A 54,142-nucleotide genomic window follows, 5' to 3' on the forward strand; every position below is an offset into this window, starting at 1 on the left:
TTCAAGCTCGGCGTCGACGAGCGCTTCGCGAAATACTCGCCCGGTGTCCAGCTGACGCTTGACCTGACGCGGCACCTTTGCGCGGATCCGAGGATCAACGCCGCCGACTCCACCGCCGGTCCCGACCATCCCATGATCAACCCGATATGGCGCGAACGCCTCGCCATCGGCGACGTGATGATCCCGCTCTATGCGCGCGATCCGGTCGTCGAGCTTATTCACGGCGCGTTGACTGCGCGACGCGAAGGCCTGACCATCGCACGCCGCGCGGTGCACGGGATCCGCGCCCTCCGAAAGCGCCGGCCGGCTACTCAGCCGCCTCGGCGTTGACCTCCGCCGACACCTGCCGGATGGCGCGCGCCAGCATCTGCGGATCCTGCGCGCCGGAGACGGCGTATTTCTGCGCGAAGACGTAGGTCGGCACTCCGGAGATGCCCTTCTCTGCGGCCTCCTGCGCCTGGGCCGAGACCAGCGCCACATCCTCGTCCGTCGCCAGCATCTTGCGGACCACCTCGGCATCGAGCCCGCAATCCGCTGCGGCCTGTACCAGCACCTCGACGTCGGTCAGATCGCCGCCGTCGCGGAAGTACAACTCCATCAGCCGCTGCTTCATCTCCGGCGCCTTGCCGATCTCGCCGGCCCAGCGGATCAGGCGATGACAATCGATCGTGTTGGGCTGACGGGCGACACGATCGGGATGATAGCTCAGCCCCTCCTGCTCCGCGGCCGCGACCACGCGGCCTGCGATTCCCTTGTAGGCTTCGACCGATCCGAACTTGGTCGTGAGGTACTGCTCGCGGCTGATGCCCTCGCGCGGCACCCAGGGATTGAGGAAGAACGGCCGGAAGTTCACCTCGACCGGCACGTCAGGCACGAGCTTCAGCGCCTCCTCGATGCGCTTCTTGCCGATGTAGCACCAGGGACAGACGACATCGGAGACGACATCGATGATCAGCGGCTTCAAGGTGCTCATGCGCGTGCCTCCAAGTTCCCATGGCTGCGCCCAACATAAGCCCACGCGCGGCCAACACAAGCGGGGTCACGGCGAGGTAACCATCTCCTTCAGCCTGAGCGCAGTGAGCTCATCGGCGGGAAAGAAGGTCTCCAACGCCAGCTCCGACAGCGTGATGTCGACCGGCGTGCCGAACACCATCGTCGTCGAGAAGAAGCTCAGCACGTCATCGCCGACCCGAAGCCGCAATGGGATCGCGACGCTGTCGGCCGCGAGCGGCGCCGATCGCGCGGGGAATGGATAGGACTTCAGCTCCTCATAGAGCTTCAGCAGATCCGCATCCGCGGTGGCCTCGCATTGCCGGTGCAATCGCTCCAGCAGATGGCCGGCCCATTCGGCGAGGTTCACCGTCCGCGCCGCGAGCCCCTCCGGATGCAGCGCCACCCGCAGCACGTTGAGCGGCGGCGCAAGCAGCCGCTCGGAGACCCCTGTCAGCAGCGGCGCGATCATGCGGTTCGCCGCGACCAGGTTCCAGTGCCGGTCGATCGCCAGCGCAGGGTTGGGCTCGTGCGCCTTGAGCACGAGGTTCATCGCCTCGCGCGCGGGCTTGAGCGCCGGATCATCCAGCGGGCGCTGCTGGAAGGCGGGCGCGTAGCCGGCCGCCACCAGCAAAACGTTGCGTTCGCGCAATGGCACGTCCAGTCGCTCCGCCAGTTTGAGGACCATGTCGCGCGACGGCGCGGAGCGGCCGGTTTCCACGAAGCTCAGATGTCGTGCCGAGATCTCGGCATCGAGTGCGAGATCGAGCTGGGACAGATGCCGGCGCTGCCGCCATTGCCGCAAGTGCTCGCCGACATGAGCGGGTCTGGCGCGGTCGGCGCGCGCCGAAGCAAGCTGTGCATTCATGATCCGAGACCTATCACGCTGACGTCAGCGCCTCCATGATCTGCCAGGTAATCGAAATGCCTCCCGGCGCAGGTCATCGTCCTCACCACAGGAGATGACGATGAGCAGGCAGCGCGATCCCGAGACCCTTTCCTTCCCCTTCACCGCCGCCAGCCAATGGCTGGCGGGTCTCGCGACATCGCTGCTGGCGCGCTCGCTCAACATGCCGGAGTCGCTGCTGCACGTCACGGGCAGCCTCGTCTTCGCACAGGTGTACGCGATCGAGACGAGAGCCGCGCGCTCGCTGCGCCCGGCGCGGCTGCGGCGTCAGCTCCTGGCCTTGTTCCGTTGAACCGCCCCCAACCGAAGGAGACCCGACATGATCACCTCGTCCGCCCTGCTCCGCCGCGCCCTGCTCGCCGATGCCGCCTTCGGCGGCGTTGCCGGACTCGCGCTCACCTTCGGCGCTTCGCCGCTGGCGACGCTGCTGCAACTGCCTGACGCGCTGCTGCTCGAGACCGGGCTGTTCCTGATCGTCTACGCGGGCTTCGTCGGCTGGCTGGGCTGGCGGCAGATGGCTCCAAGGCCGCTGATCCTTCTGGTCATCGCCGGCAATGCGGCGTGGACGGTCGGCAGCATCGCGTTGCTGTTCTCGGGCGTCGTCACACCGAACGTGCTCGGGGAGATATTCGTCGCGGTGCAGGCGGTGGGCACCGGCGTCTTCGCCGAATTGCAGTATATGGGCTTGCGCCGGAGCACCGTCGCGGTCACGGCCTGACCGGCGGTGAGCGCCGGGCTTCATGATCGAGCGGCCCGGCGCTCGCGACCGAACCGAGATTGACATGCGCGGCGAATGCATCTTCTGCATAATCTGAGATCGACAGGGGATCGCAGCGATGCAGCCGCAGGTGATCGGAACGGAAGGCTACGCCACCGAGGCCGACAGTCTCTTCGTGCGCTACGAGAGCATTCCGTCGGAACAGGTCCATGGCGCCGTGCTTCACCTGCTGCCCGCCGCGCCAGCGCGCGTGCTCGACATCGGTGCGGGCACGGGCCGCGACGCCGCCTGGTTTGCGAGCCTTGGACATCAGGTGGTGGCCGTCGAGCCGACCGAGGCACTACGCGTCGGCGCCATGCAACTGCATCCCTCCCCCGCCATCACCTGGATCGACGACAGCCTTCCCGATCTGGCCGCACTGGCCGCTCGGGACGAGCAGTTCGACCTGGTGATGCTGACCGCCGTTCTGATGCATCTCGACGAGGCGCAGCGGCGACGCGCGCTGCCCAACATCGCGGCACGGGTCGCCCCCGGCGGACTGCTGATCATGACGCTGCGGCATGGGCCGGTGCCGCCGGGCAGGCGGATGTTCGAGGTCGCGGCCGAAACGATCATCGAGCCGGCGCGCCAGCTCGGGCTGACGCTCCGGCTCAACCGCCTCGGCGAGTCACTCGGCGCCGAGAACCGGGCGGCCGGAATCACCTGGACGACGCTGGCCTTCGGCAAGCCGTCCTGAGAGATCCCGGAAACGGGCCCGCCAGATCAGGCCGCCTTGGCGCGGCTGGTCAGCGTCTTTGCGGGGGTGGATTTGGTCTTGCCGCGACTGCCGGCAGCCGCCCGCCGGGACTTGGCTTTGCCGCGAGCCGCCGCGCCCGATTGGGCTTTTGCCTTGGACCGCTGCTTGGCCTTGTCCTTGACCAGCTTCTCGGCCTTTTTCTTCGCCTTCTTCTCGGCCTTGCGCGCGTCCTTCGCCTTCACCCGCGCCCGCTCGGCGCGCGCCTCGGCCTTCTTCTTCGCCCGCTTCTTCTCGCAGGCATCGCATTTGCAGCCGATCGGCTTCAGATAGGCTTTGAAGTAGTCCGTGCCGTAGTCGTAGTTGATCTCCTCGCCGGGCTCGATGTTCTTGATGGCCCGGATGAAGATCTTCTTCTTGCGCGGCTTGACGTCGGACTCGGCGTTCGGCTTGCAGGAATGATTGATGTAGCGGGCGACGTTCTCGCGGATCGAGCCGTCGATGGTCCAGCGCTTGTCGAGCTCGAACAGATATTTGTTCTCGATCGCATCCTCCTCCGCCTTCTTCGAATCCAGGAGCGGTCCGAAATAGCGGATGATCTTGGTGCCCTTCTTGATCGGCTGGGTGGCAAACAGGCCGAGCCCCGTCTTGGAGCGGCCGATGCGATAGGGTTTGGATTGCGGGATGACAGGCATGAGTGATGAGAAGACTTGGACCTCGCGAGGCCGCCGTTCTAGGATAAATTCGCGACGCTGTCAGGTGTTTCCCGCCGCCGTTTCGCGCCGTCCCCAGCTTGCAGCGTCCTGCGCAGGACGAGTTCCGGTCATCAGGGGCCCTGCCGCTCGAAATCCTTCGGCATCGCGACGTGGCGCGAATCAGCGCCGCGCTTATGCTCTAGGCTGCGTCCGTCGGCCGGGCGGCCGCAGCGAACGTCACTTCGCGGTCTTGCGCACGGCGGATGTGCGCCTGCTCGCTGGCTTCGATGCGCTCTTCCCGGTCTTCGATTTCGCCGCCCGCTTGCGGCCGCTGGTCTTGGTCTTTGCCGCCTTCTTGGCCAAGACGCGCATGTTGTCGACCAGATTGGGATAGCGCCGTCCGGCGCGCCGGGCGCGGGCCTTGGCCGTCGCCTTCTCGGCCGGAGTGAGATGGGTGGAGGCCTTGCCGGCGCGCTTGCGCGGATTGGCCCTGCTCCAGGGAGCGCGTGGGGTTCGTGCCATGCATTGCCAACGCATGATCCCCCACCCGGTTTCCGGTGCGTCGAACTACGCGCCCGGCGGCAGCTTCGGCACCGTGGCCCTGAGCATCGCCTCCAGCAGCTTTTCGGCCGTGGTGCCCGGCGGCGAGCGGCGCAGGATGTCGGCAAGGCGGCCGTCGAGCAGCAGCATCGTGTAGCCGTGCACCAGCGACCAGGCGCGGGCGATCGCTGCCGACTGATCGAGCGACAATTCCTCGTCGCCGACCGGACCTTCGCTGCGCGCGGCGACCGAGCCCGCGAGTCCGGCAAACGAGGCTTCCGCGGCCTCGTGCAGCGCGGGGCGGGAATAATCCAGACGCTCCGTCCGGAACATCAGTCCATACATGCCGGGATTGGCCTGCGCATAGGCGACATAGGCGCGGGCCCGCGCCATCGCCCGCTCGATCGGCGTGCCCGGCTGCTCGCCGGCCGCTTTCATCGCTGCATTGAACCGCGTGAATCCGATTGCCGCGAGCTCGCTCACCAGCCCGGTGAGATCGCCGAAATGATGCGTCGGCGCCGCATGCGACACGCCGGCCTCGCGCGCCACCGCGCGCAAGGTCAGTCCAGCCAGCCCGTCGCGCTCCAGCACGCGCTCGGCCGCTTCGAGCAGCGCATCGCGCAGCGCGCCGTGATGATAGGGGGCGACCGGCTCGCCCGCGCTCACCGCGCGCCGCGATCGCGTCCGGGCCGCCGCCGTCGTCGTCCGGTGCCTGCTCAGTCTTGCCTGTTCGATCTTCGTCATGCTTCTCCTTATACAAGCAATTTTGACAGCGTAAAGATTAGCCTTGACCTCGGGCTTCTCGGCCGGTAGCTTTATCTTTACATCGTAAAGATAAAGCTGGCATCGAGGGGAAGGACACGCCATGAATGGACCGTCGAAAGAAACAGTCCAGCGCCGCACTCCGCGCGACAACATCGCGCCGATCCCGTTCGAGGCCGACGCGCCGTTCCTCGCCATCACCGGCGAGCTGCCGCGCGAGCTGAACGGCACGCTCTATCGCAACGGCCCCAACCCGCAATTCTCTTCGCCAGGCTCGCACTGGTTCGTCGGCGACGGCATGCTGCACGCGTTCCATCTGGAGAACGGCCGCGCGTCCTATCGCAACCGCTGGATCCGCACCCCGAAATTCGAGGCCGAGCGCAAGGCCGGCCGCGCCCTGTTCGGCGGCTTCGGCCGCAGGCTGCCGGATGCGCCGGCCGACGTCACCGATGGCGGCGTCGCCAACACCAACGTCATCGCCCATGCCGGACGCCTGCTCGCACTGGAAGAGGCGCATCTGCCGACCGAGATCGAGCCGGGCACGCTCGCCACCCGCGGCTATCACGATTTCGGCGGCCGCCTCCGCGGCGCCTTCACCGCGCATCCGAAGACCGATCCGGTCACCGGCGAATTGCTGTTCTTCGGCTACAACGCCGCCGGACCGCTGACGCCGGCGCTGTCCTACGGCACGGTCGATGCGGCCGGCAGGCTGATGCGCCTCGATCGTTTCGAGGCGCCCTATGCCAGCATGGTGCACGACTTCATCGTCACGGCCAACCACGTGCTGTTTCCAATCCTGCCGCTCACCGGCAGCATCGAGCGCGCAATGTCCGGCAGGCCGCCTTATGCCTGGGAGCCCGACAAGGGCGCCTATGTCGGTGTGATGAAGCGCAGCGGCGACATCAAGGACATCGTCTGGTTTCGCGGTGACGCCTGCTACGTCTTCCACATCATGAACGCCTGGGAGGACGGCAACCGCATCGTCGCCGACGTGATGCGGTTCGAGGAAGCGCCGCTGTTTCCGCATCCCGACGGGCGCCCGACCGATCCGGCCAAGTCGGTCGCGCGGCTGTGCCGCTGGAGCTTCGACCTCGCCGGCAACACCGACCGCTTCTCGCAGAGCTATCTCGACGACCTCACCGGCGAATTCCCCCGCATCGACGACCGCCGCGCCGGTCTCGCCAGCCAACATGGCTGGTACGCCTGCGCCAATCCCGACGGGCCACAGTTCGGCGCGCTGTCCGGGCTCGCCCATGTCGACGGCGCCGGCACGCGCCGGGCGACGCACCTGCTGCCCGCTGGCGACACCCTGTCCGAGCCGGTGTTCGTGCCGCGCAGCCGCGATGCCGCCGAAGGCGACGGCTGGCTGCTCACGGTGGTCTGGCGCGCCGAGAGCAACACGTCCGACCTCGCGGTGTTCAACGCCACCGACATCGGCAATGGGCCGGTGGCACTGGTGCATCTCGGCCATCGCGTGCCCGACGGCTTCCACGGCAATTGGGTCGGGGCTGACGATCCAAGGCATTGAAAAGCCTTGGGTAAATTGCGAAATCACAAGATTTTGACACTGTCAAGATTTGCTTGACCCGACGCCGTACGGACTCTAAGTATCTTGGCAGTGTAAAGATTGGCCGGGCGAACTTATGACGATCTTCCTCATCCTTGCGCCCTACGGCGTCTATGCTGCGCTGATGATGGTGGTCTCGGCCACGCTCAGCCTGGCCGTCGGCGCCGCGCTGTGCCTTGCGGTGGTGGCGCTGGATGTGATCAAGGGCCGGTCGATCAAGATCCTCGGCCTCGGCTCGGCCGTCGTGTTCGCCGCCGTAGCCACCTACCTCCAGCTCATCGATCCCACGCCGAGCGCCTCTATGGTGCGTCTTGCGGTCGACTGCGGCATTTTCGCGCTGTCGCTGGGCTCGATGCTGCTGCGCATGCCGTTCACGCTGCAATATGCGCTCGAGGCCGTCCCTCCGGAAACCGCGGCGATTCCGGGCTTCCTGCGCGCCAATTACGTCATCACCGGCGCCTGGACTGTTTCCGCGCTGCTGATGATCGTCGGCAATCTGATGACGCTCTACGTGCCCGGCCTGCCCTATTGGAGCGGCCTCGCCATCGCCTTTGCCGCCCGCAACAGTGCACTTTATTTCACGCGCTGGTATCCTGACTACCGCCGAACAAAGGACGTGGCAGCGCAGACTGCCGCCGCAATGTCCGGCCAAGATTCGTGACCGGGGTCTGCTGCAGGAGACGTGCGTGAAAGTCGTGTTTGCCAAGCTGATTGCCGACTTCCTGTCGGCCGCAGTGTTCTTCCTCCTTTACATCGCGACCGACGACGTGGTGCTGGCGACCGCCGTCGCGGTGGCCGTCGCCGTGGTGCAGGTGGTCTGGGCGCGCATCAAGGGCGTGCACCTCAGCTTCATGGCCTATGCCAGCGTCGGCCTCGTGATCGTGCTCGGCGGGGTGACGCTCCTGACCAACGATCCCCGCTTCATGTTCGCCAAGCCCGCGATCGGGCATTTCGCCATCGGGCTGATCATGCTGAAGCGCGGCTGGATGCTGCGCTACGTGCCGCCGATCGTGTCGGAGACCATCCCGGAATACGTCACCATCGCCGGCTATGCCTGGGCGGCGCTGATGTTCGCGCTCGGCCTCGGCACCATCGCGGTCGCCATGACCGGCGACATCAAGCTGTGGGTGCTCTACATCACCGTGGTTGCGGGCGGCGCCAAGGTCGCGGCCTTCGCGCTGCAGTTCATCGCCTTCCGCTTCGTGGTCGCCAACCGCCTCAGGGCGGCCCGGGCCTGACCGCTGCATCCGATCGCCGCAATGGGCTTACGCGCAAAGATGCGCTATAGGGGCGGCCGAACGCATCCTCGAGGCCGCCGCCTCGAGGTCCGCAAAGCGCAACGCCAGGAGAACGATCGATGGCTGTGGACGGCAACTGGAATCTGACCTTGAACACGCCGATGGGCGAGCGCAGCGCGACCCTGAGCGTGAAGAGCTCGGGCGCGACGCTGACCGGCACCCAGGCCGCCGAGGGCGATTCCGCCGAGATCTTCGATGGCACCGTCAACGGCGATGACGTCGCCTGGAAGGTCTCCATCACCAGCCCGATGCCGCTGACGCTCGACTTCAAGGGCAAGGTCGCCGGCGACACCATCTCGGGTGAGATGGGCATCGGCTTCATGGGCAGCTTCCCGTTCACCGGCGCGCGGGGCTGAACGCTATTCTTTTGCGTGGATGCGTCGCATCGATACTCTCCGCGGTCGTCCCCGCGAAAGCGGGGACCCCCCAGGGAGTGGTTCGAGGCACGCTGGCAATTGGCTTTTCGCCCGTCACGACGGCTGCGGCGTATGGGTCCCGGGTCGGCGCCACGATCGCGCTGTCGCACGCCCATGGCTTGCCGGGACGACACCGATTTTTAATCGCAGCAGTCCCGCTTCACATCTCAAACAGCCCGGACAAGCGGACGCAGCCTCGCGGCTGATAACGCCCGAGTGATGCATCGGCATGGCCCTCGAAGATGCAGAGGGCGCAGGGAAGGCCAGGCGTCGGCTGACGCCTGCGGCCCGCCTGCGAGAAAAATGCAGGCGGCAGGTACCACAGGTGCAGCCGAGAACGCCCGGCCTTCCCTGCGCGATGGTCTTCACGCTTATACGCGATCTCCCCGGTGTCCGGCTTGTTAGCCACCGTCGCCCGAAGGATCATCACCTCCGGACTTGACGCCAGCGTCGGGGCGCCAGGACCTCGCGACTTCACGTCCGCCAATCGCCGTTCGTCCGCGCGGGCTTCCCCACGCTGCAGCAATCAGCGGCCATCGCCTCCCCGCCTCGCGTGTCGTGACGATCGCGCGCAACGCCCCTCCGCAGTGAGGCGGGATGGCGCGATGAAAACATAATTTCCGATAAATAGCAAGCAATTTTTATTTTTCAGAATTTGACTCGCGTGCCGTCGCTTGCCGCCGAAATCTGACGAGGACGCGACACGCTCTCCTCCGCCGTTCCGGGGCGTGCGAAGCACGAGCCCGGAATCCATTGTGCGGCATGTCGCGCGGCCAGATGGATTCCGGGCTCGCCGCACTGCGCGCGTCGCCCCGGAATGACGGCGTGTGGGCCGGCCAGTGTGCCCCTGCCCTCGCTAGAACCAGATCTGCATCGCCACCTCATGCCCATCGCGCGGCGGCTCGCCCTCCGGCACGCAGCCGGCACAATCGCGGGCGGCGAGCGCGACCGCGCAGGCGTCGAGCACGTCGTCGGGCTTGGCGCCGGTGCCGCGGCGGGCGCGGGTCAGCCAGTCGTCGATCGCTTCGAAGCCCGCAGCAACTAACAAGTCACGCCGCACCCCGGCGCCCTGCTCCGTCTTCTTTGACGGCAGCGGCGCGCCGTGGAGGCGCAGGAACACCAGTTCGGGATGGACTTCGCGGATGTCGAGCCCGCGATGCGCGCGCACGAACATATCCACCTCCATGATCTTGCGGCCGAGATGCCAGAGCTGGCGGGAGGCGCGTGGCTGTCCACGCCGTGTGGCCTCGGCATTGGCGAGGTCGGGATCGGTGAACTCCTCCCAGAGCCAGCGCCGCGCGCCGGTGAAGACGCGGAACCGATGCGGCGCGAGCTTATCGCGGGCGAGCTGATCGCAGGTGCGTATACCATCGTCGGTCATGCCGATGGGGATGTCGATGGCGGCGCGCACGAACGGAGCCGCCAAGGCGCTTGCGACGTCAGGGCGAAATTCGATCGCCTGCCGGTCCCCGTCGAGAACGACGGTGACCCAGCCGTTGCGATATCCATCAAGCCCGAGAAACATCCCTGTCGATGCCGCAAACGGTCCAGGTCAGGCCGGGCGCCGCGGCACGATCGCGATCGGATTGAAGGTGTAGACCGCCTCACTGTGCTGATTGTAGGCCGTCCATCTGATCCGCACGATGCCCTGCGGCTTGCTCTGCGAGGGCACGAGATCGACGACCTCGCCCTCGATATGAAGCGTGTCGCCCGGCCGCACCGGCTTCAGCCAGCGCAACTCGTCGACGCCGGCGCCGAACAGGGGGTGCCGGCCAAACGGACGCGCCTCCGCCGCCAGTCGCATTGCGATCGCGGCGGTGTGCCATCCGGAGGCGGCCAGTCCCTTCAGGATCGTCTTCTCAGCCGCCTCCTCGTCGAGGTGAAACGGCTGCGGATCGAACTCGGCGGCGAAGCGCTTGATGTCCTCGCGCGACACCGTCGTCTCGCCGCTCTTGAACGTCATCCCGATCTGGAGGTCGTCGAACCATTCGACCATGCAGGTCCTCGTCTCATTGCGCGATCCAAGCCGGTGAAGCTCAGCCGAGATTCAGCTCCTTGAAGAAGTCGTTGCCCTTGTCGTCGATGATGATGAAGGCCGGGAAGTCGACGACCTCGATGCGCCAGATCGCTTCCATGCCGAGCTCGGGATATTCGACGACCTCGACCTTCTTGATGCAGTGCTCGGCGAGGTTCGCCGCGGCGCCGCCGATCGAGCCGAGATAGAAGCCGCCGTGCTTCTTGCAGGCTTCGCGCACGGCCGGCGCGCGGTTGCCCTTGGCGACCATGACCATCGAGCCGCCGGCCGCCTGGAACTGGTCGACGAAGGAATCCATGCGGCCCGCGGTGGTCGGGCCGAACGCGCCGGAGGCGTAGCCGTCCGGGGTCTTGGCGGGACCGGCGTAGTAGACCGGATGGTTCTTGAAGTAGTCCGGCAGCGGCTCGCCGCGATCGAGACGCTCGCGCAGCTTGGCGTGCGCGGCGTCGCGGGCGACGATCATGGTGCCGGTCAGCGACAGCCGGGTCTTGATCGGGTTCTTCGACAGAGTGGCGAGGATGTCCTTCATCGGCTGATTGAGATCGATCTTCACAACCTCGCCGCCAAGCGCCTGCTCGACCTCCGGCAGGTACTGCGCCGGATGATGCTCGAGCTCCTCGAGATAGACGCCGTCCTTGGTGATCTTGCCGAGCACCTGGCGGTCGGCCGAGCAGGATACGCCGAGACCGATCGGCAGCGACGCGCCGTGGCGCGGCATGCGGATGACGCGGACGTCGTGGCAGAAATACTTGCCGCCGAACTGCGCGCCGACGCCGAGCGACTGCGTCATCTTGTGGATTTCCTGCTCCATCTCCAAGTCGCGGAAGGCATTGCCGTCCGGGGAGCCCTGGGTCGGCAGCGCGTCGAGATAGCGCGCAGACGCCAGCTTCACCGTCTTCATGCACAGCTCCGCCGACGTGCCGCCGATGACGATCGCCAAGTGATAAGGCGGGCACGCCGCGGTGCCGAGCGTCAGGATCTTCTCCTTCAGGAACGCCAGCAGCCGATCCTTGGTCAGCACCGAGGGCGTCGCCTGGAACAGGAAGCTCTTGTTGGCCGAGCCGCCGCCCTTGGCCATGAACATGAACTTGTAGGCGTCCTCGCCTTCCGCGTAGATCTCGGTCTGCGCCGGCATGTTGTTGGCGGTGTTCTTCTCCTCATACATCGTGAGCGGCGCGACCTGCGAGTAGCGCAGGTTGCGACGTAGATACGCGTCGCGCGCGCCTTGGCTGAGCGCCGCCTCGTCGTCGCCGTCGGTGATGACGTTGCAGCCCTTCTTGCCCATGATGATCGCGGTGCCGGTATCCTGGCACATCGGCAGCACGCCGCCCGCGGAGATGTTGGCATTCTTCAGGAAGTCGAGCGCGACGAACTTGTCATTCGGGCTGGCCTCCGGATCCTCCAGGATGCTGCGCAGCTGCTTCAGATGGCCGGGGCGCAGGAAGTGGTTGATCTCGCCGAACGCGGCCTCCGACAAGGTCCGCAGCGCCTCCCGCGACACCACCAGCATGTCGCGGCCCAAGACCTTCTCGACCCGCACGCCGTCGGTGGTGATCTTCTTGTAGGGCGTGGTGTCCGGCCCCAGCGGAAACAGCGGCGTGTGCTTGTAGGGCGGGACGGGCTTGGACTGGTCGGGGAAGGCGGTCGGCGCGTTCATGGCGAGCTCGTGGGGTTCTAAAGATGGCCGCCCAAAGCGGTCTTGACAGGTCTGATACGCTACCCGTCGGAAGCCTTGCAAGACATGTCTCCGTACAGCAGCCGAGGAGTAAGATCATGGCGACTTTTGTCCTGATTCCAGGAGGTTGGCACGGCGGCTGGATGTACGCCGCGCTCTCCGCCAGGCTCCGGCAGGCCGGTCATGACGCCTATGCCTTGACCCTGAGCGGATTGGAGGAAACGCCCGCCCGCACCCATGCCGTCAATCTCGAGACCCACATCACCGACGTCGTCGAGCTGCTGACGACCGAAGATCTGTCCGAGGTCATTCTGTGCGCGCACAGCTATGGCGGCATGGTCGCGACCGGCGTCGCCGACCGCGTGCCGGAACGGCTCGCCGCACTGATCTATCTCGATGCCTTCGCACCCGAGAACGGTCAGTCATGGTGGGATCTCGCCGGTGACGCGTATCGCCGGTTCGTGATCGAACGCGCCGGGCATGACGGGCTGACGGCGCTGCCGCGCGAGGGCTCCGACCCGCGCCGCCGGCCGCATCCGCTCGGGACCTTCATCCAGGCCCTGAACCTCCGCAGTCCGGCGCCGCCTACTCTGCGCCGCACCTTCGTCTACGCCAGCGGATGGAGCGCGACGCCGTTCACCGCGCAATATGAGCGGCTGCGCAACGATCCCGCGTGGCGCGTGCAGGCATTTGCGTGCGGGCACGATGTCGTGCAGCACGCCCCCGACGAGACGTTCGACCTGCTGAACGAGACGGCCCGCGAGGTCGCCGCAACATGATGCCGCGAGCAGTGCAGTGTCGCACGACGAGATCGATTGCGATCGGTTGCCGAATTATGTAACCTTAGATTGTTGACATATTCATTTTCTTCCTGGAGGCGTCATGACACGAGGTCTCGTTTCCATCATCGCATTCGTCCTTGCCCTGATCACCCTGCTCCCGAGCTCCGCTGTTGCCGTCGGTCCCGGCCGCGCGTGCGGCGGCTTCGCCGGCATTCGCTGCAATGCCGGTCTCTATTGCGAATTCCCAGCCGGCCAATGCGGCCGGTTCGACATGATGGGCGTCTGCCGCCGAAAGCCGACGCTCTGCCCACGCATCTACATGCCGGTCTGCGGCTGCAACTTCCAGACCTACGGCAACGACTGCGAGCGCCGCGCAGCCGGCGTCTCGCTCGCACATCCGGGCCGCTGCTGGTTCTGAGCAAGCGATCGCGCCGCTGCCGCCGGCATGTGACCGCCGTCCCGTCAACACGCGGCCACACCCGCTGATGATCTTGTGCGGCTGCGGCGCATCGCGCTTGCATGCCCCCCTCGCGCAGGCTTCAATGGCGCGGGGGTATTTGGAATGCAGTCATCGCTTTGCTCATTTGGCCGCTTGGCCGGTTTTGTTTTTCTCGTTGCGTTGAGCAGCGCGCTGCTGCCGCGGGCGGCACGGGCCGATCGTTGCGATGACGTTGCCAAGGAACTGAAGAACGGCATCGACGGCATCAAGATCGGCCAGACCGCGGCCGGCACGGTCTATCTCGCCCATCCCAAGGCACGCGAGATCACGCTCGGCTGCTCATCGAAGAATGTCAGCAACCAATTGTTCGGTAAATCCGAACGAAAACCGACACCGGCCTTCATCGAGCTGATGGCGAGCGCGGCGGCGATCGTGTTCACCTTGCCGAAGGACGACATGCAGCGCGGCGTCACACGCTGTTACCGCCGGCTCGGGATTTTCCGCGGCGACGACGTCGCCAGCCGCTACCGCCGGCTTGACATGCGTTGCGCCCGAACCAAGACCGAGTCCTCGATCACGATCAGCCGCAGCAAGGACCAATAGGCCGGGGGCGAAGCGATAGCCCTGTCGTTTCTGCGCCGGCGGCAGCGACCCGTTCACTATTCGCCGCGCCACCGACAGTTGCAGACAATTCGAACGATCTGCTTGACAAAGTTTTCGTCAGGGATGGCCACGCTTGTCGCAACACCAAGCGAGGAGCTGGACCATGTCCGTTTCGAGCGTTTCGTCGTCATCGCCGCCGCCCTCACCGCCGCCGGTCTCGACCGAGACGACCAAGCCGCAGACCCAAGACGCCCAGGCGCGGAACCAGACGCAGCAGAGCCAGGCCGTGAATCCCGCCAAGACCGGCGACGAGGCGGCCGCGGAGAAGCAGGCCTCGCGTCCGCCGCTGCCGCCCGGCCAGGGCACCCGCGTCGACATTCTCGCCTGACGATCCCACACCCTCAGGCCAACTTCGTATAGCGGCGGCGCCTCAGGCGCCTGCCGCTATACGTGTGAGCGGGGCCCTGGCAGCGCGGCGATCCACGTGGTTTTGGAGCACGCGCGCGGCTCGCTCGGGTGAGGCGTTACAAGTCTACCGACTTCCCGTGCGGCTGCCCCTCACCCCACCCCTCTCCCCGTAAGAACGGGGGAGAGGGAGCGCAGCGCCGACGAGGCGCCAGCGAGGCTCTCAGAGGAGCACGCGAAGCTCGCTTCAGCATGACTGCACGCCCTCAGCCCTCAGGCATCCAGCGCCTTGTAGTGGCGGAAGATGCCGTCTTCGTTGAAGGGGATGCGGCGGTCGCTGGCCAGATAGGCCGAAATGTTCGGCCTGGCGGCGACGCGGTCGTGCAGCGCGACGAGGCCTGGAATGTTGCGCTCGAATGCCGTCATGCGATGGGGAAAGGCGTAGCGCAGGCCGGCGACGATCTGGAACAGCGACAGGTCCACATAGGTGAGCCGACGCCCGGTGACGTAGGCGCCACCGCTTTTCGATAGGAGCTGCTCGAAATAGCCGAGGAATTTCGGCACCCGCTCGCTCCAGAACTCGGCGGTGCGCTTTTTGGCCGGCGCGCGCTGGTCCTCGTAGTACAGCGTCGGCCCCAGCGGATGATGCGTGTCATGGATCTCGACGACGAAGTCGGTCACTGTGAGCTGCAGCTGATGCACCCAAAGTTGGCCGGCTTCGGTCTTCGGTGCGAGGCCATGGCGGCTGCCGAGAAACAGCAGGATGTTGGCGGTCTGGCCGATGACGCGGCGGCCCGCTCTCAGGAACGGCGGCGCGAACGGCGGCGTGTCGCTGTCCGCCGCCATCATCGCCGTCATCGTACCGATGCCGTCCTCGCGCGCGACATCGCGATAGGCGGCGCCCGCCTCCTCCAGCGCGAGACGCACATATTCGCCGCGGCCCTGGATCATGGGCCAGTAGTAGAGCTCGTAACGCATGGGCCATCCTCATTGCCTGTTCATCGCGGCACGCCACTATAACCACGCGCAAAGCAAAAGCGCCGCGGATTGCTCCGCGGCGCCTGATGAGGATCTCAAGCCGGGCTCAGCCGACCTGCTGGATCGCCGACAACTGCCAGTCGGCGCCGGGGTGACGCAGGAAGGTCCAGATCTCCGTGACCTCCTGCGGCTGGTCGGAGCCGTCGACAACGCGGCCCGAGGCGCGCTCGATGGTCTTGTCGACCAGGGTGAAGCGCATCGCGACCGTGGCGTAGTCGGCGCCATTCTCGCGCCAGGCTTCGGCGAGGTCGCCCTGCAGCAGCTTCACGGCGCTGACCTTGTTGACCACGCCGCGGGCCTGGTTCTGCTCGAGATCGCGCTCGAAATACGAGGCCATCTCGGGCGTCGAGAGCAGGCGCAGGCGGCCGACATCCTCGTTCGACCAGGCGGACTGGATCTCGCCGAGCAGCCGCTCGAACGCCTCATAGTCGGCCGGCTGGATCTGCAGCGGCGGCTGATTGGCGCCAGCGCCGAAGCCGCCGAACCCACCCAGACCACCACCGAGACCGCTCAGGCCCGAGCGGAAGCTCTGCTGGCCCTCATTGGGGCCCGGCGACGGGCCGGCCGCATAGGCCGGCTGGTTACGGCGCTGCCACCAGGCCATCGCGAAGCGCACGGCGACCACCACCAGCAGGATCTGCAGGATCAGGCCGATGAACGAGGCGAAGCCGCCGAGGCCGGAGAACAGGCCGCCGCCGAACAGCATGCCGAACAGGCCGGCGCCGAGGAAGCCCGCGGCGAGGCCGCCGAGCAGGCCACCGGCGCGGCCGCCGAACAGGCCGCCACGCGAGGGCGCAGCCGTGTTGAAGCCGCCGGGCTGGCCCGGCTGGGTGATCGTCCTATTGAACTGCGACGCCGATCCCGGCGCGGTCGTGGTCGAAGGCGGCGCGGAGAAGGTGCGCGTGCCGCGGGAGCCCGAGCTGGAGCCGCCGCCGATCCGGGCGTCGGCCGCCGAGACGGCGAGCACCGTCGGCAGCGCCAGTGAAAGGGCCACGGCCATCGCCTTGAGGAGGCCGCTTTTGCGCTGCATGAAGCTCATCTGTGTTTCCCATAATCCCCGGAATGGGGATGCCCGTAAGATGGGCACAACCCACGAAAAAGGAAGGCGGCACGAGGCCGCGCGGCTGCGGCGCTGGGTCGCGGGATGAACGCGCTCGGCCGGCTGGCGAAGGAACTCCGGTAACCTATTGTGGCGCCATGGTTTCCTTGACCGCCGCCACGAGCTGGCTGAGCGTGAAAGGCTTCGGCAGGAACGCAAACTGCTGGTTCTCCGGCAGGCTCTTCTCGAACGCATCCTCGGCATAGCCCGAGACGAAGATGATCTTGATCTCCGGATTGCGCTCGCGCATCGCCTTGAGCAGCGTCGGCCCGTCCATCTCCGGCATCACCACGTCGGACACCACGAGATCGAGGACGCCGTCGCACTCCTCCAGCGCCTCCATCGCCTCGACGCCGTTCGACGCCTCGATGACGCTGTAGCCGCGCGAGCGCAGTCCGCGCGCGTTCAGCGCCCGCAGGCCCTCCTCGTCCTCCACCAGCAGGATCGTCCCCTGCCCGGTCAGGTCGGCGCGCGGCTTCGGCGCATCGGCGGCAGCCGGCTCCTTGGCGGCGCCGTTGACGGCCTGCGGCTCGACCTGGACCTCCGGCACGACGATGTGGCGCGGCAGGAAGATCTGGAACGAGGTCCCCTTGCCGACCTCGCTGTCGACATAGATGAAGCCGCCGGTCTGCTTGATGATGCCGTAGACGGTCGAGAGCCCGAGGCCGGTGCCCTTGCCGACCTCCTTGGTCGAGAAGAACGGCTCGAAGATCTTCTCGCGGATCTCTGCCGGAATGCCGGTGCCGGTATCGCTGATCTCGATGCGGACGTAGTCGGCGACCGGCATGCCCTTGTAGGCGGCCTGCGCGACCTCGTCGGCCGAGACGTTCGCGGTCCGCACCGAGAGCTTGCCGCCATCGGGCATCGCGTCGCGGGCGTTGACCGCGAGGTTCACGACCACCTGCTCGAACTGCGAGACGTCGACCTTGACCGGCCAGAGGTCGCGGCCGTGAACCAGGTCGAGCTTGACCTTCTCGCCGATCAGCCGGCGCAGCAGCATCGTCAGGTCGGACAGTGCATCGCCGAGATCGAGCACCTGCGGCCGCAATGTCTGCCGGCGCGAGAAGGCGAGCAGCTGCCGCACCAAGGTCGCGGCGCGGGTCGCGTTCTGCTTGATCTGCATGATGTCCTGGAACGACGGGTCGGTCGGCTTGTGCGCGTTCAGCAGGAAATCATTGGCCATCATGATGGCCGAGAGCACGTTGTTGAAGTCGTGGGCGATGCCGCCGGCGAGCTGGCCGACCATCTCCATCTTCTGCGACTGGTTGATCTGGTTCTCGAGCGCGCGGCGCTCGGTGGTCTCCAGCATGTAGACGATCGCAGCTTCCGTCTCGCGCTCGTCCTCGTCGACCGCGGTGACGAAGAACTGGCCGAAGCGCTCCTTCGGCCCGTCCAGCATCACCTCGACCGGCGGAATGTCCGCCTGCCCCTCGGCCGCCTGGTTGATCGCGGCGATCAGCAGATGCCGGTCGCGCTGACTGACGGCGCGGAAGATCGACTTCGCCGCCGCCGCATCGCCGCTGACGCTCTGCGCGAGCTTGGCGAAGCGGGCGTTGGCGCGCACCACGGCGCCGCCGCGGTCGACGGTCGCGATCGCCATCGGCGTATGGTCGAAGAAGCGCATGAAGCGCACCTCGGCGGCGCGCTCCGGATCGGAGCGCTCGTCGCGGGCGCGGCTGATGACGAGCGTGCGCGAGGCGCCTGGCTTGCCGTCGGCGCCGAAGGCGAGCTTATGGTAGAGCCGCGCCGGCATGGTCTTGCCACCGCGCATCTTCAGGTCGATGTCGAACACCTCGGTGCGGACCTCGCCGGGCACCGCGACGATCGAGCTGAGCAGCGAGGCACCGTCGCCCGAGACGACGTCGGCGAGCTTCAGCCCGCCCGAGCCGATCTCGGCGAGATCATAATCGAGCCAGTTGGCGAGCGTGGCGTTGACGTAGACGAGGCTGCCTTCCGGATTGACCGAGAAGAAGCCGCACGGCGCATGGTCGAGATATTCGATCGCGTGCTGCAGCTCCTGGAACACGTCCTCCTGGCGCTCGCGATCCCGGGTGATGTCGGCGATCGACCACACCGCGTAGCGGGCATGGCGCTTGGTCTGGCCGAGCGGGCGCACGCGCATCCGCAGCCAGCGCCCCTGGGCGCCTTCGGCCGCGGTGATGCGGACCTCCTCCTGCTGCCGCTTGCCCTCGCGCGCCGCCTTGAGCAGGCGGAACACCGCTTCGGAGACATCGGGATTGCCGATGAAGACACGCTCGACGGGACGCGCCTCCTGCGCGGTCGCTGCTCCCGTCATGTTGAGATAGGCGGCGTTGGCGTAGACGACATGGCCGCGCGGATCGGTCACCGCGAGGCCATCGAAGGCATGATCGGCGATCGCGCCCAACACCGGATCGTCGGTCGACTTGTCGGCGAAGCGGACGATGCCGGCGGCGAACGCGAACAGATTGAACAGGCCGACGGTGGCGAGCAGCGACAGCAGGCCGAGAATGTAGGGCTGCGCCTGGGCGCGGCCGATCGTCATCAGCGCGATCGCAACCGCGACGAGGCCGAACGCCACCAGAAGGATCAGCAGAATGCTGCCGCTGCGGCGCGGCCGCTCCGGCAGGCCCGCCTGATCCTGTAACCCATCATTGTCGGAATCGGCGCTCATGGCTCGGGGACGCGACCTGTCGGCTGGGAGCCCCAGCCCGTTCGCGCGGCTCCCCCTTCCACCTGCCTGAATCGACGGGTCAAGCGCAAGCCCGTCAAGCCGATATTCCATGATTTATCCGTATTTTGCGGTCCGTCCGGGGACCTGCTCGGTTGTCATTGCGGGCGCCCCGAGAGGTTGCGCCGCAGCCCCATCACGTAGCCGATGATCTCAGCAACCGCGTGATAATGTTCCACCGGGATCTCCTCGTCGATCTCGACCGTGGCATAGAGCGCGCGCGCCAGCGGCACGTTCTCGACGATCGGGATGTCATGCGCCTTGGCGACCTCCCGGATCTTGAAGGCGATGTTGTCGACGCCCTTGGCGACGCAGACCGGTGCCGACATGCCGCGCTCGTAGGACAGCGCGACCGAGTAGTGCGTCGGGTTGGTGATGATCACGGACGCCTTGGGAACCGCGGCCATCATGCGCTTCTTCATGCGCTGCTGGCGGATCTGCCGGATGCGTCCCTTGACGTGCGGGTCGCCTTCCGACTGCTTGAACTCCTCCTTCATCTCCTGCACCGACATCTTCTGGCGCTCGTACCATTGCCGGTACTGGAACAGGTAGTCGCCGATCGCGACCAGGGCGAGCAGCGCGACCATCGAGCCCATCAGATGCGTCGTCAGCGAGATCGTGACGCCGAGCAGCTCGCCGACGTCCATATGCAGCAGCGATTCCAGGCGCAGCCGCTCCGGCCACAGGATCATGACCATGACCGTGCCGAGCAGCACGAGCTTGAAGAGACCCTTGGCGAAATTGGCCGCGGCCTGCTTGCCGAACAGGCGCTTGGCGCCGGCCAGCGGAGAGATCTTGCTCAGGCTCGGCTTCATCGGCTCGCCCGACCAGACCAGGCGATGCTGCATCATGTTGCCGGCGATCGCCGCCAGCATCACCATCAGGATCGGCACGCCGATCGCCGCGATCACGGCGAACGACAGGCCGCGCGCCAGCGACAGCAGGCCGGCGCCGTCGGTCTGGATCATCCAGGAATTGGCGATCAGGTTGCGCATCGGCACCAGCACCGCGGTGCCGATCGAGCCCGAGAAGGTCGACATCACCAGGGTCGCGGAGGCGATCACGAACCAGGTGTTGAGCTCCTGGCTCTTGACGACGTCGCCGCGTTCGAGCGCCTGATCGAGCCGTTTTTGCGTCGGGTCTTCTGTTTTGTCTTCGGAATCGGCTTCATCGGCCATCGGTCAGGCCCCTCACCGCGGCATCATCTCGTGCATGACGCCTTCGAAATAGCCGAGAAACGTTCCCATCATCGCGGTCAGGACCAGCGCGAAGATCAGGAAGCCGATCAGGATCGAGAGCGGCGCGCCGACGAAATAGACCTGCATCTGCGGCATCAGCCGCGCCAAGACGCCGAGCCCGATGTTGAAGACCAGACCGAACACCAGGAACGGCGCCGACAATTGCAGGCCGATCTTGAAGGCCGCGGCAAACGCCTTGGTCGCCAGCGAGGCGACGTCGCCGCTCGGGATCAATTCGCCGGGCGCGAAGATCTTGTAGCTGTCGCTGAGCGCGGCGATCACCAGGTGATGGCTGTCGGTCGAGAACAGCAGGGTCACGCCGAGCATGGTGAGGAAGTTGCCGATCAGGACGCCCTGCTGTCCCTGCGTCGGATCCACCGCGGTGACGAAGCCGAGCCCCATCTGCTGCGCGATCACGGAGCCCGCGACCTGCAGCGCCGACAGCGTCACCCGCGCCGTCGCGCCGAGCACGATGCCAATCACGATCTCGTGCACCATCATCACCAGCAGCGGCGACAACGCCTGCAAATCGACCTGATAGGCCTGACGGTGCAGCGGCAGCACGATCATCGTGAGCAGCAGCGCGGTCGCGAGCTTGATGCGGACGGGGATGTTGACCTCGCCGAGGCCCGGCAACAGCATCACCATCGCGCCCACGCGCGCGAAGGCCAGCATGAACACGGCGGCCAGCGCCGGAAGGAAGGAAATATCGATGCGCATCGTCCGCCGTCACGGCCCTTTCGACCGCATGCTGGTGCGGCACGGCGGTCTTTGAAGAGACAACCTGCGAATAGACAGCCTCAGACGAGTCAGCCTGCGAAGAGCTCGCCCGAAAGGCTGCCCGCGCACGGCCGAAAGCAGCAGCGCCCCCCGCACTGCTCCTTACGACCGCTCGCAGCGCCCTCACGCAGGCCTGCCCTGCCGCCCCGGACATTGCCTCATCCGCCGATGATTCGCGACGAGATCCGCATCATGTGCGAATGCAGCGCATCGGCCATGAACGGCAGCGCCAGCAGCAGCGTCACGAAGATCGCGATGATCTTCGGCACGAACACCAGCGTCTGCTCCTGGATCTGCGTGAGCGCCTGGAACAGCGAGACGACCACGCCGACCACGAGGCCGACCACCATCAGCGGCGACGACACCAGCACGATGGTCCAGATCGCATCGCGCGCCACATCGAGCGTTTCAGCTCCCGTCATGTCCTGTCGTTCCTCACTGTCGATCGGCTCCGGTCCGGCCCCCGCCTCAGCGCGCATCGCGCGCAGTCGCGGCAGACGGCAAATCCCCTGGGCGCATCAGGCACGTGGCGGCCTGAAGCGTTACGAGCTGCGCCTAGATCGTCATCTTCATCACGTCTTCATAGGCCTGGATCACACGGTCGCGCACCGACACCAGCGTCGACACCGCGACGTCGGTTTCGGCGACCGCCGTGACGACATCCATGACGTTTGCCTTGCCCGCGGCCATCGCGACCGCCTGACTGTCGGACTTGCGTCCGGCCTCCATCACGCTGCCGATCGCGTCCTTCAGCACCGCGCTGAATGACGGACCACCCTTGTCGGCGCCGTTGCCGCTACCGAGCACGTCGCGCACGCGCCCAAGGCTGCCGAAGGCACCGCTCGAGCCGCCGGCGTCGAGCACGCGGGCGGAATTCGCATAGGCATTCGCTGCGGAGATTGGGGAGGCCATGACTTTCGTTCCTGTCCTAGGTCTTCAGAATGTCGAGTGTGCGCTGGATCATGCGGCGCGTGGCGCCGATGATGTTCAAATTCGCCTCGTAGGACCGCTGTGCATCACGCATGTCGGTCATCTCGATGAGCGGATTGACGTTGGGGTACTTGACATTGCCGGACGCGTCCGCGGCCGGGTTACTGGGGTCGTATTTGACGCGGAACGACGATTGATCGGGCACCACCTTGCCGAGCGCCACCACCTTGGCATCGAGCGCACGGTCGAGCGCCGAGGTGAATGTCGGGACCTTGCGGCGATACGGATCGCCACCCGCCTTGGCGGCGGTCGAATCGGCATTGGCGATGTTCTCGGAAATGACGCGCATACGTCCCGCCTGCGCACGCAGGCCGGAGGTCGCGATGCTCATCGAGCGCAGGAAATCGCTGGAGTCGTTTGCCATGCTTGTCGGTCTCCGTCCTTAAACCCGAGCTCAGCCCTTGCCGATCGCCGTCTTCAACAGATGCAGGCTCTTGCCGTACAGCGAGGTCGCCGCGGCGTAGTCCATCTGGTTGGCGGAGACCTTCAGCATCTCCTCTTCGAGGCTCACCGCGTTGCCGGCGGGCCTCGTCTGAAATCCGACCTTGCGGTTCTGGTCGAAGCTCGCGCTCTCGCCCGACGACGGTGCGATGTGCGCGGTGCTGGTCCGGGTCAGCGACAGCGGCGCAAAGCCGCCGACCGCCTGGCCGGTTGAATCGAACTTCGGCTCAACCAGATCCTTCGGCTTGAAGTTGGGCGTATCCGAATTGGACACGTTCTCGGACAGCACGCGCTGGCGCTCCTGATGCCATTGCATCTTGGTCCGCAACGCCGACAACACGGGGATATCGTTGATGGACATGGCGCTGCTCGGTTGTGTCCGACTACCGGACGGTTTGGGTAGGTAGAAATTGCCGTGCATATGGTTAACAGGGAGTTAAGAAACGGTGCGGCGACCCCCGGGATGATCCCGGTGTTTTGACGATTTCTTAGGAAAGTGCCGGGCTCCCGGCCGACCGATGCATCATTCCGGGACGGCACGGCTCGCCAAGAAGTCGTTTTGGCCCGGCCGATTCATGGGTTATTAAGAGGCCGAGCGGCAGTTCCTGCCGTCATGCGTTAACAGGTTGGTTCCGGTTCTGAAGCTCCGTTCGCTGCCGGCGATGCGTTGGACAGACGAGAGACTTCGAAAGGACGCGGTATTTGCCGGGGACAGAGATGCAGGCACTGACGTTCTTTTTTGCATTCGTAGCGGTGCTGGCGCTGATCGGCCTCGCCGCGTGGCTGGTTCGTCGATTCGCGGGGAATCGTCTCGGCACCAATCCGAATCGCGGCCGCATGCCCCGGCTCGCCGTGATCGATGCCGCCGCCGTCGATGGCCGCCGCCGTCTCGTGCTCGTGCGCCGTGACAACATAGAGCATCTTCTGATGATCGGCGGGCCCACCGACATCGTGGTCGAGTCCAATATCGTGCGCGCCATGCCGGCGCGCGAGCAATTGCCGCAGCGGCCGGGCATCAATGCCGAGCCGCCGGCGGCGCGCATCGCGCCACTGCCGGATGCGCCGTCCTGGGCCGACAACGAGCCGAAGACCGAGGCCGCCGAGCCTGCCGAGCTGCAGATGCCGGAGCCGCCGCAGCGCCCGATGCGGCCGTCGTTCATCGATGAGGTTCGCCGCACGGCGCCGGCTGCCGCAGAGCGGCGTGAGCCGGCACCGGCATTCCCGCCGGAACCACCGCTCCCTCCGCGCCGTCCCGATCCCCGCCAGGACCTCCGGGCGGACGTCCGTGGAGAACCGCGCGGCGGAGACGAAGCCCGCCTGGAGCCCCGCCCTGAGCGGGTGATCCGCGGCGAGCCGGGAATGCCACGCCCGCTGCGCCCCGCCGAGCCGCAACGCCAGGCCGAGGCGCCGCGAGCTTCCGAGGGGCCCCGGCTGCCGCCGGTGCGGAATGCTGAGCGCGCAGCCGAGCGCGTCGAACGCGTGGCGGCGCCGCCGCTGCCGCCGGTGGCCCAGATGCCGCCGCCACCGCCCCCGGCTGCCCCGCCGCCCGCAGCGGCCGATTCGAGCGCCGAAGCCAATCTGGCCGAGATGGCGCAACGGCTCGAGGCCGCGCTGCGGCGTCCATCAGCCGATCCGTCGGCTGCTCCGGCCTCGGGTCCCCCGGCGCTCCGGGCGGCCGCGCGCAACGAGCCGGCTCCGGCGCAAGCCGCGCCGGTCAAGACCAGCTTCGAGAACCTGGAGGACGAGATGGCCTCGCTGCTCGGACGTCCGAAGTCGTCGCAGTGAGATCGCTGCTTCCCTCGCGTAGAGTTGTCTTCATCGCTGTCCTGACTGCCGCCGGTTTACTGGCGGGACCTGCTGCTGCGCAGGACATCAGCATCAATCTCGGCGGCGGTGGCGGCGGCGGCGTCACTGAACGCGCGGTCCAACTGATCGCGCTGCTCACGGTGCTGTCGATCGCGCCGTCGATCCTGATCATGATGACGTCGTTCACGCGCATCGTGGTCGTGCTGTCGCTGCTGCGCACGGCGATGGGCACAGCGACCGCGCCGCCCAACTCGGTCATCATCGCGCTCGCGATGTTCCTCACGGCGTTCGTGATGGGCCCGGTGCTGCAAAAATCCTATGATGACGGCATCCGGCCGCTGGTCGAGAACCAGATCGGCGTCGAGGACGCGCTGCAGCGCGCCTCGGTGCCGCTGCGCGGCTTCATGCAGAAGAACGTGCGAGAGAAGGACCTGAAGCTGTTCATGGACCTCTCCGGCGAGCCGCCGCCGGCGACGCCCGACGAGCTGTCGCTGCGCATCCTGGTGCCGGCCTTCATGATCTCCGAGCTGAAGCGCGCCTTCGAGATCGGCTTCCTGCTGTTCCTGCCGTTCCTGATCATCGACCTCGTGGTCGCCTCGGTCTTGATGTCGATGGGCATGATGATGCTGCCGCCAGTCGTGGTGTCGCTGCCGTTCAAGCTGATCTTCTTCGTGCTGGTCGACGGCTGGTCGCTGGTGGCAGGCAGCCTGGTGCAGAGCTATGGCGGGTAAGAAGAACCATGGCGCCCGATCCGGGCCTCGCCCTTCGAGACGCCCGCCTATGGCGGGCCCTCAGGGTGAGGGGAAGTAGCTTTCCCTGGCCGGCTTGGTCATCTGATTGGAATCTCCCGCTCTGCGCTGAGATCAACGGCCGGCGATCGCCTGCTTGACACCCTGGATGCGCGGCAGGGCGCCGGTCGCCTCCGACGGGGCCTTCGCAGCATCCTTGCCGCCGTCCGGTCCTTTGCCGGTGGCATCCGGGAAGCGCGCCCGCATGTCGCGCAGGAAGCCGTCGAGCGTGTCGACGCTCGCCGCCATCTTCGCGATCTGGGCGAATTCGGCGCTGGAGCCGCTCGCCGGCTTGCTGGCGACGTCGAACGCGATCTTGTCCGCCTCGCCGGTCATCAGCGGCGCATATTTCTCGCGGAAGCGGGCGAGGCCGATGGCGTCGTCGGCGAGCGCATAGCCGACCACGGCCCGCAGGATGTCGCCGCGCTCGGCCGGATTGAGCGGACGGAAATCGCGCCAGCGATCGCCGTAGTAGAGCTCGATCTGCTCGGACGCCTCGCGCCAGCGCCGCGACGCCCAGTAGATGTCGGAGCGCAGCCGGATCGCCTCGCGGCCGCCGATGTTGCTGATGATGTCCAGCCCGAGGTCGTAACGACCGATGTCGCTGTTGGCGCGCGCCTCCAAGAGCAGCCGCTGCTGGCGCAGCTCGCCCGCGAGATCGGCGATGCGGGTGGTGCGCAGCGCCTCGATGGCACGGTCCGGCTTGCGGTTGGTGAGGTAGACCATGGCGAGACGCGCGGCGACCTGGGCGCGCGCCGCACCTTCGAGGCGATGGTCGACCTGGTATTGCAGAAGCTCGGCGGCCTGGTCGAGCAGGTCGATGCCGACCAGGCGGTCGGCGAGCTTGCGGATCATCTCGTCGCCGCGGCGGCCGATCGGAGTCAGCTCGCGAAACCCGTAGAAGATGCTGAGCGCATCGACCGGCGGAAGCTCGTCGGCCTTGCCGCTCAGGAACAGCTGCGAGAACAGGCGGGAGGCTGCATCCTGGGCCTGCCGCGCCAAGTCGGAGTTGGGCATCAGGCGGGTGGCCTGGCGCGCGGCCTCGAGCGAGTCCGCGTAGCGCCCGGCCTCCTCATAGAGCTGCGCCATCATCTGCAACGTCTGCACCTCGATCGCATCGCCGCGCCAGATCGCCTGCAAGGTCTCCAGCTCCTTCAGCGCGTCGGACGGCTTGATCTCGCCGCGCTTCTGCAGGAGCTTGATCTCCAGCAGCTTGGCCTCGGCGGCTGCCGGGCGGTCGTCGGAGTTCACGGCGAAGCGATAGTCGTCGAGCGCGTCCTTCTCCTGCGCCATCGCCTCGGCGAGCCGGCCGCGCAGCACGGCGATGTCGGGCTTCATGTCCGCGGGCACGCCGATCACGTCGATCTCGGCGCGCCGCTTGGCGGCACCGGCGAAATCCTTGATCTCGAGCGCCGACTTCATCGCATCCGCGATCACGATGCGCTGCAGGTCGAGCGGCAGCGAGGCGATGGCGAACTCGACGTTCTTCAGCTTCTCGCGCGCGTCCGCAAACTTGCCCTGCCGGGCGAAAGCGAGGCCCTTCCACATCTGGGAGTCGAAATTGTTGCCGATCGACGGCGTGGCGAGATCCTTGAGGCCCTGGTCCGGCCGGCCCATCAGGATGCTTGCCACCGCGTGGATCATCAGCATGGCGGTCTCGTCGGTGCGCGGATCGGCGTCGGAGATCATCAGATTGGTGACACCGCGCGCTTCCGGATACATCGCTCGCGCCATGTAGAAGCGCGCCAGCGCCAGCCGCGTCTGCGCCCGCCGCTCCGGCTCGGCGTTGGCCGCGGCCTTGATCAGGAGATCCTCGCGCGGCACGAACGGCTGGGTCTGGTTCTGCTGCCATTCGTCGATGTCGAACATCGGCCTGACAGCGGTCGGCGCCCGTTCCGGCGAAAAGCCGATCGACGACAGCGTCAGCCCGCCCGGCCGGCCCAGGATCACCTTGTCAGGCGCGATCTCGACGGCGAGGTCATCCGAATTCGGACGCACCGCGATGCCGTGGATGGAATCGAGCAGCGACAGATCGACGAAATCCTGGCGCTTGATGAAGCCCCGGATCGGCGGCGGCGCCGTCACGACCAGCAGCGTGTCGCCGGCATCCGGGTCGGTCAGGCGGTGCAGCATGCCGGCTCCGGGATTGGCGAGCGGCACCATCACATTGGCAAGCGCGGGATCGGTGACGTTGCGCATCACCATCAGCGGCTGCTGATTGGCCTGGCCCTTGTCGGCGAACGACAGCGTCCAGCTGCGCCCGCCATCATCGCTGCCGAGCGAATGCATCTGCGGGCGGTTGAGCCGGATCCGGATCGCCTGCCCGTTATCGAGCGGCATCCTGTTGACCTCGCCGATGATGGCGCCGCCCTTGGCGCGGATGGGCTCGACGTCGACGGGCTTGGTCGAATCGAACACCATCCATACCGTATCGCCGCGGCGGAACAGCGCCGCCGGCGTGACCTGGCCGAAGCCGAAGGTGAGCCGCAGGCCCTCGCTGTCGCGCAAGGCCTCCAGGGTGGCGGCTCCATTCGCTGCCTTCTCGGCCGGCTTGGTTTCGGCCGACTTGGCCTCTACAGCCTTGGCATCGGCCGACTTGCTCTCGACGGGCTTGGCGGCTTCGGCTTTGCCGGCCTCCAGCTTCATCGCCTCGGGCTTCGCTGGTTCGGATTTGGCCGCCTCGGATTTGACAGCTTCAGGCGCAGCAGCTTCAGGCTTGGGGAGCTCGGGCGCGGCTTCGGCCTTCGCGGCGGCCGGCGCGGCAGCAGCAGCTGCCGACGGCGCAGGCTCGGCCGCGGGCTCCGTGGCTGGCGCCGCGACCGCAGGCGCCGGCTTGGCCTCCGTCTTCATCTCCTTGGCGATGGTGTCGGAGGTCGGCGGCACGATCTCCGGCTGCGCAGCCTGCTTCGGCTTGTCACCATTGGGCTTGCTGCCGTTGGGTTTCTCGGCCGCGGCCGCCTTGGCGCCCGGCAGCGTGTCCGAGGAGACTGCGGAAACCTTCTTGTCCGGCTGCTGATAGGCGACGTCGATGTTGTAGTTCTTTTCCTCGCGGAAGGCGCGAACGTCCACCTCGCCGATCAGGCCGATCTCGACGACGGTCCTGCTGCCGTCGATGCGCTGGTTGATCGCGGCGACGTTGGGCGGCGAAACGATCTTGGCGTCGGCGAGATCGAAGGACAGCGGCGCGGTGAAGAACAGCGACAGCTTCTGGTCGTTGAGCACCGAGGAGATGCCGACGCCGTCGGGGATCTCGAACACGAAGCGCACGAAGGTCGGCTGCACCAGCGCGCGCACGCGGATCGGCGGCCGCTTCTTCGATTCCGCCTCGGCGCGCTGCAGCCGCAGCGCCTTCTCGGCGGCGCGCGCGCGCTCGGCGAGCTCGCGCACGACCTCGGCCGGCAGCGGCGGCGGCGGGCCGGTCCAGCTGTCGGGCAACAGGTCGATGAAGACGCGCTCGCCCGCGGTCATGGTGTTGACGCGGACCTTGCGCGACAGCGACAGCCGCAGCGCCGAGCCGTCGGGGTCGCCGCGGGCCGACGAGATGTAGTCGGGCGCCGCATCGACCCAGCGGTCGATCGGAACGGTGGCGGGGCGATCGAACCTGATCAGCAGAATCGAGCCGGCGGTGGTGACGTCGGCGCTGACGTCCTCGGCGAATTTCAGCACCAGCCGCGCATAGCCGTCCTGAGCCGACAGGCTCGCCTCGCCCGGCACCGGTGCAGCGCCCGCCGCGACCGTGGACAGCACCAGGCCGATGACGATGGCCGACAGCAGCGCGAGGCCGGCGCGCGCCCGTGCGCGGGCCTTCGACCGCAATCCAATGGGAGTCGTGCGCGCCATGGTCACAAGCTTCCGGTTCGACATCCGCAACTTGACGGATACGCCTGCCCCGCCGTGCCGCAAATCTAGGTGCCGGCGTTTAAGGGCGCATTAAACATGCGGCTCAATTGCTCTTCACGGGCACGATCTTGCCCTCGATCTTCGGCAGCTCGGCGCTCGCCTCGGGCCGTTCGGCGCCGGCCCGGCGGGCGAGCTCGACCGTGAGCCGTTCGGCCGCCTCCGGCGTCATCAGGCCGAGAATGTCGGACATCTTGCGTGGCGCGATCTGCGAGGCGATCTCGATCAGCACCGACATCTCGAGCCGGTCGAACACCTTGGCGGCGTCCTTCGGCTTCATGCCCTCGTACATCGTGACGATGCTCTTGAAGCGGGCGTTGTCGGCCTCGGTCTTGGCGGCCTGCGCGCCGGAGATGCGGCCCTCGATCGCCTTCATCTCCTCGGTCTTGGACTGGATGCGCTGCTCGGCGGCGCGCAACAGGCTCTCGCGGATGTCGATCTCGCGCGCGCGCGCGTCGAGCTCCTGGCGGCGCGACTGCAGCCGCTCGAGGATCGCCTTCTCCGCCGGCGACACCTGCTGCTGGTTCTCCTCGGGCTTGATCACGACGCCCTCGGGCTTGGTGTCCGGAGCGGCGGGCTTGGGCGCCTCCTCCTTCTTCTCCTTCGGCGCGCCGTGCGTGGAGCCGGTGACGATGTCATTGTCCTCGCGGCCTGGATAGCCGAGGTTCTCCTGAGCCCAGGACCGCTTGGTCGGGTGAGGGTCGTAGTCGAAAACGTAGCCGCCATCGATCACCAGGCCGGCCACCTTCAGGACCGCGAGGCAGGCCACCGCGATCAGGACGACGGGAATGACGCGGATGTTACGAAACGCATTCATGCGGCAAGGCCACCAGTCCTTCGACGTTCGGAGAATGCCTGGGCCGCGGCGGCAACCGCCTTGGCACCGGAGACGCGCACCGGCTCGGTCGTGATCGCCGGCACAGGCGCCGGCGCCGGCTCGGGCGCGGCGTCAGGCGAGGTGATGGGTCGCGCGGCGCTGGCGATGCGCGAGAGACGGCGCACCACGCCGTCGCTCTCGGCGAGCTGCTTGCGCAACTGGTCGGACATCTGCGTCGCGGCGGCGAGCTGATTGCCGAGATTGTCGTTGACGTCGCGCACCGCGAGCTTGAGGCCGCCGATCGCGCGCTCGGCGATCTCGGTCGCGGTGATCAGCTCAGCGATCACGGCCTTGAGCGAATGCTCGTCGGCCTTCAGCCGCTTCAGCCTGGAATTCAGCAGCATGCAATAGCCGATGGTCAGCACCAATAGGACCGCCACCAGGCTTTCGATGATCAATCCGAGGGAGTGGTTCATTGGGCCTCCATCAACTTGTTCTGGCCTTCGGCGCCTTCGAACATCGCAAGCGTCGTATTCGGCTTGCGCAAATTCTTGGTGACACGGATCGCGACGCGGTCTCCGACCCGCCCCATCCGCCCCTCCGTCAGCATGGTGCTGCCGCAGCGGACCGCGACCAGCGCATCGGGACGGATGTCGAGCGGCAGGGTGTCGCCGACCTTCAGCTTCATGAGCTGCTTCAGCGGCACGTCGGCCTCGTAGAGCACGGCGTCGACGGCGATCTCGGCCTTGGTGATCTCGGTGGCGAAGTGGCCTTCCCAGACGGGATCGCGGCCGAACTTCTCACCCATGAACATCTGCAACAGCACCGGCCGGATCGGCTCGATGGTCGCGTAGGGCAGCAGCAGCTCGATGTTGCCGCCGCGGTCTTCCATGTCGATCCGCAGCTTCACCAGGATTGCGGCGTTGGCGGGCCGGCTGATCGCGGCGAAGCGCGGGTTGGTCTCGAGCCGGTCGATGGTGAAGCGCACCGGCGACAGCGGCCGGAACGCCTGCTCGGCATCGCTCAGCACCACCTCGATCAGGCGCTTGACCAGGTTGGTCTCGATCGTCGTGTAGGGGCGGCCCTCGACGCGGAGCTGGGTGTTGCCGCGGCGGCCGCCGAGCAGCACGTCGATGATCGAATAGATCAGGGTCGAGTCGACGGTGGCGAGCCCGAAATTCTCCCACTCCTCCGCCTTGAACACGCTGAGCACGGCGGGCAGCGGGATCGAGTTCATGTAGTCGCCGAAGCGCACCGAGGTGATGCGGTCGAGCGAGACCTCGACGTTGTCGGAGGTGAAGTTGCGCAAGGACGTCGTCATCAGCCGCACCAGGCGGTCGAAGACGATTTCGAGCATCGGCAGACGCTCGTAGGAGACCATCGCCGAATCGATGATCGCGCGAATGCCGGAATGGTCGTCGAGACTGACCTCGCCGGCGGTGAAGCCGAGGAGGTTGTCGATCTCCTCCTGCGACAGCACCCGCTCGCCGCCGTTCTTGGTGGCGCCGAAATCGCGGCTGCCGTCCTCGACCATCGCGGCCCATTGCAGGGCCATCGATTCGGTGAGTTCGTTGGCTGCTGCGGCTTCCGCGGCCTCTGTGGGATCCTCCGAGTCGAGCGAGGCTTCCCATTGCGCGGCTATCGCATCTTGGTCGACTTGATCGTTGCCAGCCATGATCGTTGCGCTTCTTTGCCTTACTGGACCACGATTTCCTTGAACAACACCGCGTTGACCTGGTTGGGCGCCAGCGCGACGTTGACCCGCTTGGTGAGCTCCTCCTTGAGCCGGAACAGGCCCGCCGAGCCGTTGAGGTCGCTCGGCCGGAGCTCGCGCAAATACGTCTGGAAGATGTCGGTGACGCGCGGAAGCGTCGGCTTGATCGTCTCGACCTGCTTCTCCTCCTTCACCTCGAGCACGATCTTCACCTTCAGATATTGGACGCGGTCACCGGGATTGCCGACCAGGTTGACGAGAAGGTCCGGCACCTCGACGAAGGCCGGTGGCTTCGGCGGCGGCGCCGCCTCGGCGTGATGCTCGTCGTTCTTGTGGCTGAAGAAGAAGAAATAGGCCGCGCCGCCGACGCCGAGCAGCGCGAGCGCGCCGACGACCATGATGATCAGCTTGAGCTTGCTCTTCGGCGAGCCTGCTTGCTCCTCGCCTTCGCCTGCTCCGGCTTCGTTCTCGGCCATAGCTTTCGGATCCTTCCGGAAAATCGAGCCGATGCCGCCAGAAAGCTTAATGACGCGAAACCAACGCTCCCAGCGCATCTGCGCTTTGTTGAGGGAACGCTACGGTAACAATGGTTAACGGAAGCTTTCTTTTGCCGAGGCGGTGGGAAAAACTTGCCGGGCAATTATGGTTAGCGAGACGTTATTGCCGGGTGTTGTGATCCCGTACTGAAATCTAAACCATTGATTTATCGATAGTTTCAGAGTTGGCACGGCTTTCGCTGTACCCCTTGCGAACCCGCCGGCTTGGGAGAGCTGAACGGTTCTGGAAGACCCGGTCGAGACCGCCTTGGGAGAGGTGCCGCGAACGGGATTCGTTAAGAGGGGAGATCGACCGGTGGAGAATGCGCTTCTCATCGGATTGTCGCGGCAGATGGTGCTGGAGCGACAACTCGACGTCGTTGCCAACAACGTCGCCAACGTCAACACCAACGGCTTCAAGGCCGATCAGCAGCTGTTCGAGGAGTATCTCTCCTCCGGCGCGCATGAGGACAATTTTCCGGTAGCCGGCCGCAGGGTGTCCTATGTGCAGGACCGCGGCACCTATCGCGACTTCTCGCAGGGCTCGATGCAGCGCACCGGCAACGCGCTCGACGTCGCCGTCACGGGCGACGGCTTCCTGACGGTGCAGACCGCGGCCGGCGAGCGCTACACCCGCGATGGCAATCTGCACATGAACAACCTCGGCCAGCTCGTCACCGCCGCCGGTGACCTGGTGCTCGGCACCGGCGGTCCGATCGTGTTCCAGCAGACCGACCACGACATCAACATCTCGCCCGACGGCACCGTGACGGTGGTCGAGGGCCTCAACCGCACCGACTCGATCCGCGGCAAGCTGCGCATCGTCAACTTCGCCGATCCGCAGGCCGCGCAGAAGCAGGGCAACAACCTCTACGCCGCCGCCGCCGGCGCCACCGCGCAGCAGGACACCAAGTCGACCGTGCAGCAGGGCTACATCGAGAAGTCGAACGTCAGCGCGGTCGGCGAGATGAGCAAGATGGTCGAAGTGATGCGTGCCTACACCCAGGTCGCCAACATGCTGCAGGTCCAGAGCGACCTGCGCAAGAACGCGATCGAGAAACTCGCCGACGTTCCGGCCTGACAGATCTTGAAGGAGACGTGACATGCAGGCGCTTCACACCGCTGCGACCGGAATGGCGGCACAGGAACTCAACGTTCAGGTGATCTCCAACAACATCGCCAACCTCCGCACCACCGGCTTCAAGAAGCAGACGGTGGCGTTCCAGGACCTGATCTACGAGCACATGCGCCGCGTCGGCGCGCAGTCGTCGGACCAGGGCACGATCCTGCCCGTCGGCATCGACATCGGCGGCGGCGTCAAGACCGTCGGCACGCCGCGCTCGATGACCCAGGGCACGCTGTCGCAGACCGGCAACGACCTCGACCTCGCGATCTCGGGCGAGGGCTTCTTCAAGGTGCTGATGCCCGACGGCACCTTCCAGTACACCCGCGACGGCACCTTCCAGATGGACAATCAGGGCCGCATCGTCACCGCCCAGGGCAACCCGGTGCAGCCGACCATCACGATCCCGCAGAACGCCTCGGGCATCACGGTCAACGCGCAGGGCCAGGTCTCGGTGACGCTGCCGGGCTCGACCACCTCGAACATCATCGGCCAGCTCCAGATCACGCGCTTCATCAACAAGGCCGGCCTGCAGCCGGTCGGCAACAACCAGTTCACCGACACCCCCTCCTCCGGGCCGCCGCAGGACGGCGTCGCCAACCAGGACGGTCTCGGCAGCATCACCCAGGGCAGCCTGGAGCAGGCCAATGTCGACGTCGTCAGCGAGATGAGCGAGCTGATCGCCGCGCAGCGCGCCTACGAGATGAACGCGAAGGTCATCTCGGCCGCGGACCAGATGCTGCAGTCGACCACGGCGCTGTTCCGCTGAGGTTCGAAGGGAGATCACCGTCATGACCCGTACCGTCCGTCCCTTCCTTCTTGCGGCTGCCCTGCTCGCCTCGACTGCGCTCTCGGCGCTGGCCGGCGAGGCCGACGACCAGATCAAGGCGCCCGTGCTGCGCTCCACCGTGAACGTCACCGGCGACATCGTTCGCGTCGGCGACCTGATCGACAATGCGGGCGTCGCGGCCAACATCGCCGTCTACCGCGCGCCCGACCTCGGCACCACCGGCGTGCTGCCGGCCGCGCAGGTGATCGCGACCCTGCGCACCCACCAGGTGATCGGCGTCGAGGTCCGCGACATCAAGGAGGTCGCGGTCACGCGGCTGGCGCGCGCCGTCGATGCCAAGGAGATCGGCGCGGCGGTGGCCCAGGCGCTCGATCACCGCAACGGCCTTGGCGATGCCGCGAACCTCAGCATCAGCTTCGACCAGCCGGTGCAGGACCTCAAATTCGAGGCGTCGATGTCGGGCACGCTGGCGCCGACCAGCGTCCGGTTCGACCCACGCAGCGGCCGCTTCGACATCACCTTGGAGCTCGGCCAGGCCAATGGCGCTGGTACGACCAAGCTGCGCTACACCGGCACGGCGATCGAGACCGTCGAGGCCGTGGTGCTGACCCGCAACATCGATCGCAACGAGATGATCCGCTCCGGCGACCTGCAGACCGAGCGACGGCCGCGTGCCGAGCTCGGCGGCGGCGAACCCGCCTCGCGCGAGCTCGCGGTGGGCATGCAGATGCGCCGCCCGGCGCGCGCGGGCCAGGCGCTCAAGACCACCGACCTCGCCAAGCCCGACCTCGTGCAGCGCGACCAGGCGGTCACGCTGATCTTCCAGACCGCAGGCATCTATCTCACCACGCGCGGCAAGGCGCTGGAGTCGGGCACCGAAGGCGATGTCGTCAGCGTGCTCAATCTGCAGTCCAAGCGCACCGTGACCGGCCGCGTCTCGGGTCGCGGCCAGGTCTCCGTCGACATCGCCGTCGCCAAGCCGGCGCAGACCTCCGAAGCGGACATCGCCGCGCCCGTGGCCGTCGCCAGCCGCCTTCCCACCTCCGCCACCCCGAAAGCCGAGTAAGTTTCATGTCGAAGTTCAAGTTTGATGATCGGGGCGCATCGAGCCTGCGCCGGGTCGCGCTGATCTCGGTCTCCTTCGCGGTGCTGTCGATCGCCGGCGGATGCTCCTCGATCGACCGTCTCAGCCAGATCGGCGAGCGGCCGAAGCTGACGGAGATCGACAATCCGACCACGCAGCCGGGCTACAAGCCGGTGCAGATGCCGATGCCGAAGCCCGAGACCGTGTCCTACGCGCCGAACTCGCTGTGGCGTAACGGCTCGCGCGCCTTCTTCAAGGACCAGCGCGCCCGTCAGGTCGGCGACCTCCTGACCGTCACGGTCAGCATCTCCGACAAGGCCAATTTCGCCAACGAAACCCAGCGCAGCCGCACCAACAAGGAGGATTCGGGCATCACCGACTTCATCGGCGCGAAGACGCTCGGCGTGCAGGCGCAGAAGGTGCTGCCCGGCCGCATCCTGACCGCCGACGGCACCTCGTCCTCCGACGGCAAGGGCACCATCCAGCGGTCGGAGTCCCTGACCACCAGCGTCGCCGCGGTCGTGACCCAGGTGCTGCCGAACGGCAACCTCGTCGTCGAAGGCAAGCAGGAGATCCGGGTCAACTACGAGATCCGCGAGCTGATCGTGGCCGGCATCGTCCGCCCCGAGGACATCCAGAGCGACAACACCATCGACTCCACCAAGATCGCCCAGGCCCGCATCTCCTACGGCGGCCGCGGCCAGATCACCGACATCCAGCAGCCGCGCTACGGCCAGCAGGTCATGGACATCCTGCTGCCGTTCTGAGGCAAACCTCAGCATCAAGGACCGGACGGAGCGCCGCCCGGTCGCACTGGAAGCCGCCCATGCGATGACCTCGCAAGGCGCAAATCGAAACGAGGACCAGGACACACGACCGAAATCCCTCCCCAGGCGGGAGGGTCGGACAAGGGATTGGCCGAGCGCGATATGGGTCATGGCGCATGACCCCGCAGCCGCCGCCCTTCTCTGAAAACGAGCTCCCACATTGCCCAATGCGAACCTAGGCGCGGCGGGTGATGTATACGCGGCCTCCGGTAGCTCCCCTGCCGGAGGCCGTGTTCGTTTTAGTTGTCACACCCGAGCTGATGGACGCCAGCTCAAAGCGTTCCAGCGCCACCTCGGCTCACACGAACGCGGCCTCGACCACGCCGAGGCCGTCCAGCTCCATCCGTACCCGGTCGCCCGCGCCCAGCCAGATCGTCTTGACCAGGCTGCCGGTCAGGACGAGCTGCCCGGCCTCGAGCCCGTCACCACCCGCGGCGAGATGATTAGCAAGCCAGGCCAGCGCATGGACCGGATGTCCCAGCACATCCGCGCCTGTGCCCTCGCCGACCAGGGTGCCGTTGACGATGGCACGGCCCTGCACAGCGGCCAGGTCCGCCACGGCAGCGCGTGGGAGCGCCGGGCCGAGGACACAGCCGGCAGCAAAGAAATCGTCGGCGACCAGCGTCGGCGCTCCCAGCGTCTGCCATTGCACATAACGGTCGTCGACGATCTCGATCGCCGCATGACAGTCGCCGATCGCCTCGATGACCCGATCCATGGTGAACGGCGCGTCCAACGGCGGCAGGTCGTGCTCGAGTCGCACGGCGATCTCGCATTCGACGCCCACGCGGACGAAGTCGGCCGTGCGCAGTTCGACACCTGTCTGGTGAATACCGGACGCGAACACTCCGCCGGAACAGGGATGCGGAATGCCAAGATAGTCCTGCATCACCTTGCTGGTGCAGCCGATCTTGTAGCCGGCGAAGTCACCGGCCTGCTCGGCGAGCAGCCAATGGACTTCGCGCTGGATCTCATAGCCGGCCGCTTCATCCTTCGGCTGAAGCTGAGGCGGCAGAGCCCCCAGGGGCGCCCGCTGCTTGCGGGCATCCACGATCAGTCGCGCAGCGGCAAGGATCTCGTCTGCTCCCATGGCCCTTCAACTCCCCTGGCCCGCGGCCCGAACCGGCATCGCAGGATCTATGGTGAACGGATTGTTTATAAACGAGTTTTGGACTCCCATCTCAGCTTCATCAACAATTTGAGACGGCGCGGCCGCGGCGCAAGCGGCTCGTTCAACCGATTTCACGTTTCACGATACCGAGTTCGAGCAGACTTTCCGCAGTGGCGACGATCGCGTCCTCGTTGGAGCGTGGACTCCAGCCGAGCAGACGCCGCGCCTTGTCGGCGCTCGCCTCGCAATAACGCCCAAGCAGCGGCTGCACGGCGCGTAGCTGCGGCACCACCCCGCCGAGCAGGCGCGCCAGCCAGTCAGGCAGCTCATGCCGTGGCACCCGTCGCCCGCCGACGCCCATCCGCGCGCGCAGGACTTGCGCGATTTCCAGTAGCGAGACGCTCCGGCCCGCCATCGCCAGGAAGCGCTCGCCGTTGGCGGCCGGGTCTGTCATCGCCCGCAGATGCAGGTCGGCGACATCGCGCACGTCGACGAGGCCAAAGCTGATGCGAGGCACGGCGGGGGCCTGGCCGGCCAGCAGCGCCTGCACCATCGCGATGGAGGTCGAGAAATCCGGGCCCAGGACAGGGCCGAGCACGGCGACCGGATTGATCGCTGCAAGCTCCAGCGCGCCGCCCTCGCGGGCGATGAACTCCCAGGCCGCGCGCTCGGCGAGGGTCTTGGACTTCGGATAGGGTTGAATGCCCGGACCATCGAGCCGGCTCCAGTCGGTCTCGTCGAACGGCCGGCGCCGCCCCTCGTGGCCGTAGCCGATCGCGGCGAAGGAAGAGGTCACCACCACGCGCCTGACACCGGCATCGCGCGCCGCCCGCAGCACCCGCAAGGTGCCCTCGCGGGCCGGCACGATGAGCTCATCCTCATCCTTGGGCACGGAGGCCGGCAGTGGCGAGGCGACATGCAGAACATAGTTGCACCCATCGACCGCCGCCGCCCAGCCCTCGTCCGAGGTGAGATCTGCGGCATGAAACGACAGCGGCCCGGTGTCGGTCGCACCGCCGCGCCGGAGCATTGTCAAAACCTCGCTTCGCCGATCGGGACTGCGCAAGGTCGCGCGGACACGGTGACCCGCGGCCAGCAGCTGCAGGATCGCATGCGCCCCGATGAAGCCGGAGCCGCCGGTAACCAGAACCTCGCTCATCAGAATTGCGTTCTCCGGGCAGGACTCCTGGGCGCAAGGATGGCAGTGCGCGATGGCAAGGCCATGTCGGGACCCGCTGCGCTTCGCGCGCCGGCGCTCAGCTCGCTTCCGTTGCGGCCACCGAACTCTCGCCAGGCGTCCTGAGCCAGGGCAGCTCGAACTGGCAGGTCAGCCCGCTCTCGGCAAACGTCCGCTGCAGATGCCTGACGGTGCGGGTCAGCAGCCGGCTGCCGAAGCCGACCACCGGCGGCTCTGTTGCCGGCGGGCCGCCGCTCTCCTGCCAACGGACATGCAGCGCGTCCTGCGCCAGCGACCAGCTGACATCGACGTGACCGTTGGGCGTGGTAAGCGCGCCGTATTTGCTGGCGTTGCAGGCCATCTCGTGGATGACGAGCGCCAGCTGCGTCGTCAGCTCGACCGGGACCAGGACGGCGGGGCCGCTGGTCGCGAGCTGATCCGGTGTGCCGGCGAACGGCGCGACCTGGCTCCTGATGAGCGCGGCGAGATCGGCGCCCTGCCAGTCGTTCTCGGCGAGGCTGGTGTGCACCGTCGCTAGCGCATGCAGGCGCGAGGTGAAATCGCGGACCTTGGCGTCGTGGCGCGGCAGCAGCTGATGCGCCAGCGACTGCACCACGGCGAGGCTGTTCTTGACGCGATGGGCGAGCTCATGCACCAGCAGCTCGCGCTTGCGATCGGCTTCCTTCGCGGCCGTGACGTCGATGTTCACGCCGATCATGTACGGATCGCCGCCGCCCTCGCCGCCCAGCATGCGGGCGCGCGCCTCGATCCACCGGATCGAGCCGTCGGGCAGCGGCACCCGCCATTCCGAATCGAGCTCCCCGGTGATCAGCGCCTGCTTGTTGTCCCGGTCGGCACGCGCCTGATCCTCGGGATGCACCAGCGCCAGCCAAGCGTCATAGGTCCCGGGGAACGTGCCCGGCGCAAGACCATAGAGCTCTTCGATCTCATCGGACCAGTGGCTGGCGCCGGATCTGCCGTCCCAGGTAAAGGTGCCAAGCCGTCCGTATTTCGCGGCGAGCTTGAGCTGCCCGGCCGTGCGCGACGCATCGTCCCTGGCCTGGGCGAGCATCCCGAAATTCTCCTGGATGACGCGTGCACTCTCCGCCTGCGCCCTTTCGGCCGCAGCCAGTCGGGCGTTGAGCGCCCGGACCTCCGGGGGATCGGCGGGCGCGGCCTCACCGGGGATGGCGCTCTTGACGGCGATGCTTTCGAGCGGCCGGGCGATGCTTCGGCCGATGCCGGCCGCCAGCAGCAGCGCCAAGGCACAGATCGTCGTCGCCACGATGGTCGCGGTCCGGACCGTCGAGGAGATCGCCTGGGCGAAGGCCGCCTGCTTGATGCCGACCCCGACCGTCCAGTCGCTCAGTTGGGGACGCGCATTGGCGTTGATGACCCGATCGCCCTCGATCGACGGAAACTCCGCAATCCCCTCGGTCTTGGCCGTCGCCCGCCAGCCGGCCGACGCCGGCTGCCCGGTCGTGGTCGCGTTCTTCGGGATGCGCGAAACGTAGCGGCCCTGGCCGTCCATGATGCCGACCAGCCAGTCGGCCGGCAGCTGCTGCTGGGCCAGCAGCCGGGTGTAGCTCGCGGCCGGCATGGCAATCGAAAGGCAGCGGAACGGCTTGCCGTCCTTGAAGACGGGGACATCGACGGTCGCCACCCACGCGCCGGAGTTGGGGCCGGTAAAGATGTCCGAGATCGACGGCCGCCCCGACTGAAACGCCCGCTCCTGCGAGCGCCGGCCCTCGGGAGTGCGCTCGCCGAGCGGCTTGCCCGGCGTTGCGATGGTGTTGAGCAGCAGCCGGCCGCTGGCGTCGGACACGATGATCCAGCCTTCGCCGCTGACCGCACCGACACGGCGCGCCTCTGCCTCGAAGCTGCTGAGATCGGCAGCGCTGAGATCAGGCGACTTCGCCAGCACCTCCGCGAGCGCGATGTAGCGCCGCAGTTCGGCGTCGACGGCACCGGAGATCGTTTGCGCGGCATAGGACAGGCCGCGCCGGATCGAGGCGTCGGCAGATTGCGCCATCGACACGATGACATAGGCGATCAGCCCGACGCAGGGCAGGAACAGAATGCCGGCCAGCAGAAGGAGGCGTCCCTTGATGCTCAGGACGCCGTAGGAACGCTGCATCGTTGCCAGCGCGCCTCTGGCTATGTTCGGCTCGCCCATGATTCCCCGCGGCGTTCCGAGATGGAACCGCAGATAATTCAGCAGACGCCGAAAAGTTCCGGATGTTTGGAGAACTAAAGGCGCTTGCGTTCGCTCCCGCACAGCCTGTGCGGACCGCACGAACGCGTCTCGGCCGTCAACACTGCGGCCGCACCCGGCAAGCGGCCGCAATCCCTGCTCGTTCAGGTCAGCGTCGCGATCTACTCGTCGCGATAGACCTTTTCACGCTTCTCGTGGCGTTCCTGCGCCTCCACCGACAGCGTCGCGATGGGACGGGCCTCGAGCCGCTTCAGCGAAATCGGCTCGCCGGTCTCCTCGCAATAGCCGTAGGTGTTGTCCTCGATACGCTGGAGCGCCGCGTCGATCTTGGAGATCAGCTTGCGCTGGCGGTCACGGGCGCGAAGCTCGATCGCCCGGTCGGTCTCCGACGACGCGCGGTCGGCGAGGTCCGGATGGTTCACGTTCTCCTCCTGCAGAGCCTGCAGGGTGAGCTTCGATTCGCGCAGGATCTCCTCCTTCCATGCCAGCAGCTTGGCGCGGAAATAGTCGCGCTGGCGTTCGTTCATGAAAGGCTCTTTTTCGGAAGGTTTGTAGTTCTTCAACTTTTCCAAGGTCAGCCCATCTGTACGTGCTGGCGCCGGTTTCGGCACCGGCGGACGGAATACGCCCGTTCGCGGCCGCGTTATATAGCGGCCTCATGTGACAGACAATATTTCCATCGGCACGGGCGCCCCGCCGTTCGGGCCGTTGCACAGGCAAATTCGACCCCGGCCGGCGGGACGCCGTGGATGGCCTCAGTAACCGACCGTGAAACGGGCCCGCCGGTGCGCCGGACGCTCGATTTCGTCGGCCATCGCGACCGCGAAGTCCTCGAAGGTGATGAAACTCTTGCCGTCGGCATCGACCAGCAGCTGGTCCGTTCCGAGCCGGAACTTGCCGGTCCGGGCGCCGAAATCGATCATTGCCGAGGGCGACAGGAAGGTCCAGTCGAGCTCCTTTTCCTGGCGCAGACGGTCGAGGAACGCGGCGCCCTTCACCGCTTCGGCCTTGTAGGCGGCCGGAAAGCCGGGCGTCGTCACCAGCCGCACACCCGGCGCGACCTCGAGCGAGCCGGCACCACCGACCACGAGGTAACGCGATACGCCGGAGTCCTTGGCGGCTCCGATCAGGGTCTCGACATCGCTGACCAGGAAATGGATCGCGCTGATCGCGACATCATGGCCGGCCCACAGTTTCGCCAGCGCGGCGCGGTCGTTGGCATCGCCCTGCACCGCCGTGACGTTGGCGCGCTTCTCGATCTTGTCCGGGTTGCGGGCGATGCCGGTGACCTGGTGGCCGCGGCTGGCCAGCTCGGCGGTGATACGGGATCCGGCACGGCCGGACGCGCCGGCGACGGCGATCTTCATGGGGCAGCTCCTATGTTCGAGATCACGAGGTCGGATCCGAGACTGGACGCAGCCACCTCGGTATCCGATAGTGACTAGATAGCCGAACGAATGCTGGTGTTAAGAGCGCACTTTAAGATCACCTGGTCACGCCGGAGTAACCGATGAGAGCCGCGAACGTCTACGCCGCCGACTGCCCGACCCGCCAGATCCTGGATCGCGTCGGCGACAAATGGGCCGTGCTGATCCTGATCCTGCTGCGCAACGAACCGTTGCGCTTCAATCAGTTGCGGCGGACGATCGAAGGCATTTCGCAGAAGATGCTGTCCCAGGTTCTGAAGAGCCTGGAGCGCGACGGCCTGGTGCGGCGGCGCGCGATCGCGACCGTTCCGGTCACGGTCGAATATTCGATCACGCCGCTCGGGCTGACGCTCGCCGCTGCGGTCGATCCGCTGCGCGACTGGGCCGAGCGCCATCTCAAGGAGGTCACCGCGGCGCAGCGCCGCTACGACGCGCAGCAGCCGTCGAAGGCGGCTTGAACGCGCGCGATGCGTCTCAGCCCCGCCCGGCCTTGGCGAGCTCGACCTCGACGCGCAGCTCGATCTCCGAGAGGATCGCATCCAGTCCCGGGTCGCCCGAGGTCTGCTTCAGGTCGGCCGCGGCATCGCGCAGCCGCAGCGCCATCGCGGTGTCGAGCTTGCCGGACAGCAGCGACAGCTTGAGATCATCGAGCACGTCGAGCGCGCGCTTGCCGCGCTGGACCGAGCGCTTGCGGCGCTCCGCCGGCTCCTCCTCGATGCCCTGCAACGCCAGCAGCGCATCGATGTTCGCAGTCTGCTTCGGCGCGAGCGTCGCGCGCGTGTCCTGCGTGGTGCCGGCATCAGGCAGCCTGAAGCCGCCGGACGAGGTCTTCCGCGTCGCGCTCGTCGACGAGCCCAGCGTCGTGCCTTTCGGTCCGTAGATGCGCATCGATGGCTCCCGCAAGCTTCCGCCTCTCGACGGGGAGATTGGCTCCGTCGTGGTTAACGGTGCGTAAACGGCCCGGCAAATTCTGCCGGGGCGGCAGCTTCGTTCCCCCGGCGCGCCCCGGGATCGCAACAAGGCTCGCGATTGATTTCACACTCTTTCAAGGAGTTAGCCCGGAGCATCGCCCTGGCACGGCGCTCGCATAGTTGAACGTCGATCATGCGGTCATGGGAGTGGCCGAGTGATCACTTGAAGAGTTCGAGGGGAGCATAGGATGCGACGCGTCCGAACTACGCGCCTGTTTCAGGTCGCCTGCGCCGCCGTGCTGGCGCTGGCATCTACCGTCATGTCTGCGAATGCGACCTCGCGGATCAAGGATCTCGCCAATATCGAGGGCGTGCGCCAGAACCAGCTGATCGGCTACGGCCTCGTGGTCGGCCTCAACGGCACCGGCGATACGCTGAACAACATCCCGTTCACCAAGCAGTCGCTGCAGGCGATGCTCGAGCGCATGGGTGTCAACATCCGCGGCGCCACCATCCGCACCGGCAACGTCGCCGCAGTCATGGTCACCGGAAACCTGCCGCCATTCGCCACGCAAGGCACGCGCATGGACGTGACGGTCTCCGCGCTCGGCGACGCCAAGAACCTGCAGGGCGGCACCCTGCTCGTCACCCCGCTGCTCGGCGCCGACGGCAACGTCTATGCGGTGGCGCAGGGCTCGCTCGCGATCTCCGGCTTCCAGGCCGAGGGCGAGGCCGCCAAGATCGTGCGCGGCGTGCCGACCGTCGGCCGCATCGCCAACGGCGCCATCATCGAGCGTGAGATCGAGTTTGCGCTGAACCGGCTGCCGAACGTACGGCTTGCCCTGCGCAACGCCGACTTCACCACCGCCAAGCGCATCGCCGCCGCGATCAACGATTTCCTCGGCGTCAAGACCGCCGAGCCGATCGACCCGTCGACGGTGCAACTGAGCGTCCCGGCGGAGTTCAAGGGCAACGTCGTCGCCTTCCTGACCGAGATCGAGCAGTTGCAGGTCGATCCTGACCTTGCCGCCAAGATCGTCATCGACGAGCGCTCCGGCATCATCGTGATGGGCCGCGACGTGCGCGTGGCGACCGTCGCGGTGGCGCAGGGCAACCTCACCGTCACGATCTCCGAAAGTCCGCAGGTCAGCCAGCCCAACCCGCTGTCCCGCGGCCGCACCGTGGTCACGCCGCGCACCAGCGTCGGCGTCACCGAGGAAGGCAAGAAGTTCGCGGTCGTCAAGGACGGCGTGTCCTTGCAGCAGCTGGTCGACGGCCTCAACGGCCTGGGCATCGGTCCCCGCGACCTGATCAGCATCCTCCAGGCCATCAAGGCGGCCGGCGCGATCGAAGCCGACATCGAGGTGATGTGATGGCGACGTCCTTCATCGACTCCTATCATGGCCGCGTCGCCCTCAGCATGCCGACGGCGGCGGCGGTCACCGCGCCGCGCACCGATCTCGATCTCGCCGAGGCGCTGACCAAGGTCTCGCCCAAGGCGCAGGCCAGGGCCAAGGCGACGGCGACCGACTTCGAAGCGATGTTCCTCAACAGCATGTTCTCGCAGATGACCAGCGGCGTGAAGGGCGAAGGTCCGTTCGGCGACACGCCGGGCACGGGCGTCTGGCGCTCGATGCTGACGGAGCAATATTCCAAGAACTTCGCCAAGGCCGGCGGCGTCGGCATCTCAAACGACGTCTTCCGCACTCTCATCCTGCAACAGGCCGGCAGCAGCTCCGGCGCCAACGGCAAAGCGTAGATGTTCGCGTGACAAGCGCGTGGGCGGCAAACGCTCGCGCCGAAGGGAGTTATGAAATGACCGCACAGGGCCAGGCGAAGAAGACGACCTACACCGCCGCCACCAGCGCCGCCGAGGCACGCGCGCTCGCCGACGAGATGGTGAGCGTCATGAGCGAGCTGATCGCCGTCATCGAGCAGGAGACCGAGCTGGTCCGCGCCGGCAAGCTGCGCGAAGGCATGGCGTTCGGCCCGAGGAAGACCGAGCTGTCCCGTCACTACGTCACGGCCGTCGGTCGTCTGAAGGCGAGCCAGAATTTCATGAAGCAGACCGCGCCGGAGCTGCTCGCCACCCTGCACCGTCACCACGACACCTTCCGCGCCATGCTGCAGGTGAACCTGACCGTGCTGGCCACTGCGCACGCGATCTCGGAAAAGATCGTGCGCGGCGTCAATGCCGAGGTTCAGCGCAAGAACATCCCCAGCACCTATACCGCCGGCGGCCGCCGCGCCGCCCCGGGCGCGCGGCACCTCACCCCGCTCGCCGTCAGCCGGACGCTCTGAGCCTTACCGCCAGTTCCCATCTGCATCGCAGCGCCGCGCCGCCTCACGGGCCGCGCGGCCATCGCCGCTTAACGCTCGGATAAGCTTAAAAGGCCCGGGCGAATCACAACGCGCCGTTCATCCTATTTCCTAACATAACGTTGATTGGTCATCGGCATAGTTGCAAGCGGGATGGGTTGGGAATTGACTCGATGGCCATGAGGAGGCTGCCATGAGTTCCGATTTCAGCGTAAGACCGGTAGGGACGCCAGCGTCCGTTCCGATAATTCCACCGTCGAGCCAGGCGGTGGTGAGCGCTGTTCCAACGGACCTTCCTCCCAGCCAGACCGTGACCGCGGCCGAGCCCGGCGCCCCCGTGCGCAACGACATCCCGGTCAACATCGCGAACGATCTTTCGGTGTCGCGCCAGGCCTATTACGATCGCGCCGCTGCCGCTCTGGTGTTCCAGGTGGTCAACCGCAAGACCGACCAGGTCGTGACCCAATATCCAGATGAGGCCGTGCTGCGCCGCCGGGCCTACTTCAACACGCTCGATCTGCAGAAGGATCTGCAGAAGGCGGACGTGCCGCGCGTCGTGGCGACCGATCGCACAGCCTGAGCCCCCCGCGGGATCGAGTCGCTTCATTCCGCCGCCTGCACGCCGCCCCACCGGGCGGCGTTGCCGTATCGAGAGGCGCAGCTCTGGCGGATCAACTGCTCCGTATCGCGTAGGCGGTGTAGAGATAGGTCTGGCCCGAGGCGGCGTCGGTGACCACGTTCTTGATCTGGGCCTTGCCGTTGCCGGTGAGCGTGAACTTCGTATCGCCGATCCTGAACGCATTGTGCTTGATCAGCACGTCCTGATACTTGTTCAGGCCGTCGCGCTGGTAGCGAAGCTTGGCGTGAAAGCCCTCGACGTTGGCGATCGAGACCGTGAACGACGTCCCGTTGGCATATCTTCCGCGCCAGCCGCCCTGATGGAGCTCGGATCGACGGCCACGTATCCGCTGTTGCTTCGCGCCGTATTGAACAGGTTCGACTTGTCGGACGCAGACGGGATGCTGGCGATATCGGTCGCGATGGCGCGCCTCCCGCCCCTGCCCCCTGTGGTCAGCTCCGCCCGGACAATCCCGCGGCGATGTGGCAGTTGATGTCGATCAGCGACTTGAGCTTCGCCGGATCCGGATCCATCTGCATCTCGATCGTCTGCTTCATCACGAACACGCCGATGTTTGCGATGTTCTGGCGGATGTCGAGCGGATTCGGATTGTCGTCCGCCTCCATCGCGCTCATGAAGATCGTCCACAAGCGGCGATTGAAGAGCAGAGCCTTGTACATGTTGCGATCGGGGCCATTCCAATTGGCCTGGACTTCCTGCAGCTGCCGTGCCGCCTTCAACAGAGCCTGGGCTTCGATCTCCCGTGGTGATGCCGTCGTCTGCGACGTGCGGGCATAGGCTTGAGCGGCATATGACATCAACTACTCCGGACTGACGCAGGGACACGACCAAACTGCTCAGGTTTTGTACTTTGTGTGCCTTTAAAATATGGTTAGCGGCCGTTAGCGGAATTTGTTTCGTCGCGTCACGGAGCACCGCAAATCGCTTTGTTTGGTGCACCTCTTAATTTCTTGCGAACGCGCTGATTCAAAATGTCCGGACGAAGATCGTACGTTGTTCATCCAACCCGGCGGCGCGAACTACACGAACAACGGCGTTCTCGCAGAGCTCAACTACCGCTCCCCGACATCGAACGGAGACCAGTGCCGGCACGCTCGGCATGGCCAAACGCAGAAGCGGCGGGCAAGGCCCGCCGCTTCGATGAGATATTATTCCAGCTCGTTCGCGCTCAGCGCAGGAGCTGCAGCACGCTCGCCTGCGACTGATTGGCCAGCGCGAGCGCGGACACCGCGATCGACTGGCGGGTCGACAGCGCCTGGCTGTTGGCCGCCTCTTCGTTGGTGTCGGCCAACGTCAAGTTCGACGAGCCGGTCTGCAGCACGTTGATCAGGTTCTTGTTGAAGTCCTGACGGACCTGCACGATCGACAGGTTCGAGCCGAGCGACGACGCCTCGGAGCGGATCGCCGTCGATGCGCTGTTCAACGTCGACAGCACCTTGTTGGCCGAGTTGCTGTCGAGGAAGTCGGTTCCGACGACCAGCGCCGACAGCCCGAGACCGGTGCTGTTGAAGGTCACGCCGGTGATGTTCAGCGTGGACCGTCCGGTCTCGTTGAACACCAGCTTGAGCGTATCGCCGTTGAGCAGGTTGATGCCGTTGAAGGAGGCGTCCTGCGCCGTGGTGTCGATCTGCGCCAGCACGTTGTTGTACTGGGCGATCAATCCGGCACGTGTGGTCTGCGAGTTGGTGTCGGCCACCGGCGTGGATGCGGTCACGCCGTTGAAGGCCTGGCTTGCCGCCGTGGAGGAGCCGGCCACCGCGCCGATCGTCGAGGACGCCGATTCGTTGGTGGTCAGGATCGTGAGCTGGCCGTTCGTGCTGAGGCTTGCCTGCAGATTGTTGGCCGCGAGCGCAGTATTGAGCTGCGCCAGAGTCGATATCTGCGAGGCGCCGGTGCCGAACGTTATGTTGGTTGCGACACCGCCTCCTGTCGAAGCTATGGTCAGTGTCTGTCCTGACAATGCTGGCGGATTGCGTGTCGTGGTTGCGGCCGTCAATCCGAGCTTGGCCAGGGCCGTGCCTGAGACTGTCAGATCCTGCGCCGTGCCTGTCGCGAGAGTTATCTGGCCTCCCGTCACCGAGGATGGCGTAGCGGTTGCGCCGGTGACCGAGTCGATCGCGGCGAGGAGGTTGCTGACGGTGTCGCCGACGCCGATATTGGTGCCGGCCGAGACCGAACCGGCCACGAAGGTGAACACCACGCCGTTGACCACGAGCGTGTCGCCGGTCGTGACGCTGCTCGCCAGGTCGTTCGAGGTAGAGCTCGCCGTGCCGGACAGCCTGGTGGAGCCAGTGATCGCGACCGCCGTGCTGGTGTTGTCGTTGTTGACCGCGGAGCCGGTCACGAACTTGTTCGAGGAGCTGCCGAGCAGGTTGTTGGCCGTCGCCCCCGGAATGACCGCGGAGGTCACGCTCGACTTTGTCGTGTAGCCCGTGGGAGCCTGGAGCACCTGGCTTGCGATCGACTTGGCGCTGTCGACCAGCTTCTGCAGCGAGGTGAGACCGGTATTCGCAGCCTGGAGAACCTGGACACCGTTACCGATGCTGTCGAGCAGGTTCGCAATGTCGCTCGCGCGGTTGTTGAGCGATTGCGCGGTGAAGAATTCGGTGGGGTTATCGAGCGCCGTGTTGACCTTGTTGCCGGTGGCCAGGTTGTTTTGAGTGGTGGCCAGCAGCGATGCGGTGTTTTGCAGCGCCAGCAGGTTTTGGCGAACCGAAGCCGAGAGAACGATACCGGACATGTGTGTGAAACCTTCCTAGTTATTCACCAGGAGGTTCTAGTCCACCCACTTTTAAAACATGGTTAATGGCGCTTTAAATTTCTTGCTTAACGACTGGTTGCGATCCCTCAGCTCCACTCGCGTCCGGTTCCAGACCAGTATTGATACGGGCCGGACGGCCAAACCAGGCGAAAAAAAGCGGCGGGGTTTCCCCCGCCGCCTTGGTCGTCGAGATGCGATGCCTTGCGGATCAGCGCAGCAGCTGCAGCACGCTCGCCTGCGACTGGTTGGCGAGCGACAGCGCGGACACCGCGATCGACTGGCGGGTCGACAGCGCCTGGCTGTTGGCCGCTTCCTCGTTGGTGTCGGCCAAGGTCAGGTTCGACGAGCCGGTCTGCAGCACGTTGATCAGGTTCTTGTTGAAGTCCTGACGGATCTGCACGACCGACAGGTTCGAACCCAGCGTCGAGGCTTCCGACCGCAGCGTCGAGCTCGCCGAGTTCAGCAGGGTGATCACCTTGTTCGCCGAGTTGTTGTCGAGGAAGTCGGTGCCCGAGGTGAGGTTCGACAAGCCGAGACCGCCGGTGTTGAAGGTCACGCCGGTGATCGAGAGCGTCGACTTGCCGTTCTCGTTGAAGGTCAGCTTCAGCGTGTCGCCGTTCAGCAGGTTGACACCGTTGAACGAGGCGTCGGCCGCGGTCGTGTTGATCTGCGCCAGCACGTTGTTGTACTGCGAGACCAGGCTCGCGCGCTGCGTCTGCGCGGTCGCATCCGCCACCGGAGCCGCCGCCGTCAGGCCGTTGAAGGACTGGCTGGAGGCCGCCGCCGTACCACCGATCGCGCCGATCGTGGCCGAAGCCGCGTCGTTGGTCGTCGTGATCGAGATCTTGCCGGTCGTATCGATCGAGGCCTGCAGGTTGTTGGCTGCGAGCTTGGCGTTGAGATCGTTCAGCGACTTGACCTGCCCTGTCCCGAGGCCGAACGTGACACTCGTCGCCGTGCCACCTCCTGTGGCGCCGATCGTCAAGGTCTGTCCCGACAAGCCATCGCCGACGGCAGTCAGCCCGAGCTTGCCCAAGGTGCCGGTGCTGCCCGAGAGCGTCAGTCCGGACGCCGGCGGCGTCAGGGTGATCGCACCCGCGGTGATCGACGCGGTCACGCCGGTCTGGGTCTGGATCGCCGACAGCAGGTTGCTAACGCTGTCGCCGATGCCGATGTTGGTGCCGGTCGAGGACGTGCCGGTGACGAAGGTGAAGGTGGTGCCGTTGACGACCAGCGTCTCACCCGACGTGATGCCGGTGGAGAGGTCGTTCGACGAGCTGCCCGACGTACCCGACAGCTTCGTCGAGCCGGTGATCGCCGCCGGAGTCGTGTTGTCGTTCTGGACGACCGAACCGGTCACAGCGGTCGAGCTGGAGCCGAGCAGGTCGGTCGCGGTCGCACCGGTCAGAGCCGCCGAGGTCACGCTGGACTTGGTCGAGTAGCCCACGGAGCTCTGCAGCACCTGGTTGGCAATCGACTTGGCGCTGTCGACGAGCTTCTGCAGCGAGGTGATGCCGGTGTTGGCGGCCTGCAGCACCTGCACGCCGTTGCCGATGCCGTCGAGCAGATTGGAGATGTCGGAAGCGCGGTTGTCGAGACCCTGGGCGGTGAAGAAGTTGGTCGGATTGTCGAGCGCCGAGTTGACCTTCTTGCCCGTGGAGAGATTGTTCTGGGTGGTGGCGAGGAGCTGAGCCGTCGACTGGAGCGAAAGCAGATTTTGACGCACCGACGCCGAGAGAACAATACCTGACATTTTCATACCCTTCTGGTGTGAAACAAACTGCCCGATCCATTCAGGATCAAGGCGAAGCCCGCGGGTGACTGCACCACCGGGCGACGTGCGTTAAGGTAAATGCGAGCGGCTAACAAACAGTGAAGTCACGACCGCTCGCGTTGCCCCACGCGCCGCACCGGCACGGCCGCGCCGAGGTGATTCGCGCGGATCACCTTGAAAACACCGCATATTCGCCGGCCGCGCCCGGCCGTTTACCGTCCGTTAACCATGATCGGAAAGGATTGCTGCGCGCCGGCCGATCGAGCGCGCAGAATTCCCGCGCGATTGAGACTGGCAGCTGGACCAGTCATCGGCCTCGACGCAGCAGGTTCGGCGCCACGCCGATTGCGGCAACGGAGAATGAGAATGGCCCTGAAAGTCGAACTGAAGCCGCATGAGCGCATCATCATCGGCTCCTGCGTGATCACCAATACCGACCAGCGCGCACGCCTCCTGATCGACGGCGAGAACATTCCGATCCTGCGCGAGAAGGACATCCTGACGCCGGAGACGGCCGACACGCCGGCCAAGCTCGTCTATCTTGCGGTCCAGCTGATGTACATCTCGCCGGGGGCAGATGCGGATCACGGCACCTATTTCAACCTGCTGCGCGACATCATCACGACGGTGCCGAGCGCCTGGCCGATCATCGAGGCGATCAACGGCCATATCCTGAACGGCGATCTCTATCAGGCCCTGAAGGAAGCCAAGAAGCTCGTCGCCTACGAGAAGAAGCTGATCGAGCAGGCTGAAGCCGAACAGCAGGACAAGCCGGTGAGCTCGGCGGCCTGAGCTTTTCCTCCTCACATCGGAAGGCCCGGCTCGCCAGTCGCGAGGCCGGGCCTTCCGATTTTTGCGCGCTCGCCAGGCTCCGCCGCCAGCAACGTCGGACCTTCCATGTCGTCCAATGAAAAAGCGGCGGGGTTTCCCCCGCCGCCTTGGTTTTCAAGAGATGACGATGCCTGCGGATCAGCGCAGCAGCTGCAGCACGCTGGCCTGCGACTGGTTGGCGAGCGACAGCGCGGACACCGCGATCGACTGGCGGGTCGACAGCGCCTGGCTGTTGGCCGCTTCCTCGTTGGTGTCGGCCAAGGTCAGGTTCGACGAGCCGGTCTGCAGCACGTTGATCAGGTTCTTGTTGAAGTCCTGACGAACCTGCACGACCGAGAGGTTCGAACCCAGCGTCGAGGCCTCGTTGCGCAGCGTGGAGCTCGCCGTGGTGAGCACGCCGATCACCTTGTTCGCCGAGTTGTTGTCGAGGAAGTCGGTGCCCGAGGTCAACGTCGAGAGGCCGAGGCCCGCGGAGTTGAAGGTCACGCCGGTGATCGACAGCGTCGACTTGCCGTTCTCGTTGAAGGTCAGCTTCAGCGTGTCGCCGTTGAGCAGGTTGACACCGTTGAACGACGCATCGCTCGCGGTCGTGTTGATCTGCGCCAGCACGTTGTTGTACTGCGAGACCAGGCTCGCGCGCTGCGTCTGCGCGGTCACATCCGCCACCGGAGCCGCCGCCGTCAGACCGTTGAAGGACTGGCTGGAAGCCGCCGCCGTACCGCCGATCGCGCCGATCGTGGCGGACGCCGCGTCGTTGGTCGTGGTGAGGGTGATCTTGCCGGTCGACGAATCGATCGAGGCCTGCAGGTTGTTGGCTGCGAGCTTGGCGTTGAGATCGTTCAGCGACTTGACCTGCCCTGTCCCGAGGCCGAACGTGATGCTGGTCGCCGTACCACCTCCTGTGGCGCCGACCGTCAAGGTCTGTCCCGACAAGCCATCGCCGACGGCAGTCAGCCCGAGCTTGGCCAAGGTGCCGCTGCTGCCCGAAAGCGTCAGTCCGGACGCCGGCGGCGTCAGGGTGATCGCACCTGCGGTGATCGACGCGGTCACGCCGGTCTGGGTCTGGATCGCCGACAGCAGGTTGCTGACGCTGTCGCCGATGCCGATGTCGGTGCCGGTCGAGGACGTGCCGGTGACGAAGGTGAAGGTGGTGCCGTTGACGACCAGCGTCTCACCCGACGTGATGCCGGTGGCGAGGTTGTTCGACGCGGTGCCCGACGTGCCCGACAGCTTGGTCGAGCCGGTGATCGCCGCCGGCGTCGTGTTGTCGTTCTGCACGACCGAGCCGGTCACCGCCGTCGAGCTGGAGCCCAGCAGGTCGGTGGCGGTCGCGCCGGTCAGAGCTGCCGAGGTCACGCTCGACTTGGTGGAGTAGCCCACCGCGCTCTGCAGCACCTGGTTGGCGATCGACTTGGCGCTGTCGACGAGCTTCTGCAGCGAGGTGATGCCGGTGTTGGCGGCCTGCAGCACCTGCACGCCGTTGCCGATGCCGTCGAGCAGATTGGAGATGTCGGAAGCGCGGTTGTCGAGACCCTGGGCGGTGAAGAAGTTGGTCGGATTGTCGAGCGCCGAGTTGACCTTCTTGCCCGTGGAGAGATTGTTCTGGGTGGTGGCGAGGAGCTGAGCTGTCGACTGAAGCGATAGCAGATTCTGGCGTACCGACGCCGAGAGGACGATACCTGACATTTTCATACCCTTCTGGTGTGAAATAAGCCCCGATCCCTTCGAGATCAGGGTGAAGCCCAGGTCGACTTGAGCGACCCGGACGACGGGCGTCACGGTGAATGGCAGTGGCTAACAAACGCTGAAGAGTTGTGGGGCGCAGCCGCCTCAATCAGCAGAACAGGCGCATCGGCGCGGCTCATTGCCGCGTCATCACGCAGGAACGCCCCTTGAAAAGGCTCATTGATTCAACAACCGCACCCGTCATTCACAACGCGTCAACCACCTTTGGAAAGGTTTCGACACGCGCGGCTACATTCCGTCGGCGGTCGTCATCGACCAGCGGACGACGCCTAGATGCGGTTTGCGATCAGAGCGCCAGCGGCGGAGCTTCGATCTCGATCAACGGCGTGAGACCGGCCGCGCGCTGGCGGCCGAACATGAGGACCGCCGCAATCAGCCGGTCGATGTCGCTCGTCCCGGTGCGATGATTGACGATCGCGGCACGGATCGCCAGCCGTCCGTCGAGCATCGTGGTCGACGGTGCGGCGAGGCCGGATTCGTGGATGTCGGCGACGATCTCGCCGTTGAGCGCATCGGCATCGTCTGCGCGATAGCGGAAGCAGACGATGTTGAGATTGACCGGCGCCAGCAGCTCGAGCTCGGGCTCGGCGCGCACCCGCGACTCCAGATGGCGCGCGAGCTCGCAGCTTCGCGCGATCACGGCACCGAGCGCGTCCGTGCCGAACGTTCTCAGCGTGAACCAGGTCTTCAGCGCCCGGAAGCCGCGCGACAGATCAGGACCGAGATCGCAGGGCCATTCGGCGCCCGCCGCGAGACCGCGGGTTTCCCGGCGCAGATAGGCGGCCGGCGAGGCGAAGGTGTCACGATGCTTGGTGCCATCGCGCACCAGCAGGAAGCCCGCATCGTAGGGCACCTGCCCCCATTTGTGAAAATCCAGCGCGATCGAATCCGCCAGCTCGATGCCGGCGAGCTTCGGTGCGAGCTCCGCTGACAGCATCGCGAGCGCACCGAAGGCGCCGTCGACGTGAAACCAGAGCCCCTCGGCAC

The 54,142-nt window shown here is 66.2% G+C and carries 58 protein-coding genes (2 of these 58 running past the window's edge); 24 read left to right on the top strand and 34 right to left on the bottom strand.

Annotated elements, in window-relative coordinates:
* Nucleotides 1–330, top strand: partial view of a GNAT family N-acetyltransferase gene (locus ACQR1F_RS19090; RefSeq protein ID WP_316238717.1) — the end only. It extends 906 nt beyond the left edge of the window; the window shows 330 of its 1,236 coding nt (coding positions 907–1,236); its start codon lies off the left edge, out of view; its stop codon occupies nt 328–330.
* On the opposite strand, the gene ACQR1F_RS19095 is transcribed toward ACQR1F_RS19090, so the two are convergent.
* Nucleotides 308–973 (bottom strand): DsbA family oxidoreductase, encoded by a 666-nt coding sequence (locus ACQR1F_RS19095; protein ID WP_315804267.1) that lies wholly within the window; start codon nt 971–973, stop codon nt 308–310. The two genes, ACQR1F_RS19090 and ACQR1F_RS19095, sit on opposite strands and share 23 nt — an antisense overlap.
* Before the next feature lie 66 nt (nt 974–1,039).
* Nucleotides 1,040–1,858, bottom strand: a complete 819-nt coding sequence (locus ACQR1F_RS19100) for a helix-turn-helix domain-containing protein (RefSeq protein WP_315804268.1) — start codon at nt 1,856–1,858, stop codon at nt 1,040–1,042.
* A 100-nt stretch (nt 1,859–1,958) separates the two neighbouring features.
* On the opposite strand from ACQR1F_RS19100, the gene ACQR1F_RS19105 reads away from it, so the two are divergent.
* From ACQR1F_RS19105 to ACQR1F_RS19115, 3 genes are all read left to right on the top strand, one after another.
* The gene (locus ACQR1F_RS19105) at nt 1,959–2,189 is read left to right on the top strand and encodes a hypothetical protein (protein WP_316238718.1); all 231 of its coding nucleotides are present in this window, start codon (nt 1,959–1,961) and stop codon (nt 2,187–2,189) included.
* 27 nt (nt 2,190–2,216) lie between these two features.
* On the top strand, nt 2,217–2,615 hold the full coding sequence (locus tag ACQR1F_RS19110; protein ID WP_316238719.1) for a hypothetical protein: 399 nt from the start codon (nt 2,217–2,219) through the stop codon (nt 2,613–2,615).
* Nucleotides 2,616–2,733: 118 nt separating this feature from the next.
* Entirely contained in the window at nt 2,734–3,351 is a 618-nt protein-coding gene (locus ACQR1F_RS19115) for a class I SAM-dependent methyltransferase (protein ID WP_316238720.1), read from the top strand.
* A gap of 26 nt (nt 3,352–3,377) precedes the next feature.
* On the opposite strand, the gene ACQR1F_RS19120 is transcribed toward ACQR1F_RS19115, so the two are convergent.
* The 3 genes from ACQR1F_RS19120 to ACQR1F_RS19130 form a co-directional block, all read right to left on the bottom strand.
* The gene (locus tag ACQR1F_RS19120; protein WP_434913644.1) at nt 3,378–4,043 is read right to left on the bottom strand and encodes an SET domain-containing protein; all 666 of its coding nucleotides are present in this window, start codon (nt 4,041–4,043) and stop codon (nt 3,378–3,380) included.
* A 237-nt stretch (nt 4,044–4,280) separates the two neighbouring features.
* Nucleotides 4,281–4,565, bottom strand: a complete 285-nt coding sequence (locus ACQR1F_RS19125; RefSeq protein ID WP_434913645.1) for a hypothetical protein — start codon at nt 4,563–4,565, stop codon at nt 4,281–4,283.
* Nucleotides 4,566–4,610: 45 nt separating this feature from the next.
* A complete protein-coding gene (locus tag ACQR1F_RS19130; protein ID WP_434913646.1) occupies nt 4,611–5,327 on the bottom strand; it encodes a TetR/AcrR family transcriptional regulator in 717 nt (238 codons plus the stop codon).
* A 121-nt stretch (nt 5,328–5,448) separates the two neighbouring features.
* Here ACQR1F_RS19130 and ACQR1F_RS19135 point away from each other — a divergent pair, with 121 nt between their 5' ends.
* The 4 genes from ACQR1F_RS19135 (at nt 5,449) to ACQR1F_RS19150 (ending at nt 8,566) form a co-directional block, all read left to right on the top strand.
* Nucleotides 5,449–6,873, top strand: a complete 1,425-nt coding sequence (locus tag ACQR1F_RS19135) for a carotenoid oxygenase family protein (RefSeq protein ID WP_434913647.1) — start codon at nt 5,449–5,451, stop codon at nt 6,871–6,873.
* A gap of 115 nt (nt 6,874–6,988) precedes the next feature.
* The gene (locus tag ACQR1F_RS19140) at nt 6,989–7,573 is read left to right on the top strand and encodes a hypothetical protein (RefSeq protein WP_434913648.1); all 585 of its coding nucleotides are present in this window, start codon (nt 6,989–6,991) and stop codon (nt 7,571–7,573) included.
* 25 nt (nt 7,574–7,598) lie between these two features.
* A complete protein-coding gene (locus tag ACQR1F_RS19145; RefSeq protein WP_315804277.1) occupies nt 7,599–8,150 on the top strand; it encodes a septation protein IspZ in 552 nt (183 codons plus the stop codon).
* A 119-nt stretch (nt 8,151–8,269) separates the two neighbouring features.
* Nucleotides 8,270–8,566 (top strand): hypothetical protein, encoded by a 297-nt coding sequence (locus tag ACQR1F_RS19150; RefSeq protein WP_315804278.1) that lies wholly within the window; start codon nt 8,270–8,272, stop codon nt 8,564–8,566.
* A gap of 916 nt (nt 8,567–9,482) precedes the next feature.
* Here ACQR1F_RS19150 and ACQR1F_RS19155 read toward each other — a convergent pair.
* From ACQR1F_RS19155 to ACQR1F_RS19165, 3 genes are read right to left on the bottom strand one after another with little or no spacing between them, the layout of a single operon-like run.
* A complete protein-coding gene (locus ACQR1F_RS19155) occupies nt 9,483–10,151 on the bottom strand; it encodes a DUF429 domain-containing protein (RefSeq protein WP_434913649.1) in 669 nt (222 codons plus the stop codon).
* 27 nt (nt 10,152–10,178) lie between these two features.
* Nucleotides 10,179–10,622 (bottom strand): MaoC family dehydratase, encoded by a 444-nt coding sequence (locus tag ACQR1F_RS19160; RefSeq protein ID WP_434913650.1) that lies wholly within the window; start codon nt 10,620–10,622, stop codon nt 10,179–10,181.
* A gap of 40 nt (nt 10,623–10,662) precedes the next feature.
* A complete protein-coding gene (locus tag ACQR1F_RS19165; RefSeq protein WP_434848773.1) occupies nt 10,663–12,318 on the bottom strand; it encodes a fumarate hydratase in 1,656 nt (551 codons plus the stop codon).
* 116 nt (nt 12,319–12,434) lie between these two features.
* Between ACQR1F_RS19165 and ACQR1F_RS19170 the strand changes: the two genes are divergently transcribed.
* From ACQR1F_RS19170 to ACQR1F_RS19185, 4 genes are all read left to right on the top strand, one after another.
* Entirely contained in the window at nt 12,435–13,115 is a 681-nt protein-coding gene (locus ACQR1F_RS19170) for an alpha/beta fold hydrolase (protein WP_434913651.1), read from the top strand.
* A gap of 103 nt (nt 13,116–13,218) precedes the next feature.
* Entirely contained in the window at nt 13,219–13,536 is a 318-nt protein-coding gene (locus ACQR1F_RS19175) for a Kazal-type serine protease inhibitor family protein (protein ID WP_434913652.1), read from the top strand.
* A gap of 144 nt (nt 13,537–13,680) precedes the next feature.
* Entirely contained in the window at nt 13,681–14,160 is a 480-nt protein-coding gene (locus ACQR1F_RS19180) for a hypothetical protein (RefSeq protein ID WP_316238728.1), read from the top strand.
* A 163-nt stretch (nt 14,161–14,323) separates the two neighbouring features.
* Complete coding sequence (locus ACQR1F_RS19185) at nt 14,324–14,548, top strand: hypothetical protein (RefSeq protein ID WP_434913653.1); 225 nt, start codon at nt 14,324–14,326, stop codon at nt 14,546–14,548.
* A gap of 290 nt (nt 14,549–14,838) precedes the next feature.
* On the opposite strand, the gene ACQR1F_RS19190 is transcribed toward ACQR1F_RS19185, so the two are convergent.
* The 9 genes from ACQR1F_RS19190 to flgB all read right to left on the bottom strand — a co-directional run bounded on the left by ACQR1F_RS19190 (nt 14,839) and on the right by flgB (nt 23,222).
* Nucleotides 14,839–15,543: a glutathione S-transferase gene (locus ACQR1F_RS19190; protein ID WP_315804284.1), complete on the bottom strand. Its 705-nt coding sequence runs from the start codon at nt 15,541–15,543 to the stop codon at nt 14,839–14,841.
* Nucleotides 15,544–15,649: 106 nt separating this feature from the next.
* Entirely contained in the window at nt 15,650–16,633 is a 984-nt protein-coding gene (locus ACQR1F_RS19195; RefSeq protein ID WP_434913685.1) for a Tim44 domain-containing protein, read from the bottom strand.
* Nucleotides 16,634–16,787: 154 nt separating this feature from the next.
* Complete coding sequence (gene cckA, locus ACQR1F_RS19200; RefSeq protein WP_315804285.1) at nt 16,788–19,355, bottom strand: cell cycle histidine kinase CckA; 2,568 nt, start codon at nt 19,353–19,355, stop codon at nt 16,788–16,790.
* Nucleotides 19,356–19,510: 155 nt separating this feature from the next.
* Complete coding sequence (gene flhB / locus ACQR1F_RS19205) at nt 19,511–20,590, bottom strand: flagellar biosynthesis protein FlhB (protein WP_434913654.1); 1,080 nt, start codon at nt 20,588–20,590, stop codon at nt 19,511–19,513.
* A 12-nt stretch (nt 20,591–20,602) separates the two neighbouring features.
* A complete protein-coding gene (gene fliR, locus ACQR1F_RS19210) occupies nt 20,603–21,370 on the bottom strand; it encodes a flagellar biosynthetic protein FliR (protein WP_315716025.1) in 768 nt (255 codons plus the stop codon).
* A 218-nt stretch (nt 21,371–21,588) separates the two neighbouring features.
* A complete protein-coding gene (fliQ, locus tag ACQR1F_RS19215; RefSeq protein ID WP_008965881.1) occupies nt 21,589–21,852 on the bottom strand; it encodes a flagellar biosynthesis protein FliQ in 264 nt (87 codons plus the stop codon).
* A 133-nt stretch (nt 21,853–21,985) separates the two neighbouring features.
* On the bottom strand, nt 21,986–22,342 hold the full coding sequence (gene fliE / locus ACQR1F_RS19220; RefSeq protein ID WP_315738761.1) for a flagellar hook-basal body complex protein FliE: 357 nt from the start codon (nt 22,340–22,342) through the stop codon (nt 21,986–21,988).
* 16 nt (nt 22,343–22,358) lie between these two features.
* Nucleotides 22,359–22,784 (bottom strand): flagellar basal body rod protein FlgC, encoded by a 426-nt coding sequence (flgC, locus tag ACQR1F_RS19225; protein WP_315716023.1) that lies wholly within the window; start codon nt 22,782–22,784, stop codon nt 22,359–22,361.
* A gap of 30 nt (nt 22,785–22,814) precedes the next feature.
* On the bottom strand, nt 22,815–23,222 hold the full coding sequence (gene flgB, locus ACQR1F_RS19230) for a flagellar basal body rod protein FlgB (protein WP_315804287.1): 408 nt from the start codon (nt 23,220–23,222) through the stop codon (nt 22,815–22,817).
* A gap of 356 nt (nt 23,223–23,578) precedes the next feature.
* Between flgB and ACQR1F_RS19235 the strand changes: the two genes are divergently transcribed.
* Nucleotides 23,579–24,646: a flagellar biosynthetic protein FliO gene (locus ACQR1F_RS19235; protein ID WP_315804288.1), complete on the top strand. Its 1,068-nt coding sequence runs from the start codon at nt 23,579–23,581 to the stop codon at nt 24,644–24,646.
* Entirely contained in the window at nt 24,643–25,398 is a 756-nt protein-coding gene (gene fliP, locus ACQR1F_RS19240) for a flagellar type III secretion system pore protein FliP (RefSeq protein WP_434872498.1), read from the top strand. Before ACQR1F_RS19235 ends, fliP begins: the two co-directional genes overlap by 4 nt.
* 132 nt (nt 25,399–25,530) lie before the next feature.
* Here the strand turns inward: fliP and ACQR1F_RS19245 are convergent, their stop codons facing one another.
* From ACQR1F_RS19245 to fliL, 5 genes are all read right to left on the bottom strand, one after another.
* Nucleotides 25,531–29,295, bottom strand: a complete 3,765-nt coding sequence (locus ACQR1F_RS19245; protein WP_434913655.1) for a tetratricopeptide repeat protein — start codon at nt 29,293–29,295, stop codon at nt 25,531–25,533.
* 103 nt (nt 29,296–29,398) lie between these two features.
* The gene (locus tag ACQR1F_RS19250) at nt 29,399–30,169 is read right to left on the bottom strand and encodes a flagellar protein FlbB (RefSeq protein WP_315804291.1); all 771 of its coding nucleotides are present in this window, start codon (nt 30,167–30,169) and stop codon (nt 29,399–29,401) included.
* Nucleotides 30,166–30,645 carry a DUF6468 domain-containing protein gene (locus tag ACQR1F_RS19255; RefSeq protein ID WP_315804292.1) on the bottom strand — a complete coding sequence of 160 codons (480 nt, stop codon included), beginning with the start codon at nt 30,643–30,645 and terminating at the stop codon, nt 30,166–30,168. The genes ACQR1F_RS19250 and ACQR1F_RS19255 overlap by 4 nt, the downstream gene beginning before the upstream one ends.
* A complete protein-coding gene (gene fliM / locus ACQR1F_RS19260) occupies nt 30,642–31,844 on the bottom strand; it encodes a flagellar motor switch protein FliM (protein WP_315804293.1) in 1,203 nt (400 codons plus the stop codon). The genes ACQR1F_RS19255 and fliM overlap by 4 nt, the downstream gene beginning before the upstream one ends.
* A gap of 20 nt (nt 31,845–31,864) precedes the next feature.
* The gene (gene fliL, locus ACQR1F_RS19265) at nt 31,865–32,359 is read right to left on the bottom strand and encodes a flagellar basal body-associated protein FliL (RefSeq protein WP_315804294.1); all 495 of its coding nucleotides are present in this window, start codon (nt 32,357–32,359) and stop codon (nt 31,865–31,867) included.
* A 376-nt stretch (nt 32,360–32,735) separates the two neighbouring features.
* Between fliL and flgF the strand changes: the two genes are divergently transcribed.
* The 4 genes from flgF to flgH are packed head-to-tail and all read left to right on the top strand — an operon-like array spanning nt 32,736 to nt 36,183.
* Nucleotides 32,736–33,500: a flagellar basal-body rod protein FlgF gene (gene flgF, locus ACQR1F_RS19270; protein ID WP_316180437.1), complete on the top strand. Its 765-nt coding sequence runs from the start codon at nt 32,736–32,738 to the stop codon at nt 33,498–33,500.
* Between the two features lie 22 nt (nt 33,501–33,522).
* Nucleotides 33,523–34,311, top strand: a complete 789-nt coding sequence (gene flgG / locus ACQR1F_RS19275) for a flagellar basal-body rod protein FlgG (protein WP_315804296.1) — start codon at nt 33,523–33,525, stop codon at nt 34,309–34,311.
* 22 nt (nt 34,312–34,333) lie between these two features.
* A complete protein-coding gene (gene flgA, locus ACQR1F_RS19280; RefSeq protein WP_316180435.1) occupies nt 34,334–35,398 on the top strand; it encodes a flagellar basal body P-ring formation chaperone FlgA in 1,065 nt (354 codons plus the stop codon).
* A gap of 5 nt (nt 35,399–35,403) precedes the next feature.
* Entirely contained in the window at nt 35,404–36,183 is a 780-nt protein-coding gene (gene flgH / locus ACQR1F_RS19285) for a flagellar basal body L-ring protein FlgH (protein ID WP_315804298.1), read from the top strand.
* Nucleotides 36,184–36,541: 358 nt separating this feature from the next.
* Here the strand turns inward: flgH and ACQR1F_RS19290 are convergent, their stop codons facing one another.
* The 5 genes from ACQR1F_RS19290 to ACQR1F_RS19310 form a co-directional block, all read right to left on the bottom strand.
* The gene (locus ACQR1F_RS19290; protein WP_316218147.1) at nt 36,542–37,333 is read right to left on the bottom strand and encodes a 2-keto-4-pentenoate hydratase; all 792 of its coding nucleotides are present in this window, start codon (nt 37,331–37,333) and stop codon (nt 36,542–36,544) included.
* Between the two features lie 142 nt (nt 37,334–37,475).
* The gene (locus ACQR1F_RS19295; protein WP_434913656.1) at nt 37,476–38,513 is read right to left on the bottom strand and encodes an SDR family oxidoreductase; all 1,038 of its coding nucleotides are present in this window, start codon (nt 38,511–38,513) and stop codon (nt 37,476–37,478) included.
* Nucleotides 38,514–38,610: 97 nt separating this feature from the next.
* Nucleotides 38,611–40,668, bottom strand: a complete 2,058-nt coding sequence (locus ACQR1F_RS19300; RefSeq protein WP_434913657.1) for a sensor histidine kinase — start codon at nt 40,666–40,668, stop codon at nt 38,611–38,613.
* Between the two features lie 239 nt (nt 40,669–40,907).
* Nucleotides 40,908–41,273, bottom strand: coding sequence for an RNA polymerase-binding protein DksA (dksA, locus tag ACQR1F_RS19305; RefSeq protein ID WP_170323279.1), 366 nt, complete (start codon nt 41,271–41,273; stop codon nt 40,908–40,910).
* 228 nt (nt 41,274–41,501) lie between these two features.
* Complete coding sequence (locus ACQR1F_RS19310) at nt 41,502–42,113, bottom strand: NAD(P)-dependent oxidoreductase (protein ID WP_434837863.1); 612 nt, start codon at nt 42,111–42,113, stop codon at nt 41,502–41,504.
* A 143-nt stretch (nt 42,114–42,256) separates the two neighbouring features.
* On the opposite strand from ACQR1F_RS19310, the gene ACQR1F_RS19315 reads away from it, so the two are divergent.
* Nucleotides 42,257–42,631 (top strand): winged helix-turn-helix transcriptional regulator, encoded by a 375-nt coding sequence (locus tag ACQR1F_RS19315; RefSeq protein ID WP_315804303.1) that lies wholly within the window; start codon nt 42,257–42,259, stop codon nt 42,629–42,631.
* Between the two features lie 16 nt (nt 42,632–42,647).
* Here ACQR1F_RS19315 and ACQR1F_RS19320 read toward each other — a convergent pair whose 3' ends face one another.
* Nucleotides 42,648–43,061, bottom strand: a complete 414-nt coding sequence (locus ACQR1F_RS19320; RefSeq protein WP_434913658.1) for a flagellar assembly protein FliX — start codon at nt 43,059–43,061, stop codon at nt 42,648–42,650.
* A gap of 271 nt (nt 43,062–43,332) precedes the next feature.
* On the opposite strand from ACQR1F_RS19320, the gene ACQR1F_RS19325 reads away from it, so the two are divergent.
* From ACQR1F_RS19325 to ACQR1F_RS19340, 4 genes are all read left to right on the top strand, one after another.
* On the top strand, nt 43,333–44,457 hold the full coding sequence (locus ACQR1F_RS19325) for a flagellar basal body P-ring protein FlgI (RefSeq protein WP_315738786.1): 1,125 nt from the start codon (nt 43,333–43,335) through the stop codon (nt 44,455–44,457).
* Nucleotides 44,457–44,843 carry a flagellar assembly peptidoglycan hydrolase FlgJ gene (gene flgJ / locus ACQR1F_RS19330; RefSeq protein ID WP_316180420.1) on the top strand — a complete coding sequence of 129 codons (387 nt, stop codon included), beginning with the start codon at nt 44,457–44,459 and terminating at the stop codon, nt 44,841–44,843. The genes ACQR1F_RS19325 and flgJ overlap by 1 nt, the downstream gene beginning before the upstream one ends.
* 56 nt (nt 44,844–44,899) lie before the next feature.
* Nucleotides 44,900–45,385: a hypothetical protein gene (locus tag ACQR1F_RS19335; RefSeq protein ID WP_316180418.1), complete on the top strand. Its 486-nt coding sequence runs from the start codon at nt 44,900–44,902 to the stop codon at nt 45,383–45,385.
* A gap of 211 nt (nt 45,386–45,596) precedes the next feature.
* A complete protein-coding gene (locus ACQR1F_RS19340; protein ID WP_316180416.1) occupies nt 45,597–45,983 on the top strand; it encodes a hypothetical protein in 387 nt (128 codons plus the stop codon).
* 91 nt (nt 45,984–46,074) lie between these two features.
* Here the strand turns inward: ACQR1F_RS19340 and ACQR1F_RS19345 are convergent, their stop codons facing one another.
* The 4 genes from ACQR1F_RS19345 to ACQR1F_RS19360 form a co-directional block, all read right to left on the bottom strand.
* Complete coding sequence (locus ACQR1F_RS19345; protein ID WP_434913659.1) at nt 46,075–46,221, bottom strand: hypothetical protein; 147 nt, start codon at nt 46,219–46,221, stop codon at nt 46,075–46,077.
* A gap of 253 nt (nt 46,222–46,474) precedes the next feature.
* Nucleotides 46,475–46,840 carry a flagellar biosynthesis regulator FlaF gene (gene flaF / locus ACQR1F_RS19350; protein WP_315715999.1) on the bottom strand — a complete coding sequence of 122 codons (366 nt, stop codon included), beginning with the start codon at nt 46,838–46,840 and terminating at the stop codon, nt 46,475–46,477.
* A 371-nt stretch (nt 46,841–47,211) separates the two neighbouring features.
* Entirely contained in the window at nt 47,212–48,783 is a 1,572-nt protein-coding gene (locus tag ACQR1F_RS19355; RefSeq protein WP_315804310.1) for a flagellin, read from the bottom strand.
* 229 nt (nt 48,784–49,012) lie between these two features.
* Nucleotides 49,013–50,557, bottom strand: coding sequence for a flagellin (locus ACQR1F_RS19360; RefSeq protein WP_434837860.1), 1,545 nt, complete (start codon nt 50,555–50,557; stop codon nt 49,013–49,015).
* Between the two features lie 387 nt (nt 50,558–50,944).
* Here ACQR1F_RS19360 and flbT point away from each other — a divergent pair, with 387 nt between their 5' ends.
* A complete protein-coding gene (gene flbT / locus ACQR1F_RS19365; RefSeq protein WP_315715996.1) occupies nt 50,945–51,370 on the top strand; it encodes a flagellar biosynthesis repressor FlbT in 426 nt (141 codons plus the stop codon).
* A 177-nt stretch (nt 51,371–51,547) separates the two neighbouring features.
* Here the strand turns inward: flbT and ACQR1F_RS19370 are convergent, their stop codons facing one another.
* Both ACQR1F_RS19370 and ACQR1F_RS19375 read right to left on the bottom strand, forming a co-directional pair.
* Nucleotides 51,548–53,095, bottom strand: coding sequence for a flagellin (locus tag ACQR1F_RS19370; protein WP_434837859.1), 1,548 nt, complete (start codon nt 53,093–53,095; stop codon nt 51,548–51,550).
* A 346-nt stretch (nt 53,096–53,441) separates the two neighbouring features.
* On the bottom strand, nt 53,442–54,142 hold the final stretch of the coding sequence (locus tag ACQR1F_RS19375) for a pyridoxal phosphate-dependent decarboxylase family protein (RefSeq protein ID WP_434913686.1). The gene runs 736 nt beyond the window's last position; only the last 701 of its 1,437 coding nucleotides appear in the window; its start codon lies off the right edge, out of view — the gene reads right to left on this strand; the stop codon is at nt 53,442–53,444.

The organism is Bradyrhizobium sp. HKCCYLS3013 (assembly GCF_051167615.1).
Taxonomy (GTDB): domain Bacteria; phylum Pseudomonadota; class Alphaproteobacteria; order Rhizobiales; family Xanthobacteraceae; genus Bradyrhizobium.

Excerpts from the sequence above, each read along its gene's own strand:
- ACQR1F_RS19095 (WP_315804267.1), bottom strand. The coding sequence starts at position 973 with ATGAGCACCTTGAAGCCGCTGATCATCGATGTCGTCTCCGATGTCGTC.
- ACQR1F_RS19100 (WP_315804268.1), bottom strand. The coding sequence starts at position 1,858 with ATGAATGCACAGCTTGCTTCGGCGCGCGCCGACCGCGCCAGACCCGCT.
- ACQR1F_RS19105 (WP_316238718.1), top strand. The coding sequence starts at position 1,959 with ATGAGCAGGCAGCGCGATCCCGAGACCCTTTCCTTCCCCTTCACCGCC.
- ACQR1F_RS19110 (WP_316238719.1), top strand. The coding sequence starts at position 2,217 with ATGATCACCTCGTCCGCCCTGCTCCGCCGCGCCCTGCTCGCCGATGCC.
- ACQR1F_RS19115 (WP_316238720.1), top strand. The coding sequence starts at position 2,734 with ATGCAGCCGCAGGTGATCGGAACGGAAGGCTACGCCACCGAGGCCGAC.
- ACQR1F_RS19120 (WP_434913644.1), bottom strand. The coding sequence starts at position 4,043 with ATGCCTGTCATCCCGCAATCCAAACCCTATCGCATCGGCCGCTCCAAG.
- ACQR1F_RS19125 (WP_434913645.1), bottom strand. The coding sequence starts at position 4,565 with ATGGCACGAACCCCACGCGCTCCCTGGAGCAGGGCCAATCCGCGCAAG.
- ACQR1F_RS19130 (WP_434913646.1), bottom strand. The coding sequence starts at position 5,327 with ATGACGAAGATCGAACAGGCAAGACTGAGCAGGCACCGGACGACGACG.
- ACQR1F_RS19135 (WP_434913647.1), top strand. The coding sequence starts at position 5,449 with ATGAATGGACCGTCGAAAGAAACAGTCCAGCGCCGCACTCCGCGCGAC.
- ACQR1F_RS19140 (WP_434913648.1), top strand. The coding sequence starts at position 6,989 with ATGACGATCTTCCTCATCCTTGCGCCCTACGGCGTCTATGCTGCGCTG.
- ACQR1F_RS19150 (WP_315804278.1), top strand. The coding sequence starts at position 8,270 with ATGGCTGTGGACGGCAACTGGAATCTGACCTTGAACACGCCGATGGGC.
- ACQR1F_RS19155 (WP_434913649.1), bottom strand. The coding sequence starts at position 10,151 with ATGTTTCTCGGGCTTGATGGATATCGCAACGGCTGGGTCACCGTCGTT.
- ACQR1F_RS19160 (WP_434913650.1), bottom strand. The coding sequence starts at position 10,622 with ATGGTCGAATGGTTCGACGACCTCCAGATCGGGATGACGTTCAAGAGC.
- ACQR1F_RS19165 (WP_434848773.1), bottom strand. The coding sequence starts at position 12,318 with ATGAACGCGCCGACCGCCTTCCCCGACCAGTCCAAGCCCGTCCCGCCC.
- ACQR1F_RS19170 (WP_434913651.1), top strand. The coding sequence starts at position 12,435 with ATGGCGACTTTTGTCCTGATTCCAGGAGGTTGGCACGGCGGCTGGATG.
- ACQR1F_RS19175 (WP_434913652.1), top strand. The coding sequence starts at position 13,219 with ATGACACGAGGTCTCGTTTCCATCATCGCATTCGTCCTTGCCCTGATC.
- ACQR1F_RS19180 (WP_316238728.1), top strand. The coding sequence starts at position 13,681 with ATGCAGTCATCGCTTTGCTCATTTGGCCGCTTGGCCGGTTTTGTTTTT.
- ACQR1F_RS19185 (WP_434913653.1), top strand. The coding sequence starts at position 14,324 with ATGTCCGTTTCGAGCGTTTCGTCGTCATCGCCGCCGCCCTCACCGCCG.
- ACQR1F_RS19190 (WP_315804284.1), bottom strand. The coding sequence starts at position 15,543 with ATGCGTTACGAGCTCTACTACTGGCCCATGATCCAGGGCCGCGGCGAA.
- ACQR1F_RS19195 (WP_434913685.1), bottom strand. The coding sequence starts at position 16,633 with ATGCAGCGCAAAAGCGGCCTCCTCAAGGCGATGGCCGTGGCCCTTTCA.
- cckA (WP_315804285.1), bottom strand. The coding sequence starts at position 19,355 with ATGAGCGCCGATTCCGACAATGATGGGTTACAGGATCAGGCGGGCCTG.
- flhB (WP_434913654.1), bottom strand. The coding sequence starts at position 20,590 with ATGGCCGATGAAGCCGATTCCGAAGACAAAACAGAAGACCCGACGCAA.
- fliR (WP_315716025.1), bottom strand. The coding sequence starts at position 21,370 with ATGCGCATCGATATTTCCTTCCTTCCGGCGCTGGCCGCCGTGTTCATG.
- fliQ (WP_008965881.1), bottom strand. The coding sequence starts at position 21,852 with ATGACGGGAGCTGAAACGCTCGATGTGGCGCGCGATGCGATCTGGACC.
- fliE (WP_315738761.1), bottom strand. The coding sequence starts at position 22,342 with ATGGCCTCCCCAATCTCCGCAGCGAATGCCTATGCGAATTCCGCCCGC.
- flgC (WP_315716023.1), bottom strand. The coding sequence starts at position 22,784 with ATGGCAAACGACTCCAGCGATTTCCTGCGCTCGATGAGCATCGCGACC.
- flgB (WP_315804287.1), bottom strand. The coding sequence starts at position 23,222 with ATGTCCATCAACGATATCCCCGTGTTGTCGGCGTTGCGGACCAAGATG.
- ACQR1F_RS19235 (WP_315804288.1), top strand. The coding sequence starts at position 23,579 with ATGCAGGCACTGACGTTCTTTTTTGCATTCGTAGCGGTGCTGGCGCTG.
- ACQR1F_RS19245 (WP_434913655.1), bottom strand. The coding sequence starts at position 29,295 with ATGGCGCGCACGACTCCCATTGGATTGCGGTCGAAGGCCCGCGCACGG.
- ACQR1F_RS19250 (WP_315804291.1), bottom strand. The coding sequence starts at position 30,169 with ATGAATGCGTTTCGTAACATCCGCGTCATTCCCGTCGTCCTGATCGCG.
- ACQR1F_RS19255 (WP_315804292.1), bottom strand. The coding sequence starts at position 30,645 with ATGAACCACTCCCTCGGATTGATCATCGAAAGCCTGGTGGCGGTCCTA.
- fliM (WP_315804293.1), bottom strand. The coding sequence starts at position 31,844 with ATGGCTGGCAACGATCAAGTCGACCAAGATGCGATAGCCGCGCAATGG.
- fliL (WP_315804294.1), bottom strand. The coding sequence starts at position 32,359 with ATGGCCGAGAACGAAGCCGGAGCAGGCGAAGGCGAGGAGCAAGCAGGC.
- flgG (WP_315804296.1), top strand. The coding sequence starts at position 33,523 with ATGCAGGCGCTTCACACCGCTGCGACCGGAATGGCGGCACAGGAACTC.
- flgA (WP_316180435.1), top strand. The coding sequence starts at position 34,334 with ATGACCCGTACCGTCCGTCCCTTCCTTCTTGCGGCTGCCCTGCTCGCC.
- flgH (WP_315804298.1), top strand. The coding sequence starts at position 35,404 with ATGTCGAAGTTCAAGTTTGATGATCGGGGCGCATCGAGCCTGCGCCGG.
- ACQR1F_RS19290 (WP_316218147.1), bottom strand. The coding sequence starts at position 37,333 with ATGGGAGCAGACGAGATCCTTGCCGCTGCGCGACTGATCGTGGATGCC.
- ACQR1F_RS19295 (WP_434913656.1), bottom strand. The coding sequence starts at position 38,513 with ATGAGCGAGGTTCTGGTTACCGGCGGCTCCGGCTTCATCGGGGCGCAT.
- ACQR1F_RS19300 (WP_434913657.1), bottom strand. The coding sequence starts at position 40,668 with ATGCAGCGTTCCTACGGCGTCCTGAGCATCAAGGGACGCCTCCTTCTG.
- dksA (WP_170323279.1), bottom strand. The coding sequence starts at position 41,273 with ATGAACGAACGCCAGCGCGACTATTTCCGCGCCAAGCTGCTGGCATGG.
- ACQR1F_RS19310 (WP_434837863.1), bottom strand. The coding sequence starts at position 42,113 with ATGAAGATCGCCGTCGCCGGCGCGTCCGGCCGTGCCGGATCCCGTATC.
- ACQR1F_RS19315 (WP_315804303.1), top strand. The coding sequence starts at position 42,257 with ATGAGAGCCGCGAACGTCTACGCCGCCGACTGCCCGACCCGCCAGATC.
- ACQR1F_RS19320 (WP_434913658.1), bottom strand. The coding sequence starts at position 43,061 with ATGCGCATCTACGGACCGAAAGGCACGACGCTGGGCTCGTCGACGAGC.
- ACQR1F_RS19325 (WP_315738786.1), top strand. The coding sequence starts at position 43,333 with ATGCGACGCGTCCGAACTACGCGCCTGTTTCAGGTCGCCTGCGCCGCC.
- flgJ (WP_316180420.1), top strand. The coding sequence starts at position 44,457 with ATGGCGACGTCCTTCATCGACTCCTATCATGGCCGCGTCGCCCTCAGC.
- ACQR1F_RS19335 (WP_316180418.1), top strand. The coding sequence starts at position 44,900 with ATGACCGCACAGGGCCAGGCGAAGAAGACGACCTACACCGCCGCCACC.
- ACQR1F_RS19340 (WP_316180416.1), top strand. The coding sequence starts at position 45,597 with ATGAGTTCCGATTTCAGCGTAAGACCGGTAGGGACGCCAGCGTCCGTT.
- flaF (WP_315715999.1), bottom strand. The coding sequence starts at position 46,840 with ATGTCATATGCCGCTCAAGCCTATGCCCGCACGTCGCAGACGACGGCA.
- ACQR1F_RS19355 (WP_315804310.1), bottom strand. The coding sequence starts at position 48,783 with ATGTCCGGTATCGTTCTCTCGGCTTCGGTTCGCCAAAACCTGCTGGCG.
- ACQR1F_RS19360 (WP_434837860.1), bottom strand. The coding sequence starts at position 50,557 with ATGTCAGGTATTGTTCTCTCGGCGTCGGTGCGTCAAAATCTGCTTTCG.
- flbT (WP_315715996.1), top strand. The coding sequence starts at position 50,945 with ATGGCCCTGAAAGTCGAACTGAAGCCGCATGAGCGCATCATCATCGGC.
- ACQR1F_RS19370 (WP_434837859.1), bottom strand. The coding sequence starts at position 53,095 with ATGTCAGGTATCGTCCTCTCGGCGTCGGTACGCCAGAATCTGCTATCG.